Genomic DNA, 43,779 nt, shown 5'->3' with positions numbered 1-43,779 from the left:
TCGATGAGCGAGGAGACGATCGTCGACGAGGTCCGAGCACTGATGATCGAGCGGCACCCGGACTGGTCCGGGCAGGAATGGATCGAGCAGGGGGTGGGCTGCTTGTGCGCCGAGCATGTGGCGTGACGGACCTAGCGGCCTCTGTGCGTGACGACCAGGAAGGAAAACCTCGATGAGCGACACCCCGGACGCGCGGGAATCCCGGAGCAGACGAGAGCGTGGCATCTCGGCCTACGCCAAGATCTTTGCCGTGCCTGAGCAGGAGGTGCCTGCGGCCTTCGCCGCGCGTGTCGGGGCGGTGTTCGCCGAGGAGGCGCTTCAGGCCGCCGGGGGACCGGCATGGTCGCACCCCGCTCTCACCGGACGCGAACGCAGCATCGCCGTCATCACCGCCCTGGCCGCGCAGGGCGTGTCCGGAGACCGCTTGAGCACTCATCTGCGGTTGGGCCGGCAGCACGGGCTGGACGAGGCCGCGCTGAGCGCCCTGATGATGGTCCTGGCCGGCTACATCGGGTACCCACGAGCGTCCCTCGCCATGGAAACCATTCACGGATCGTTCGCCTCGGGCGGCCAACGCGACACCGCCCACCAGTAGGTCGACCACTGTTCGCCGGCAGCGCGACCCCATCGTGGCGTGGTCAAACCCGGATGACGGTGGGACCGCCCACGCTTTCGAGCGCGTCAAAGTCACCGTCCTGGCTGACGACGTCCATTCCGTGTCCATTCCGTTCGCCGAGGCAACTGCCCTGTCGCAGGACAACGGCAGCGTGGTTGCGAACATCCCGGGACGCGTTTGTGCTCAGGTGCGTCACTGTAGCTCTCTGTGCACTGTCAATCGTCGGTCGACAACCTCATCCGATCCGGCTTCCTGCCTCCGGCGACACACGGCGGTGCGCTCGCGCGCCGTAGTGCAGGTGGGTCGGGGTCGCGCCGACATCGTCAGGGTTGAAGAACACGGCGAGCAGGTCCGCATCGGCGATGGGCAACTTGAGCAGGAACGAGTCCGCTCGGGCGACAGGCTGCAGCGGGAGGTCGATCATCGGCGGCCAGCCCTGTTCCGCGGCGACCGCGTGGGTCGGAGTGACCGACGCGAGCAGGCAGTTGTGCGCGTCAGCGGTGACCTCGATGAGCAGTCCTTCCCGCTCGTACCTGCCCGCGTACCGGTCCGGGTCGGCCACGGCCGAATCGGGCACGATCTGAGGGTCGGGACGGGGCCCGACGCCCAGGCGTTGGCCGAACAGCCACGCGGCAAGTTCGCGGTAGAGCGTGATAGCGCTCTCGGTGTTGGTCTGCAGGCAGAATCCGAAACGCTGCTGTGGGGCGAGGCGCATAAAAGCGTTCTGCCCGATGGAGTTGCCGTCGTGGCCGATGATCTCGACCTCACCCCAGTGATCGAGAATCCAGCCCAGTCCCCAGGCCTCGCCCAACACGGAGTCGTCCACCAAGCTCACCTGCGGCTCTCGCATCGCCTCCACGAGCGTGGCTGACAGCAACCGCGTGCCATCGGAGGCCAGGCCGCCATCGAGATGTAGTCGGGCGAAGGCGAGAACATCTCCGGCGCTCGCTACGACAGCGGTGCCCATCGGCCCGAATGACCGGTACAGCCCCCAGGTCGGGCTGACGATCAGGTGCGCGGGGTCCTCGGGATCGGGTATGTGCCCGACCGCGGTGGGGTGCACGATCGCATCCTCGGCGTAGGACACGGTGCTCTTGAGCGCCAGGGGAGCGAAGAGTCGCTCGCGCAGGACGTCTTCAAAGGTCTGTCCGGTCGCCGCCTCGACGATCTGGCCGAGGATGGCGAAGCCGCTGTTGCTGTAGCTCCAGATGGCGCCGGGGTCCGCGATCTGGGGCAGGTCGGCGCAGCCTTGGACATAACGCGCGAGCGCGTCGTCGCCTCTGCCTGTGTTCGTGAAGTGATCTCCGTCGAAGCCGCTGGTGTGGCTGAGCAGGTGCCGCGGCGTCACGACCTCGCTGGCGCGCCGATCGCGGACCTCGAAATCCGGAAGGTAGGTCCGGATGGGCACGTCGAGGTCGAGCGTGCCTTCCTCGACCAACATCATGACCAGCGTCGCCGTGTACACCTTGCCGATCGAGCCGGGCAGGAACAACGCGTCGGTCGTAGTGGGCCACCGGGTGCGCAGGCTCAGGACGCCCGCGGCTACCTCGGTGACTGTGTCGCCGTCGAGCACGGCCAGTTGAGCGCCCGGCACATTGTGTTTCGCGATCAGCTCTGCGAGCCGGTCCTCGATCTGTCGTTCGGTGAACATCATCTAATCCCTTTCGGTTACCTACACTGTAGGTATCGTACTGTACCGACACTGTAGGTTGTCCTGTCAAGAGCGCGTAGTCTGTCTGCGTGGTGGCATTGACGCGAGACGGCATCCTCCGCACCGCCGTGACGCTGGCCGACCGGGAGGGCTTCGAGGCGGTCACGCTGCGACGCATCGCGGCCGAACTCGGGGTGCACGTGACCTCGCTTTACAACCATGTGGCGACCCGCGAGGCGGTGACCGACGGAATCATCGAACTGCTCCTCGACGAGGCGAAGCTGCCTCTGGTCGCGGTCGGTTGGGAAACGTGGGTGCGCCGGTTCGTGGCCGGGATGGCAGAGCTTTCTGCCACGCATCCGGGAGCGGTTACTGCGCTGCAGCGACGCCCCGTGCAAGGCGCGCGCGCCGCGGCGACCTTCGAAGTTGCCCTCGCCGCCTTCCGGCACGCGGGTTTCGACCCACACGACGCCTACAACGCGGTAAAGGCGACCGCGCTCACCGCGCTCAGCACGGGGCTTGAGCAGGCGTTGAGCGTCACGGGACAGGCCCCCGAAACCTCGGTGGACGAACTCCCGGCCGACCAGTTCCCGCAAGTCCGCCTGGTCAGTGCCCTGGCCGATCCCGAGTCGGCCTGGTCTTTCAGCCTCGAGACGCTCATCTTCGGCCTCCGCACGCAGCTACGCCGCCGACGCAAGTAGCCTGCGCACGGCCTGGCCTCGCCGGATGCTCCTTCGTCCTTAGATTGACTCAGCCACCGCAAGAGTTTGTCGGCTCATCGCAGAAGAGGGTGTAGTCGGGGTCTGAAGCCGCCGGTTTCGAGTAGTGATCTGGTGATGTAGTTGACCGAGCCGATGTGGTGCAGTCGGCTGGTTCGAGCGTGACCCAGCCGTGGCCGCGGAGGCAGCCGGCGGACACGGCGCCCTTGTCGATGAGCATGCGTTCCGGGTGGCCGTGAGGGGCGATGGCTTGGTGGAGTTCGGCGACCACGTCGCCGGCTTCGAACACGGTCCGGGCGGTGAGCAGGCAAGCGGCCGGCAGCCGTCGTTGCGATTGGATCGCGCAGATGCCATGCGATGGTTTCAGCGCCGCCGCCGACGTCGCGATCGGAGTCCGTGAGCTGCTTACGCGCCCCGTACCATCGGCTTCTGGCGGTGGTCGCGGCTGGCGTACTTCGACACCGGCGGTGAATCCAACTGAGACCCACCGAAGCAACCAACCTACTCATCATTCCTCGATCGGTGAGCCGCTGTTCAGGTGATGCGCGGAGCCCGGCGTAATCGGCGGTAGCGAACCAGTCAGCGGCCGGTGTCGGTGCCAGTGGTAAGACATTCGCCAGGACGAGATTCTGGAGGGTGATGTCATGCGTACCCAGGTGACCTTCGACGTTGCTGATCCGCATGCGCAAGCTGCTTTTTGGGCGGCTGTGCTCGGCGTCGAGGTTGAAGACCACTCAGAGTTCGTCGACGGCCTGGTCGCCGCCGGCCGGCTGCCGCCCGAGGAGCGCATCACCGTTGCCAGCCGGTCGGCGTTCCGTGACGTCGCCGCTTGCCGTGATCCGAGCGGCGTCGAGCCGAGGCTCTACTTTCAAAAGGTGCCCGAGAGCAAGGTCGCAAAGAACCGCGTGCACCTTGACATCCGTGTGGAGCCGGCGGACAAGGATGCCGAACTCGCTCGGCTCACCGCGCTCGGTGCGCAGCTGATCGGCACCCACAGCGATCGTGGCCCGCTGACGTATGTGATGCGTGACCCCGAAGGCAACGAGTTCTGCCTGCACTGACGAGTGTCCGATCGACCCTGCACTGACGATGTCCGATCTCACAGTGCGATCAGCGGCGACGGCGGATCAGATAACCGCCGCCTGCGGCGATAAGCACAACACCAGCCAGCAGCATCGCCACTTGCTCGTCCCGGGTGCCGGTCGTCGTGGCAGCGGCCTGGCCACCGCTGCCGGCGGGCACAGCTGTCGGAATCGCGCGTGCGGGGGCGGTGGACGTAGCCGACGCGGCGGGTCGAGATGCCGGCGCAGCGGGGGCAGTCGTCGTCGGCGCAGCGATGGACGAGCTCGCGGCAATTCCGACGGGGACGGTGCCACTGGTTTTCGAACCATGGTGGCGGCTCACGAGCACGATAACGGCGATGATGGCGGCAACGACCAATACTGCGATCAGCGGCGGCAGCCATCGTTGAAGCGGAAGGCGGCCGGTAGCTGGTGCGGCGGACGGCGACGGGGCAGGTGTCGTCGGCAGCTTCGCGACGTCGGCCATCACCGCGGCGGTGAGGGTGCCCGCCAGCCCGACCGGAACGACGAACGGGGCTGCCGCGGCCAGAGCCACCGGGGACCACAGCGCGGTGAATTCCGTCAGGGCGGCCTGGCAGTACTCGCACCCGGACTGGTGGTCGGTGAGCTCGTCGGCGTGACCGTCGGCGACCTGTTCGAGCAACTGGTCCACATCGGCGCCGCAGGTGAGGTGCTGGACATCAGCGTCCAGGCCGCTGCCGGGCGACGGTTCGGGCGCGCCTGATCCTGGAGTCGTCACTGAGCTGCCACCTCCCACTGCCCGAGCGTCGCGGCGAGAGTTCGGCGGGCGCGAAAGAGCAGGCGCCGGGTGTCGGGGACGGTGCTGCCGGTGATGGTGGCGACGTCGGTATAGGGCAGGCCTTCGAAGTGATGGAGCACGAGGACGATCCGCTGGGCCGGCGGTAGTGCCGTTATGGCGGAGGCAATGTCGCTGGGGCCGCCGGCGACCTCGTCAGCCGTCGGCATCGGGTGGCTTTGGGCGGTGCGCTCAGAACGTCCGCGAGCGAGCCGGTCGAGCGTTGCACGGGTGACGATCGTGTACAGCCAGATCACGAACGAGGTGTTGCCGGTGAATTGGGAAAGGGTCCGCCACGCCAGGACCAGCGCCTCCCGCGCGACCTCTTGGGCGTCCTCGTCATCACCGAGCATCCGCAACGCCACTCGGTAGGCCGCGAGGTTGTGGCGGTGGAGAAGCTGTTCGAAGGCGTCGAGGTGGCCTTCTTGCGCGCGCGCGACGAGGTAGGCGTCCTCGACTTCGACCGCCACGCAACCCTCCACGACCGGGCCCCCGCGAACCCTGGTGCCTCTACGATGCCACATCCACAGCAAACAGCCGCCGAAGCCCGTCGCCAGGTGGAGCGGAAGGCCGCCGGGGTGGGTGAACCGGCGCTGTGCCGGCTCACCCACTCCGACTGCGGGCAGGAGTTCCAGGTGACCTTGACGATCGCGGGAGCATCGCTGTTGTAGGCGACGGTGTGGACCTCACCACGGCTGCTGTAGAGCTGCAGGCTGTAGGCGTCACCGGTCTGGTCGGTGAAGTGCAGATAGAGGGCGGAATTCGCCTGTTCCATCCAGGTCTACTTCGGATAAATCGCAGCGTGGTTTCAGCGGACGCCGCGGGGTCGGAACTGGATGCTGATGCGTGGCCCCACCGGCTTGGTGGTCTTGGGAATCGCGTGTTCCCAGGTGCGCTGGCAACTGCCGCCCATCACGATCAGGTCGCCGTGGCCGAGGTTGTGCCGCAGCGTCCGGCCGGCACCGCCACTACCGGTACCGCCACCGCCTCGCGGGCGCAGCAGCAGCGGACGGGGCGCTCCCACCGACAGGATGGCGACCATGGTGTCCTCGGTGCGACTGCGCCCGATGGTGTCGCCGTGCCAGGCCACGCTGTCGCGGCCGTCCCGGTACAGGCAGAGCCCCGCCGTCCGGAACGGCTCACCGAGCTCGTCCTCGTAGTGCGCGTTCAGCGCATCGTGCGCCTCGTCCAGTGCTGGATGCGGGAGCGGCTCGCCCTCGCCGTAGAAGCTCAGCAAGCGGGGAACGTCCACCGTCCGTTCGTACATCCGGCGCCGCTCGGCGCGCCAGGGCACCTCACTGCTGAGCCGGTCGAACAGCGCGTCCGCCCCGCTGAGCCACGCCGGGCGGACGTCGATCCACGCCCCGTCGGTGAGCAGCGTCCGCAGGACGGAATCCCCGAGCGGCGCCAGTGCGATCTCTTCGGTGAGGTCCAGCAGCGACCCCTGCAGCGCGCCGTACATCCCTCGACTCTAGCAAATATTCAAACGCCTGTTCGAAAGACCTTCAGCCGAGCTTCCGCATTCCCTCGTCGGTGGGGGCGCCGCGAAATGCGCGCCGGTCGGCTCGGGGCAGCAGCCTCGCCGGCGTGCCGAAGCCCACCTCAGAGCCGAGCATCGCTCGGGCGGCGGCAAGGTCGACCGGGCGCGACCAGAGGTAGCCCTGTCCATAGGTGCAGCGCGCCTTGCGCAACCACGCCGCCTGTTCCGGCTGCTCGACACCCTCCGCGACGGTGGTGAAGTGCATCTTGTGGCTGAGGGCGATGATCGCCTCGGCGAGCGAGGCCGCCTGCTTGTCGGTGGTGACCTTGTCGATGAAGGACTTGTCGACCTTGAGCACGTCCACCGGCAGCGAGCTGAGGTAGGCCAGCGAGCTGTACCCGGTGCCGAAGTCGTCGATCGCCACCTTGACGCCCACTTCCCGCAGGGCGGCCAGCCGGGGTGCCACCGTGTCGAGGTCACGCAGGATGACAGTCTCGGTGATCTCGAGGGTGAGCCGGTCCGAGGGAAGGCCGGTGTCCGTGAGGGCCGCGAGCACGCTGTCCACGAAACCGGGCTGGGACAGCTGCTGGGCGGACACGTTCACCGACATGGTCGGCGCGCATCCCGGCCGCTGCATGTCCGCCGCCGCCTCGCACGCCGCCCGCAGCACCCAGGCGCCCAGCGGCAGGATCAGCCCGGTCTCTTCCGCCATCGGAATGAACAGCGCCGGGCTCATCAACCCCCGGGTCGGATGCTGCCAGCGGACCAGTGCCTCGAAACCCTTCACCGCAACGGTCCGGAGGTCGATGATCGGCTGGTAGTGCAGCACCAGTTCGGACCGGGTGAGCGCCCGCTGCAGGTCAGCCCGTAGTGCCAGCCGCTCCAGTGCCTCGGTGTGCACCCGGGACTCGTACACCACGATGCCGGACTGGCCGCGGTCCTTGGCCAGGTACATCGCCACGTCGGCATTGCGCAGTGCCTCTTCGGCGTCCATCTCACCGGGCACGGCCTGTGCGAGCCCGATGCTCGCCCGGACGGTCACCGACCGGTCGCCCACCACGACCGGTGGCGCCAGCGCGGCCTGCACCCGTTGCGCGACCTCGTGCGCGGACTCGATGGTCGCCGAGTCCATCAGGATGGCGAACTCGTCCCCGCCGAGCCGCGCGGCGGTGTCGCCGGCGCGGACCACGCCCTTGAGCCGCGCGCCCACCTCGGCCAGCACCTGATCCCCGACCCCGTGGCCGGCTCCGTCGTTGACGCTCTTGAAGTCGTCCAGACCGCAGAACAGCACCACCAGCGGGGAGGCCGGTCCCGAGCGCCGGATCAGCGCGTGCTGCAGGCGGTCGGTGAACAGCTGGCGGTTGGCCATACCGGTCAGACCGTCCTGGAAGGCCTGGAAGGTGAGCCGTTCCTCGAGTTCCCGGCGTGCGGTGATGTCGCGCAGCGTGAGCACCAAGCCGCGCACCGCCGGATCGCCGAGCAGGTTGCTCAGGGTTCCTTCCATGGACAGGATGCGGCCGTCGGCGTGGACCATGCGCAGCAGGATGTGCTCGCCGACGCCGAGGCCGGGACTGGCGAGTCGCTGCAGGAAGACGTCGAGGTCGCCCGGGTGCACCAGTTCGGTGAGCCGGGTGCCGACGAGCTGGTCATCGGCGATTCCGAGCAGCACCAGGGACGGCGGGGTGGCGAACGAGATAGTGGCGTCGGCCTCGCACACAGCGACCACGTCGGTGGCGTTGCGGACGAGGGCGGCCAGCCGCTGCTCACCGTCGCTGCGCGCCTGCTGCGCGGTGACCTCCCGTTGCAACGCGCGGTGCCGGCTGACCAGCCGCCTGAACCACGCCATCCAGCCCAGCGATGCCAGCACCAGTAGCCCGGCGTAGCTCAGCCGTGCCTCGGCGGTCACGGTTCGCTGCCGGTGGTCGAGGTCCACTGCCAACCGGCGCACGGCTGACCGGAGCTGCTCGACGCCGGCCGGATCGGCCGCGGTGTCGGCTGCCAGTTGACGAGCCGCGCTCAGGTCCGCGCGCGGCACACCCGAGCTGGAAAGCCCTGTCAGCACGGCATCGGCCCGGCGAGCGGCGGCGGTGAGTTCCCGTCCGGTGGCCGATTCCAGAGTTCCGGAGAGGCTCGCGACCGCGACCTGATCGCGCCGGATGGGTTCGGCCCGGTCATAGACGGCGGTGAGCAGCGCGAATTCAGCGGTCACCACCAGTACAGTGCCCGCCACCGTGGCGAGCGCCCGAGTTCTCGAGGTGCCACCAGGGCCGCTCTTGTCGGCCTTCCCGCTCACATCAACTCCCCGCTCCGCTGACACCTGTCTGGTGACCAATCGGCGGGCGATGCAGCCAGTTGAGCTAGTCGGGCTCGTCGCCGCTACGGCGGCGCCGCTCACGCTCGTCGCGCGCCACGTCCTCGGCGCGCAGGGCCCGGTACTCGTGCCGCTGTTGCTCGGCCCGCTCGCGAAGTTGCCGCAGGAAGTCCTCGTCGTCGTCGGGGTTACTGGCGACGCGGCGGCCGGGGCGCTCGTACTCGGGGTAGCGACCGGTGCTGCCCCGCCGCGGCAGGCCGGTGTTCCCCTTGTACGGCAGGCCCGCGGTCGTAGCGCTGTCCCAGGTGCGACCGGCCACCAGCCACAGGATCGAGCCGACGTCGGACAGCAGCAGCACGATCAGTACCCACACCATCTTCGGCAGGTGCCGACATCTGGAGGCGTCGGTGGTGATGACGTCGAAGAGGCAGAAGAGCCAGAGGGCGAGCAGTACCAGGCCGAAGACTCCGTCGAAATACAACACTGCGCATCCCAGCTCTCAGCCGACGTGGAGGGGGGTTCTCTCATGAGCTCACGTCAACCGCAGGCAGTAGCGTGATGATCCATGCCACTGCTCTCCGATCTGCTGCGTGCCCTGGACGACTGGTACCCGACCGCGACGGCCGAGTCCTGGGACGCCGTCGGGCTCAGCTGTGGAGACCCCGGCACAGCGGTCGACACCGTGCTGGTGGCCGTCGACTGCGTTCCGGACACAGTGGACGAGGCGATCCGGGCCGGCGCGCAGCTGCTCCTCACGCACCACCCGTTGTTCCTGAGCGGCGTGCACGGAGTGCCCGCCACCGACCCCAAGGGTGCGATGGCGCACCGGATGATCCGAGCCGGAGTCGCGCACTTCGCCGCCCACACCAACGCCGACGTCGCCGAGCACGGGGTATCGGCGGCGCTCGCCGACGTCCTCGGCCTGCGTGAGATCCGGCCGCTGGACCCTGACCCCGCACCGGCGCTGGACCACCTCAACGTCTTCATTCCCGGCGAGAACGTCGATCAGGTCGTCGACGCGCTGACGAGGGCAGGCGCCGGATCCGTCGGCGGCTATGACCAGGGCACCTTCACGGTCGAGGGAACGACCACCTACCGGCCGCTGCCGGGCGCGAAGCCGGCGGACGGTGAGATCGGCGTGCTCACCCGCAAGGCCGAGGTCAGGCTGTCGGTGGTGCTGCCACGCCGGCTGCGCGGTGCCGCGCTGATGGCCGTCCGCCAGGCGCACCCGTACGAAGAGGTGGCGTTCGAGCTGACCGAGCGCCCGAGCCTGCCGGGGCCGACCGGTACCGGACGGATCGGTGAACTGCCGGGACCGCTCAGCCTGCGCGACTTCACCGATCACGTCGCGGCCGTCCTGCCCCGGACGGCCTGGGGAGTACGGGCGGCCGGTGCGCCCGACCAGGTCATCCGCACGGTGGCGGTGTGCGGTGGATCGGGGGCCTCGTACGCCGAGCTGGCCCGGGACGCCGGCGCGGACGCCTACCTCACCTCCGACCTCAAGCACCACAGCACGCTGGAGACCGTGAACGAGCCGGCAGGCGTCTCGGCGCGACCGCTGGCCCTGGTCGACGCCGCGCACTGGGCGACCGAGTTCCCGTGGCTGGACGTGGTCGCCCGGCAGCTCCGGGAGGGCTTCGCTACCGGCGGCTCCGATGGTTCCGGTCGGGACGCAGGCGGGGAGGCCGGCCAGACCGCCGTCCGGGTGCTGGTGTCAGAAACCGTGACCGACCCATGGACGCTGCACGCCCGATGACTGTCACACTGTCCGCACGAGCACGAACTGTCTTTCCCGCAGATTCGCACTACCCCGCAGATTCGCACTACCAGGAAGCCAACTACACACGTGATAGCTGATCCCTTCGTCCAACTGCGGCTGCTCGACCTGCAAGCCGTGGACACCGCGCTGGCCCAGCTCGCTCACCGAAGGCGCAACCTTCCGGAGTTGGCCGTCATCGCCGACTGCGATCAGCGCGCCGCCGGGGTGCGCAGCCAGCTGGTCGACGCCGAGACGACGCTCGCCGACCTGGCGGCGGACCAGCGCAGGATGGAGGCGGACGTCGACACCGTCCGATCCCGCGCGCGCAAGGATCAGCAGCGGATGGCCGCGTCCGGCGTCCCCGCCAAAGAGATCAGCAGCCTGGAGCACGAGGTCGCCTCGCTGGCCCGCCGGCAGGGCACGTTGGAAGACGAGCTGCTCGAACTGATGGAGACCCGGGAAACGGCCGAGTCCGAGGTCGCCGACCTCAAGGGCCGGCTGGAGGCCGTCGCGGGCGAGCGGGCGATCGCCGCGACAGCCCGGGACGAGGTCTTCGAGGAGCTGGACGACGCGGAGAAGAAACGGCACGCCGACCGGGACCGGCTGGTGGGGACCCTGCCCTCGGACCTGGTGGCGCTGTACGACCGGGTCCGCGAGAGCAGCGGCGGGGTCGGCGCGGCGATGCTCCGGCAGCGACGCTGTGAGGGCTGCCGGCTGGAGCTGGCGGGTTCAGAGCTATCCGAGGTGCGCGCGGCGAAGCCCGATCAGGTGCTGCGCTGCGAGAACTGCCGCCGGATCCTGGTCCGCAGCCACGAGTCGGGCTTGTGACGTCGGCTGACGCGAGCACGTTCGTGGAACGGGTGATCGTCGAGGCCGACGGCGGCTCCCGCGGCAATCCGGGCCCGGCCGGGTACGGCGCGGTGGTGCTGGACGCCGACACCGGCGCGGTGCTGGCCGAGCGCAAGGAGTCGATCGGGCTCGACACCAACAACGTGGCCGAGTACCGGGGCCTGATCGCCGGTCTGACCGCGGCGCGGGACCTGGGGGCGTCTGCGGTCCGGGTGCGGATGGACTCCAAGCTCGTGGTGGAGCAGATGTCGGGTCGGTGGCAGGTCAAGCACCCGGCGATGCGGCCGCTGTTCCGGCAGGCCAGCCAGCTCGCGACCGAATTCGCCTCGATCACCTTCGAGTGGATCCCGCGAGCGCAGAACAGCCACGCCGACCGGCTGGCCAACCAGGCGATGGACGCCGCGGCGGGGCACCCGCTGAAGCCGGCCACCGGTCCGGTTCAGACGGCTCTCGGGGAGCCGGGGACTGACGGCGGTTCGGTTCCGATCGGCCGAGACGCCATCGACGAGGACGCCCAGCCGGCCAACAACAACAGCGCCTGGGTCACGCCCGACTCGACGCCGACGCGGTTCGTCCTGGTACGGCACGGGGTCACCGAATACTCGGTCGCGAAGAAGTTCGCCGGACGCTCCGACCTGCCGCTCACCAACCAGGGCCTGGACCAGGCCCGGCGGGCGGCACGACGGGTGGCTGAACTCGGCCCGGTCGACGCCGTCGTCTCCTCGCCGCTGCTGCGCACCCGGCAGACCGCGGGCCAGATTGCCGAACGGCTCGGGCTGGACATCGCGATCGAGGACGGCATGGTCGAGACCGACTTCGGGAACTGGGACGGTTGCAGCTTCGCCGAGGTGCGGCAGAAGTGGCCCAGCCAGCTCGACAGCTGGCTGGCCGACCCGGCCGTCGCGCCGCCGGCGGGGGAGTCCTTCGAGGACGTGACGCGCCGGGTGCGCCGGGCCCGGGACCGGATCCTGGGCCAGCACGCGGGCAAGACGGTGGTCGTGGTGTCGCACGTGTCACCGATCAAGATCCTGGTCCGGCTGGCTCTGGACGCGCCGCCGTCCGCGCTGCACCGGATGCTGCTCTCGCCCGCCTCGATCTGCCAGATCGACTACTACCGCGACGGGCCGGTGTCGCTCACCTCGTTCAACGACAGCGCGCACCTCACCGGAGCCTGAGCGGTCCGGCGACCAGCCACAACGCCACGGTCACCGTGCACACCAGCACCGGGGTCGAGATCAGCCCCAGCCGGTGGAACTCCACCGCGCGCGGCCGATCCGGGGGTGGCAGGCTGCGCCGCCAGAGCAGGGTGGCCAGCGATCCGGGATAGGTGGCGTTCGGCCCGAGGTTGACCCCCACCAGGACGGCCAGCACCGCCAGCGGCGAACCGGTGACCAGGGGGAGCAGGGCCAACGTGGTCGGCAGGTTGTTCACCAGGTTCGCCAGTACGGCCGCGAGCAGGGCCAGTCCCAGCAGGGCAGCCAGCCCGGTTCCGGACGGGATCAGGTGGCTCAGCCCGGCCTGGATACCGTTGCTCAGCACCCCGGCGACCAGCACGCCGAGGCACAGCACGAAGGCACAGAAGCCGGGACTGGCCCCGAGCACCATCTCGGGCACGGTCAGCGGCGGATGCGTTCGGGGCACTCCCCGCCCCTTACGGGCGGGGAGTTGCGGCACCGCCAGGGCGACGCAGCCCGCCAGCGCCGCCCACGCGGGAGCGAGCCCGACGGCGGTGGTCAGCACGAAACCGGCCACCGTCAGCGCCAGCACAGCCAGGGCGTAGCGGGGGGCCGCCAGCACTGGCGGCACCTCGGCCGCGGTCGAGGTGAGGTCGCGCCGGAAGGCCAGCCGCAGCGCCGCCCAGTCCAGCGCGCAGGCGAGCAGCCAGGGCAGGGTCATGGCCGCGGCGAACCGGCCGAAGGACAGGCCGCTGGCCGTGAACGCCAGCAGGTTGGTCAGGTTCGACACCGGCAGCAGCAGCGATCCCGAGTTGGCGATGTGCGCGCAGGCATAGCTGTGCGGCCGGTTCGGAACGTGCAACCGCCGGGCGGTGGCCAGCACGACCGGCGTCACCAGCACGACCGTCGCGTCCAACGTGAGCGTCGCGGTGACGACGGCCGCGAACCCGACGACCAGCACGAGCAGGCGCTTGGGAACCCCGTGGCTGGCGTGGGCGGTGACGCTGCCGAGGTAGTCGAACACGCCCGCGGCGGCGCACAGCCGTCCGAAGGCGAGAATTGCCGCCAGGAAGGCCACGGTCGGTCCCAGCTCGCGGACGCTGTGCTCGGCCGTGCTCAGATGGCTGGCGCCGGTGATCAGGGCCAGCGCCGCGCACGGCACGGCCACGACCGCCTCGCTGAGCCCGAAGGGACGGACGACCGCGGCGGCAAGGCAGATCGCGATCAGCACGAGGCCGACAACCAGTTGGACCGACATGCTCAGCGCGCGCCCGGGCGCGCGCAGCGTAGACAGGTCACCGAGCCAGGCTAGCGACGTTGCGCAACCGGCGTTGCCCCACAGCGCTAGGATTGGCGCGCGGCGGACGAGTCGGCCGGGCGACCGCGTCAACCTGGCAACAGGCTGCCGAGGAAAGTCCGGGCTCCACAGAGCAGGGTGGTTGTTAACGGCAACCCGGGGTGACCCGCGGGACAGTGCCACAGAAAGCAGACCGCCAGGCGATCCGGGTTCGCCCGGGTCGCGGGTAAGGGTGAAACGGTGGTGTAAGAGACCACCAGCGTTCCGGGTGACCGGAGCGGCTAGGTAAACCCCACCCGGAGCAAGGTCAGGATGACGTCCGGTTCGCCGGACGTCTGCGCAGGCGTTCGAGGGCTGCTCGCCCGAGCCTGCGGGTAGACCGCTGGAACCTGCCGGCGACGGCAGGTCGAGATGGATGGTCGCCACCGGGGCTCGCCCCGGAACAGGACCCGGCTTACAGGCTGACTCGTCCGTTGCCTCTCGTGGATACGATGTGCCGATGAGCACCAAGGACCTCGAAGGTACGTACTGGTACTGCGAGAAGCACCACGTCGCCGAGGTGTTCCCGGGCTGCGGAAGCCACCAGAAGATCGGCCCGTTCGACACCGAGGCCGCGGCGGCGAACGCGCTGCAGACGATCGCCGACCGGGAACGGCGCTATGACGCCGAGGACAGCAAGTGGGAGGGCGGCGCCTGATCGCGCCGCCCTTCGCGAACCCATTCAGTGGTAGCTGTGCTCGGCGCCCGGGTACACGCCGGACTGGACCTCGCTCGCGAACGTCTGCGCCGCACCGGTGAGGACAGCCGCCAGGTCTGCGTACTGCTTGACGAACTTGGCGGGCTTGCCCTCGACGCGCAGTCCGGCCATGTCCTGCCACACGAGCACCTGCGCGTCACACTCGACGCCCGCGCCGATGCCGACCGTGGGAATCCGCAGCTCGTGGGTGACCTTCTTCGCCAGGTCCGCCGGAACCACCTCGAGCACGACGGCGAACGCCCCGGCCTCTTGCAGCGCCAGCGCGTCCTCGATCAGCCGGTGGCCGGCGTCGTCGCCGCGCCCCTGCACGCGGTAACCGGACAGGGTGTTCACCGACTGCGGGGTCAGTCCCAGGTGCGCCATCACCGGAATGCCGGCGGACGTGAGCAGCTCGACCTGGGGCGCGAGTCGAGCGCCGCCCTCCAGCTTGACGGCGTGCGCGCCGCCCTCTTTCAGGAACCTGGCGGCGGTGTCGAGCGCCTGCTGCGGTGACGCCTGGTACGTGCCGAACGGCAGGTCTGCGATGACCAGCGCCCGCTTTGCGCCCCGGACCACGCCGCGCACCAGCGGCAGCAGTTCGTCGACGGTGACCGGCACGGTGGTGTCGTAGCCGTAGACGACGTTCGCGGCCGAGTCGCCGACGAGCAGCACCGGGACACCGGCGTTGTCGAAGACCCCGGCGGTCGAGTAGTCATAGGCCGTCAGCATCGGCCAGCGGTCGCCCGCGGCCTTGGCGGCCTGCAGGTCTCGGATGGTGACACGGCGCGTCGAAGTGCCGCCGTAGAGCGTCTCGCTCATGGTGGGTCCTTTGGTTTCCTCGAGGCCGGCACGCCGGTCCCCGGGCGGTAGTGGACGCCCCCATCGTCCTCTATGGGCGGCTCTCGCGCCAGCGGTTGGTGATCGGCAACCGCCGGTCACGCCCGAACGCCTTGAGGCTGATCTTCGGGCCCGGCGGATACTGCCGGCGCTTCCACTCCGCCGCGTCCGTCATCCGCGATACCCGAGTGGCCAGGTCCCGGTCGAAGCCGGCGGCGACGAGTTCCTCCAGGCCCGCGTCCTCGTCGACGTAGCGGGCCAGCAACCGGTCCAGCTCGTCGTAGTCGGGCAGCGAGTCCGAGTCGAGCTGGCCCGGCCGGAGTTCCGCCGAGGGCGGCTTGGCGATGGAGTTCTCGGGGATCGGGGGCTGCTCGCCGTTGCGCTCGGCCGCGGCATTACGCCAGCGAGCGAGCTCCCAGACCAGCGACTTGGGCACGTCCTTGAGCGGCGCGAAGCCACCGACCGCGTCGCCGTAGATGGTGGAGTAGCCGACCGAGATCTCGCTCTTGTTGCCGGTCGCCAGCACCAGGTGCCCGTGCTGGTTCGACAGGCCCATCAATGTCGTTCCCCGCACCCGGGCCTGCACATTCTCTTCCGCCAGCCCGGTCAGTTCCAGGGCGCTGACGAACGCACGCACCATCGGCTCGATGTTCACGGTCCGCAGCGGGCCCCCGAGCCGGCGGGCGAGCTCCACCGCGTCCGAGATCGAGTGCTCGGAGGAGTACGCGCTCGGCATCGCCACGCCGTGCACGTTCTCGCCGCCGATCGCGTCGGCGGCCACCGCGGCGACGACCGCGGAGTCGATGCCACCGCTCATGGCGATGACCACGGAGGCGAAACCGTTCTTGCGGACGTAGTCACGGGTGCCGAGAACCAGGGCCTGCCAGACCTCGGCCTCGTCGGCGAGTCCCGGCGCGATGGCCAGGGCCGGGGCTTCGGAGCTGCCGAGCGGGGGAGTGCTGCTGGACTCGGTCAATGCCCTGGGCGGCAACGGAGCGGTGAAGCGCCGGATCGTGATCGGGCTGTCGCCGCCCGCGCTCGTCCCGGTTGCTTCGGGAAGATCGAGCTCGACGTAGAAGAGCTTCTCGACGAACTGCGGCGCCCTCGCCAGCAAGGTCCCGTTGGGGCTGACGACGAAGGAGTCACCGTCGAAGACCAGCTCGTCCTGGCCCCCGACCTGGTTCACGTACACCACCGTGGCGTCGGCTTCCTTCGCGCGGCGCTGCACCAGCGAGAGCCGGACGTGGTTCTTGTCGCGCTCGTACGGAGAGCCGTTGATGTTGAGCAGCAGGCCCACCCGGGCGGCGGCGGCGGCGCTGAACGGGCCGCCGTCCTGCCAGACGTCCTCGCAGATCGTGAGCCCGATGTCGACACCGCCGAAGCGGATCACCGGCAGGTCCGAGCCGGCCTTGAAGTAGCGGTCCTCGTCGAAGACGCCGTAGTTGGGCAGGTGGTGCTTGAAGTAGCGCGCCACCACCGCGCCGCCGAGCAGGAACGCCGCCGCGTTGCGGGACCCGGCGTCCTCGTCGAGGTAACCGACCACCACGCCGACGTCGGCCAGTCCCCGCTCCGCCAGCGATGTGGCAACGGCGTGCAGGGTGGCGATCGAGGCGGCCCGGAACGACGGCCGCAGCGCCAGGTCCTCGGGCGGGTACCCGGTGAGCGTCATCTCGGGAAAGACGACGAGTTGCGCTCCGGCGGCGGCAGCCTCGGCGGTGCGTGCGAGCACCATCTCGGAGTTGGCTGCCAGATCGCCCACGGTGAGGTCGACCTGGGCCAGGGCAACGCGCAATATCGTCACGCCACCAGTTTGCAGCCGAGACCTGGGCGAGGTGTGGGCGGGTCAGCGGTCTTCGACACTCTTTCGTCACCGTAACCACGCGGACGTAGCACAGAAAGTAAGCAACAATAGGCCGGTGCTCCCACGTCATCAGTGCGTGGAGGTAGCGGCGTGTGTGAGGAGACAGGTCTTGGCGGGGAACCGGCATAGAGGTGCGACGAGCGCGGTGAGCGGGCTGGTGGCCGTGCTGAGCCTGGTGCTGCTGACGGGCGGGTGCTCACAGAAGAAGGGCGCCGCGGCAGCCGGCACCGCGGGTTCGGCGGCCTCGGCCGGTAATTCGGCTCCGGTTCCGGTTCCCAGCACGCCGTCGACGCCACCGGCTGTGGTGAGGTTCAACCCGGCCACCGGAACCGCCGGCGTCGACCCGCTCGAGCCCATCAGGGTGGCGGTCGCGGGCGGATCCCTGTCCGACGTCACGGTCACCAACGGCGCGGGCACCGCTGTCAAGGGCGCGCTCTCGGCCGACAAGCTGTCGTGGGCCTCCGCCGAGGAACTCGGTTACAACAAGTCCTACACGATCAAGGCGGTCGCAACGAACGCCGACGGGGACGAGACCACCCAGGCGAGCTCGTTCACCACCGTCAAGCCCCACAACCTCACGATGCCCTACATCCAGACCGCGGCCGGCGGTGCGATCGACCCCGGCGTCACCTTCGGCGTCGGGCAGGTCGTCCGGGTCCACTTCGACGAGGCGATCCCCGACCGCAAGGCTGCCCAGGCGACGTTGCAGGTCACCACCGCGCCCGATCAGACCGGGGCCTTCAGCTGGCTGAGCGACCGGGACGTGTACTGGCGCACCAGGACCTACCTGACGCCGGGCACGAAGGTCACCATCACCGCGAAGGCGTATGGCAAGAACTTCGGCAACTCCCTGTACGGGCAGGCCGACTCCACCACCTGGTTCAAGGTGGGGAACAAGCACATCTCCATCGCCGACGACAGGAACAAGATCGTCCGGGTCTACAGCAACGGCACGCTGGTCAAGACCATGCCCACCTCGATGGGACGCCACACCAGCATCAAGGGCGACACCGGGATGATCGACCTGCGGACGAACTCGGGCCCGCACGTCGTCGTGGGCGGCGAGAAGAACATCGACATGAACTCGGCGTCATTCGGGCTCAGCAAGGGCGCCAATGCCTACCGGACCACCGTTCCGGTCGGCGTGCGGATCAGCTACGACGGCGAGTACGTGCACTGGGCGGACTGGTCGGTGCGCCAGCAGGGCAAGACCGACACCTCGCACGGCTGCCTCAACGTCTCGCCGGCGAACGCGTACTGGTTCTACGGCTTCTCCGTGCCGGGCGACATCGTCGACGTCCGCAACACCGGCCGGACGCTGGCCGAGTGGAACTCCGGCTACTGGAACGTCAGCTGGGCCACCTGGATCAGCGACAGCGCGACGTAGCCGGGGACCTTGCTGCACCCGGCGCCTGGGCTTGCCGCACCGGGTCGGCAGGGCCCGTTACCCGCTCGAAACCCCGTACAGGCAGGATGAGCGCTCGTGGATCGTCAGCAGGAATTCGTCCTACGCACCCTCGAAGAGCGCCAGGTCCGGTTCGTCCGGCTCTGGTTCACCGACGTGCTCGGCTACCTCAAGTCCGTGGCCGTCGCGCCCGCTGAACTCGAGGGCGCCTTCGCGGAGGGCATCGGCTTCGACGGCTCGGCGATCGAGGGGTTCGCGCGCGCCAGCGAGTCCGACATGCTGGCCCGGCCCGACCCGGCCACCTTCCAGATCCTGCCCGGTGATGACGGCAAGCCCAGCGACACCGCGCGGATGTTCTGCGACATCACCATGCCGGACGGGTCGCCGTCCTGGGCCGATCCGCGGTACGTGCTGCGCCGCACGCTGTCCAAGGCGGCCGACCGCGGCCTGACGTTCTACACCCACCCCGAGATCGAGTTCTTCCTGCTGAAGAACCGGCCCTCCGACGGCAGCGAGCCGGTGCCGATGGACGACGGCGGTTACTTCGACATGACGAGCCACGATACCGCGCACGACTTCCGGCGCAGCGCGATCACCGCGCTCGAGGCGGTCGGCATCTCGGTGGAGTTCAGCCACCACGAGGTCGCCCCGGGCCAGCAGGAGATCGACCTGCGCTACGCCGACGCGCTGTCCACCGCCGACAACATCATGAGCTTCCGGCACATCATCAAAGAGGTCGCCCGGACCAGGGGCGTGCACGCCACCTTCATGCCCAAGCCGTTCCGGGTCCAGCCGGGCAGCGGCATGCATACCCACCTGTCGCTGTTCGAGGGCGACCGGAACGCCTTTCACGACCCGTCCGACGACCTGTATCTGTCCGCGACGGCCCGCTCGTTCATCGCCGGACTGCTGATGCACGCCCGTGAGATCACCGCCGTGACCAACCAGTGGGTGAACTCGTACAAGCGACTGTTCGGCTACTCCGCACCCGGCCAGATCGTGGAAGCCCCGACCTACGTCTGCTGGGGTCACGCGAACCGCTCCGCCCTGGTGCGGGTGCCGATGTACAAGCCCGGCAAGGCCAATTCGACCCGCGTCGAGATGCGCTCGCTGGACTCGGCCTGCAATCCGTACCTGGCGTTCGCGGTGCTGCTCGCCGCCGGCATGAAGGGGATCGAAGAGGGCTACGAGCTGCCGCCCGGGGCCGAGGACGACGTCTGGTCGATGTCGGACATCGAGCGGCGGGCGCTGGGCTACGACGAGCTGCCGCACAACCTCGCCGACGCGCTGCGGGTGATGGAGAACTCCGAGCTGGTCGCCGAAACGCTCGGTGAGCACGTGTTCGACTTCTTCCTGCGCAACAAGCGCGCCGAGTGGGTGGACTACCGCGCCGAGGTCACGCCGTTCGAGCTGCGGCGTTACCTGCCCGCACTCTGATCCGGCTGCCGGCACTGTGATCCCGCTCCGCTCGATGCTCCTCTCGATAGCTCGTCCGTCAGTAGCCTGCTAGGCATGGCAACCGATCGTCTGACCGCCCCTCTCCTGGTTCTCGAGAACGACGTCAGCGGTCCCGTCGCCGAACTCGGCAGGTGGCTACGCGAGGCCGGCGCCGAGCTGGACATCCGGTCAGGCGCGCTCGGCGAGGCCATCCCCGCCGACCTGGACGGCTACTCCGGCCTGATCGTGATGGGCGGGGCGATGGGCGCCCAGGATGACGACCGCGCGCCGTGGCTGCCCGACGTCCGGGCGCTGCTGAGCCAGGCCGTCCGCGCCGAGCTGCCCACGCTCGGAGTGTGCCTGGGCGCGCAGCTGCTGGCGGTGGCAACGGAGGGCCGGGTGGACCGCGCGGAACTGCCCGAGTACGGGGCGCAACTGGTTGCCAAGCGCCAGGCGGCGGCGACCGACCCGCTGCTGCGGGAACTGCCGATCACCCCGGACGTGCTGCAGTGGCATGTCGACGAGGTCAGCCAGCTGCCGGGAAACGCGGTGCTGCTCGCCTCGTCGCCGGGCACCGAGGTGCAGGCATTCCGGGTCGGCCGGCTCGCGTGGGGCTTCCAGTTCCACATCGAGACGACGCCCGAGATCGTGGCCGCGTGGGCGAGTGAGGATGCCGAAGCCCTGGCCGACTACGACGTGGACCGGATCCTGGCCCGGTCCGCCGCTGCGCACGCCGATATCGCGGAGGTGTGGCGGCCGGTCGCGGAGACCCTCGTCGGGATCGCGGCGAATCCGGCGACTGCCGCCGGGCCGCGGACGCTGCCGATGGCCGGGTCCCGTACAGCGCCCACCAGCACCGCCGGGCCGATCACCGACCCGGCTGCCATCCGCGCGGCGCTGGCCGCCGAGCTGCAGGCCGCTCGTGAGCCGCACCGGCACTGAATCGGACGGCACCGAGTCGGCCGGTTCTGTGCTGTCGGACGGTTCCGCGGTCGCATCACCGGGGCGCACCCGGCTGCGGAGTCGGCTGACCCGGGCCGGGTTCAGCTCTGCTGACCGGGCCGCCGAGCTGCTGACGGGTGCGCCGCTGGCACTGTTGGACGCCGCCACCGGCGAGGCGGTCGACGCCGCGGCGGCCGCGGTGGTGTCCGCGTTGGGACGCGCCGCCGACCCCGACCAGGCGCTGGCCCTGCTGGCGGACCTCGCCGGCACCGAGCGCGGCCCCGAGGTGCTGGCGGAGCTGCGCGGCTCGGCGGAGTTCCGCGGCCGGCTGCTGGGCGTCCTGGGAGCGTCCGCTGCCCTGGCCGAGCACCTGCTCACCCATCCCGCCGACGCGCTGGTGCTGCGGGGCGCGGTCGAAGACCTGCCGACCGTCGAGTCGGCCGCGCACCGGATCGCGGCGGCCGTCGGTGCCGACGCGGGAGACCCGGTGACCGGAACAGCGGGCCGACCCGCCGAGCTGATCGGGCCCAAGGCTGTGATCGCGTTGCGGGCGGCGTACCGCCGGGAGCTGCTCCTGGTCGCGGGGCAGGACCTGGCCAGCGAGCTGAACCTGCGGCAGGTCACCGAGGCGCTGGCCGACCTCGCGGGCTTCGTGCTGCGGGCGGGGCTGGCCGTCGCCCGGGCCGGTCTGCGCCCCGGCGCCGCCCCCTGCCGGCTGGCCGTCATCGCGATGGGAAAGGCCGGTGGCCGCGAGCTGAACTATGTCTCGGACGTCGACGTGGTGTTCGCCTTCGATGCCGGTGATGGCCTCGGGGCAGCTCCGGACGAGAACGGGGCCCTGCAGACGGCAACCAGGCTGGCGGCCGAGACGATCCGGATCTGTGGCCAGGCGGCCTGGGAGGTCGACGCGGCACTGCGGCCGGAGGGACGCTCCGGTGCGCTGGTCCGGACCCTGGCCAGCCACGAGGCGTACTACCGGCGCTGGGCCTCGACCTGGGAGTTCCAGGCGCTGCTGAAGGCCCGTCCCATCGCGGGTGACCTCGCGCTCGGGCAGCGCTACGTCGACCTGCTCTCGCCGCTGGTGTGGACGGCATCCCAGCGGCCCGACTTCGTTCCCGATGTCCAGGCCATGCGCCGCCGGGTGGTCGACCACGTTCCGGCTGACATCATCGACCGTGAGATCAAGCTCGGCCCCGGTGGCCTGCGCGACGTGGAGTTCGCGGTCCAGCTGCTGCAACTGGTGCATGGCCGCGCCGACGAGTCGCTGCGGGTCCGGGCGACCCTGCCGGCCCTGGCGGCGCTGCGCGACGGGGGTTTCGTCGGCCGCGACGACGCGGTGAGCCTGGCCGATGCCTACGAGTTCCTGCGGGCCACCGAGCACCGGGTGCAGCTGATGAGACTGCGCCGGACGCACCTGGTCCCCGACGATCCGCGCGCGGTGCTGCGGCTGTCGCGCTCGCTCGGATTCCGCCCGGACAGCCGGGGCGATGCCGTCGCGGTGTTCAACGCCGAGTGGGCGCTGCACGCGCGCGAGGTCCGCCGCCTGCACGAGAAGCTGTTCTATCGGCCGCTGCTCGAAGCGGTCGCCCGCGTTCCGGCCGCGGCACTGCGGCTGACCGAGGGCGAGGCGCGCCGGCGGCTGGAGGCCCTGGGCTATACCGACCCGACCGGTGCGCTGCGCCACATCCAGGCGCTGACCTCGGGGCTGTCCCGGCGGGCGGCGTTGCAGCGCGCGTTGCTGCCGGTGATCCTGTCCGAGCTGGCCGACGCGCCGGACCCCAACGCTGGCCTGCTGGCGTACCGCCAGGTGTCCGACGCGCTCGGCGAGAGCCCGTGGTTCCTGCGGCTGCTGCGTGACGAGGGTGCCGTGGCGACCAGGTTGGCCTACGTCCTGGGCACGTCCCGGTATGTGGCCAACCTGCTGGTGCGCTCACCCGAGGCGCTGCAGCTGCTGTCCGGCGATGAGCAGCTACGGCCGCGCCGCCGGGCGGAGCTCGAGGTCGTGATGAGTACGGCCGCTCGTCGCCAGACCGATCCCGCTCAGGCCGCGCACGCGATCAGGAGCCTGCGCCGGGCGGAACTGCTGCGCATCGCCTTTGCGGATCTGCTCGGAGCGCTCACCGACAGCGAGGTCCGCACCGCGCTGACCGAATTGGCCGACGCGACGCTGGCCGCTGCGCTGGGGACGGCGCGCCGGATCGCGGCCGCCGAGCTGGGGGCTACCGAGGTCGAACTGCGGTTCGCGGTGATCGCCATGGGCCGGCTGGGCGGCCAGGAGATCGGCTACGGCTCCGACGCCGACGTGCTGTACGTCTTCGACAGCGGCGTCACCGGCAGCGCCGGCTCTGAGCTTGCCACGCACGGCGGCGAGCGGACCGCGCGGCACGCGCGCCTGGTCGCCGAGCGGCTGCGGGGCATTCTGGCCGCTCCCTCGACCGATCCGCCGCTGCTGCTGGACGCCGACCTGCGTCCGGAGGGCCGTGACGGGCCGCTGGTGCGATCGCTGAAGTCCTATGCCGAGTACTACACGCGGTGGTCGTCGGTCTGGGAGGCGCAGGCGTTGCTGCGGGCCCGGTTCTGCGTCGGCGATCCCGAGCTCGGGGAGCGGTTCATCCGGTTGATCGACGGCCTGCGTTACCCCCGGGGCGGGTTGGACGATGCCGGGGTGCTCGAGATCCGGCGCATCAAGGGCCGGGTGGACGCCGAGCGGCTGCCCCGCGGCGCGGACCCACACACCCACACCAAGCTGGGACGAGGCGGCCTGGCCGATGTCGAGTGGACGGTGCAGCTGCTGCAACTGCGCTTCGCCGACGAGGTGCCCGGGCTACGGTCGACGTCCACCCTGCCGGCGCTGCTGGCGGCCGTGGACGCGGGCAAGCTTGCCGAGGATGACGCCGCGGCACTGGAGGCTGCCTGGCGTTTCGCCAGCCGCGCCCGCAACGCCATCATGCTGGTGCGGGACAAGGCCGATGACCAGCTGCCCAAGCCCGGACGGCTTCTGGAGGGGGTCGGGCGGGTGCTCGGGTACCGTCCCGGCTTCCAGGCGGGTCAGCTGATCGATGACTACCGGCGAGCCACCAGGCGTGCCCGCAAGGTAGTCGAGTCGATCTTCTACGACGCGACGCCCTGATCAGCCTGACCGGAGTCAGCGGTTGCCGGCTGGTTCCGGCCGCGGGGCGTTCGTCGTATCGGTGCCTCGGCGGTCGGCGGCTGTGTTGTCGGTATTGCTCGCGTCGTTGTCGGTCCTGCTGGGGTCGCCGCGCCCCAGCCTGTGCGGGGCCAGGGTGAAGGCGCTGCGCCCGGACAACACGAACTGGATCAACGCGCCGGCCAGGAACACGACCAGCCCCGCAACCGCGTCGATCAGGAAGTGGTTCGCCGTGCCGATGATCACCAACAGCGTGCACAGCGGGTAGAGCACGCCGAGAGTGCGTACCCAGGTCCGGCGGGCGCACAGGAAGATCGACACTCCGCACCAGAGCGCCCATCCGATGTGCAGGCTGGGCATCGCGGCGAACTGGTTCGAATGCTCGGCGACCTTGGGATCGGCCAGCGAGCCCCAGGTGTGGAACTTCAGCACTGTGTCGATATAGCCGTACTGGGGTAGCAGGCGAGGTGGCGCCAGCGGATAGAGGTAGAAGCCGGCCAGCGCGAGCAGCGACGTCACCGACAGCACGGTCCGGGCGCCCCGGTAAACCCGCGGATGCGCACGGAACAGCCAGATCAGGCAGCCGATCGTGACGACGAAGTGCAACGTCGCGTAATAATAGTTCAGAACCTGGGCGATCGGCTCATGGCCGGCCACGAACCTGTTGATGGACCGCTCGAAGTTCAGGTGTAGCGCGTCCTGCAGATGTTGCACCCCGCGGCCGTGCCGCATCGCGATGCTTGCCTGCTCCGGCACCAGGTTGCGTACCCGGCCGTACAGCCAGTAGCAGACACCGATGATGACGGCCTCTTGCCACCAGCGCGGCGGCCGGTGCTGCAGCATGCCGTCGGGAAAGAGCCCGCTGAACCTGCGCTCGCGCTGCGCCGGCCCGGCCACGGTGGAGCCGGGATCAGTGGCTCTCGTTGCCCTCACCGGCCCAGTCTCTCACCTCGATCCGCCTCGACGGCACCCTTACCGGGTGGTACCTCTCAGGCGGTGTTCAGGCGGAGGCGGTGTCAAGTTCGTCCGGCTGTGCGGAGTAGTGCGCATCACGTTTGCCGACTGTCTGGAACCATCAGGACCAGCACGGCGACTCAGTGGACAGCGGGTTTCGATCGGCCCGCGATGACCCCGCACCCAGTGAAGGACCCTGCCGATGAGCCGCAGAACCGTTGCCAGCAGCGCCACCCTCTCCGTCGTGACGCTCGGGATGCTGGTGGCAGGGACAGGGGTGGCGTCCGCGCACGTGACCGTGTCCGCCCCTGGGGCGATCTCGGGTGGCGGCGACACCCTGATCACCTTCCGGGTGCCGGACGAGAGCGACGCGGCCAGCACGGTCGGACTGAAGCTCCGGTTGCCGATCGACACGCCTATCGCCTCCGTGCTGGTGCAGCCGCATCCAGGCTGGACGTCCACGACGAAGCAGAGCAAGCTCAGCACCCCGATCAAGACCGATGACGGCGAGATCACCCAGGCCGTGTCCGAGATCGACTGGAAGGCCGACTCGGCCGGGACGGGCATCAAGCCCGGCCAGTTCGATCAGTTCGTCGTGATCGCCGGGCAACTACCGGACGCCGGAACGCTGATCTTCAAGGTTGTGCAGACCTACAGCGACGGCAAGACCACCTCGTGGATCGACGTGGCCGCGCCGGGCAGCACAGCGGAGCCGGAGCACCCGGCGCCGGTCCTGACCTTGGGTGCGGCGCAAGCTGCTGGGTCTGCGTCTGCCGCCCCTGGCCCGGCTGGAATCGGTGCGGCCGTGGCTGATACGAGCTCCGGTACGGCTTCCCGTCCGGCGAGCAAGGGTGCCGCGACGGCGGGCATCGTGCTCGGCATCATCGGTGTACTGCTGGGTGGTGCCGCCCTCGCCACGTCGCTGCGCCGCCGCACGTCCTAGACCTGCCCACCGGGACCGGGAGGCCCACCCTGAGAGAAGGCCGTCGATCGGCTGTGAAACTGGCCCCGTAGCGGCTCGGAAAGCTCCGCGTGGCCGGAACTGTCAGCCAGGCTGCCTACTCTCGAAGGATGGGTGAGCACCGATCAACGTCCTCAGACGGCGACGCCCGGCTGCCGTTGCCCGCAGCGCTGCCACACGGGCGTGGCCGGCTGCGGCGCGGGTTCGGAATCGGCGTGCGGCTGATCGCAGCCCTGCTGTCCCTTGCGGTGCTGCTCGGCAGTGGCTATGCGTGGGTGACGTACCAGAACTTCCTGTCCGACGTGCACACCGTCGACCCGTTCTCGAAGGCGGTTGCGGGCGCTCCGCGCCAGGCCGACATGGACGGCGAGGACCAGAACATCCTGCTCGTCGGCAATGACGACCGCACCGGCGCGACCCCGTCGGAGTTGGCGGCGCTGAGCACCACCACGGACGGCGGCGGCATCAACACCGACACCATGATGGTGCTGCACGTCCCCGCAGACGGGTCCCGGGCGACCGGCATCTCGTTTCCCCGGGATTCCTGGGTCAACGTTCCGGGGTACGGCATGAACAAGCTCAACGCCGCCTACAGCCTCGGCTCCGAGAAGGGCGGCGCGTCCGGCGGGGCCCGGCTGCTGATCACCGTCATCCAGAACCTGACGGGCCTGACGATCGACCACTACGTCGCGGTGTCAATGCTCGGCTTCTACCGGATCGCCTCCGTCCTGGGTCCCATCCAGGTCTGCCTGAACCAGCCGGCGAAGGACCCGTACTCCGGAACGGATCTGCCGGCCGGCCGGTCCACCCTCAACGCCAGCCAGGCACTGTCCTTCGTCCGGCAGCGGCACAACCTGCCGCGGGGCGACCTGGATCGCGAGGTGCGCCAGCAGTACTTCCTGTCGACCGAGTTCCGCAAGCTGACGTCCGGTGGGTCGCTGTTCAAGATCCAGAAGCTGCTGCGGGCGGTCAGCTCCTCGATCACCAAGGACCCGGGCCTGGACCTGGGCAAGTTCGCGAGCCAGGTGCAGGGCCTGAGCGCCGGCAACGTCACGTTCGCCACCATTCCCACGCTCGGCACTCCTACCATCTATGTGCACGGCGCCGAGGTCTCGATCGTCGCCGTGAACATGGCGGCGATCCCTGGTTTCGTCGCGAAGGTGATCGGCCGACCGACCAACTACGAGAAGGCGGCGACGGTCGAGCCCGCCATGGTCTCGGTGCGTGTCGTCAACGGCAGCGGGGTCGCATCGGCCGGCCCCACCACCGTCGCGGCGCTCCAGCGGCTGGGCTTCAGAGCTGGCCACGCGGGCAATGGCGCCAAGACGACGACCACCACGATCCAGTACCCGGCGGGAATGGAGAGCCAGGCCAAGACGGTGGCGGCCAGCCTGCCGGGCGCCGGGGTGGCGGTGTCCTCGCGGGTCCGCGCGGTCACCATCCTGCTCGGCGTGGATCGGCTGCCGGTCAGGGCGCCAGGGACGGCCGCCTCGTCCGGAGCCTCGACGCCCGCGCCCACGACGAGTGCCCCGTCACCGGCCAAGGCGTACAGCGCGTCTTCGTGCATCAATTGACCGTGCAATCAACTGACCGTGCAATCAACTGACCGTGCGGCCTCAGCGCGCCCGGGACGACGCTGGCGGAAGTGCGGGCTCAGCGCGCCCCGGGACGGACGAAGGGGAATGCCAGGGTCTGCCGGATGGACGCGCCCGCCAGCATCATGACCAACCGGTCGACGCCGATGCCGAGACCTCCGGTCGGCGGCATCGCGTACTCCAGCGCCGACAGGAATGCCTCGTCCACCTGCATGGCCTCGGGATCGCCGTCGGCGGCTCGCAGTGACTGGTCGGTGAGCCGCTGGCGCTGGTCCACCGGATCGATCAGCTCTGAGTACGCGGTGCCGATCTCCGCACCGAACGCGACCAGGTCCCACCGCTCGGACAGCCGGGGGTCGCTGCGGTGCGCGCGGGTCAGGGGCGACGTCTCGATCGGAAAGTCCAGGTAGAACGTCGGTTCGGTGGTCTGCTTCTCCACCAGCGCCTCGTACAGCGCGGTGACCAGCAGCCCCTGCGTCGCCTCGGCCGGACGGCTGACGCCATGGGTTCGGCACAGCGCGCTGAGCTCCTCGAAGCCGGTGTCGATGCTCACCGGTGTCCCGCACGCCTGGGACACCGCCTCGTGCACCGTCACCGAACGCCACGGTCCGGACAGGTCGATCTCGTCGTAACCGCTGCCGGGACGAGGTCGGCGCGCCATCGGACGCCCGTGCACCGCGGTGGCCACCTCCAGGATCAGCTCCCGGGTCAGCTCACGCATGTCCAGGTAATCGGCGTAGGCCTGGTACGCCTCGATCGACGTGAATTCCGGATTGTGGGTGGCGTCGGCGCCCTCGTTGCGGAAGTTCCGGTTCAGCTCGAACACCCGCCGCATACCACCGACGCAGAGCCGCTTGAGGTACAGCTCCGGTGCGATCCGCAGGTACAGCGTCGCGTCGTAGGCGTTGATGTGGGTGACGAACGGCCGGGCATTCGCGCCGCCGTGGATGGACTGCAGCATCGGCGTCTCGACCTCGAGGTAACCGCGCCGATCGAAGGCCCGGCGAACCTCTCGGACGGCGGCGCTGCGCTTGACCAGCATGTCCATCGCCTCGGGGTTGACGATGAGGTCGACGTGGCGTCGCCGCACCCGGGCATCCGGGTCGGCGAAGCCGGCGCGGGCATCCGGCAGCGGGCGCAGGCACTTCGCCGCGAGCTGCCAGCTGTCGACCAGCACCGAGAGCTCGCCGCGGCGTGAGGTCACCACCTCGCCCGTCACGCTGAGGTAGTCGCCCAGGTCCAGCGCGGTCCGCAGCAGCCGGTGCTCCTTTTCGCCGAGCGCGCTGGTGCTGACCATCGCCTGGATGCCGGCGTCGCCGTCCTGCAGCGTCGCGAATGTCAGGCCGCCGAAGTCGCGCAGCGCCCGTACCCGCCCCACCACCGAGGCCCGGTGGCCGGTCGCGGTGTCCGGGGCCAGGTCCGCGAAGCACCGGACCAGCTCCGCCACCTCGCAGCTGCGCGGGACCGAGACCGGATAGGGGTCACGGCCGGCGTCCCGCAGCCGCTGCAGCTTGGCGTGGCGGACTCGCTGTTGCTGGCTCAGCCGCCGGAGCGGCCGGGCGCCGTTGCGGGTGGACAGCCGCTGGCGTGCCACTGCCTCGGCGAACGGCAGGGTGGCGCCGTCGTACAGCACGTCGCCGTCGCGGTCGCGTTCGCGGCTGCCGCCGAGCGCGGGCAAGAAGCCCTCGGCGATGCCTGCGGCCAGGGCGACCCGGGTGAGGGTCAGGGACGAGTCGTAACACAGATAGCGCGGCGTCCAGCGGGGCAGGTAGCGGGCGTTGGAGCGGTACAGGCTCTCGATCTGCCAGAACCGGGACGCGAACGTCAGCACCCGGCTGGTCAGCCGGACGACGGGACCGGCGCCGACCCGCTCGGCGGCGCTGAAGACGCCCCGGAACATTGCGAAGTTGAGCGAGATGAACCGCACACCGAGGTCGTCGCGAGCCGCGCTCACCAGGCTGGCGACCATGGCCTCGACCAGGCCGTTCTCCGACGTCCGGTCCCGGCGCATCAGGTCCAGCGACAGCCCCCGGCGACCCCAGGGAACCATCGACAGCATGCCGCGCAGCTGTCCCTCGCAGTCGTGGGCGAGCACCGCCACGCAGTCGCTGTCGGCGGCGGCACCCAGCCGGCCGAGCGCCATCGAGAAGCCGCGCTCGGTGTCGTCACCACGCCAGTCCTCGGCCCGGCGCTCGATCTCGGCCAGCTGGTCCGGACTCAGGTCGGCATGCCGGTGCACCGTGATCGTGTAGCCGGCGCGCTGCACCCGGTGGACGGCCCGCCGGACCGGTTGCATGGTGGGGCCCTCGAGGGTGAAGGTGTCCACCTCGATGATCGCCTCGTCCCCGATCGGCAACGCCTTCAGGCCCGCGGCGACGTAGGCCTTGGCGCCGTCCTCGCTGGCGGACAGGACGGCGGGAAACCAGCCGAACGAGCGAGCCTCGGACAGCCAGGCCGAGATGGCCGCCGGCCAGGCCGCCGGCGGCCCGACCGGATCGGCGCTGGCCAGGCTGACGTTGGCCAGCACCCGGTAGGTGACGGCCGCGGTGTGCCCGGGAGCGAAGATCACCGACTTGTCGTGGCGGGTCGCGAAGTAGCCCAGGGAATCCCGGTCACCGGCGTGCAGCAGCAGCCCTCGCAGGTCCAGCTCGTCCTGCGCGGTGAGGTAGGTCTTGGCCCGGGCGGACCGCAGGAAGACCAGTGCGGCGCTCATCAGCGCCGCGGCCGACACCAGGCCGGCCAGCGCCGCGATCCAGTGATGTCCGTGCTCGCCGTGCCAGCCGACCTCGGTGGTGGACGGCTCGACGCCGAACGGAACCCGGACCGCCCACTCGAGCTTGTGCGGCAGCCCGCGAAGGTGGCCGGGCAACGCCAGCGTGAACGCCAGCGAGGCGGTGAGCGAGAGGGCCAGGCCGCCGACGAGGACGGCCAATGCCCGCCAGCGCGCGCCCGGCTCCAGCCTGGACGAGAACGCTTCCCGGCTGCGGTACAGCAGCACCACCAGCGCAATCGTCAGGCCGGCGTTGAGAGCCAGTTCCACGGCGTCGGAGACGCTGATGTCACCGGAGTCGTTGCGATTGAGGACGATCTGGCCGAGCACCGCCAGCAGGTACAGGCCGGCGAGCGCCTGGAACGCGAGCAGCAGCCAGAGCGATACCCGGATCCGTCGCCGGACGGCGCCACCGACCACGAAGAGCAGCACCACGGAGAAGAGGCTGGGGCCGACCGGCAGGTTGACGAGGCCGAACACGTCGTCGAGCCGGCGGACCCAGCGGACCGGCCGCAGGATCAGGCTGACCAGGGACCAGAAGCCGCCGAGCACGATGACGCGTCCACACAGGGACGCGAAACTCTCGCGCCAGCCGGTGACGTGACGTGGCTCAGGCGCCGGTCTCGACGCTTCAGCGGGACGCGCGCCGGCCTCTCTGAGCACCACGCGACAACCTCCGAACGGCAGCGGCCGGCCCGGTGTCGGGACGGCCATCGAACTCCAGACGGTACGGGAGGTTTCTAAGCGCGGAATGCGGCGCGCTCCGTGCTCACCGGTCACGGCGGCAACCCCCGAGGTGACCTCAGTCGGTGCGAGTTCGCTCGGTGTCAGTATCTCGCCTTCTGTATCAGTTGGCCGGTCGGGCCCTTGCCGTCCCGCAACTGGAACCCCTAGGGTTTGGGAACCCGCGCCCGAAGGGCGCGCTGTCCGTGCGGCTCGCCGAGTCCTGCCCCGCTCGTGACCATTCTTTCGCCAATCGCTCGGCAGGAGCGGGGGAACCAATGTGACGGTCGCTCGCGCGACCTAGGGGTGAAGCCGCGGAATTGCGGCCAGGCACCTCCCGCCCGAACCCGACAGCTCACCCCGCAGGCGTGAGGAGAGGATTCCCCTTGCTTTGTCATGCCCCAACGGCAGCAGTGCACAGGCCCGCGCACCGGGCTGATCGAGGCACCCACCGGCACGCCGGCCGGCCCGCGTCGCCCGCGGCAGGCTCGCGCCAGGGCCTTAGTCGGGGCCTGGCCGTGCTGACCTCCCTGACCGCCGTAATCGCCAGCAGTGTCGTCGTCCTGGCGCAGACTGCCTCGGCAGTCGAGGATGTCCAGAACGGGACGTTCGAGACAGGCACCAGCGGCTGGCTCGCCACTCCGAAGGACGACGGTTCAGCCCCCGCAGCACTCTCGCGGGTCTCGGGCGGGCACACCGGCAGCTACGCCGCTCGGGTGTCCAACACGTCGGCCACCGCGGCCACTACGGTCCTGAACGACGCGCCGAACAGCGTTCCCAGCACGACCGCGGGTCAGACCTACCGGGCGACGGCCTGGCTGCGCGCGGCCCAGCCCAACACCTCCCTGGTGCTGCGCCTGCTCGAGTTCGGCGACAACAACGCGCTGGCATCGAGCAAGCAGGGCGAATACTGGGCCGCCGACACCGCCTGGCACCAGATCACGGTGGACCTGGTGGCCACCCGCACCGGGGCCAGCATCGACGTGAACGCGCTCGTCTGGGGCCTTGACCCCGGCCAGTCCTTCCTTGTCGACGACGTCAGCGTCGTGCCGCTCACGGTGACAGTTCCGCCTCCCAGCACCACGAGTTCCGGGGTGCTGCCGGCGCAGGGCACCGGCGCGCTGTTCGGCTACTACCAATCAGGCGGCGGGGACCCCCGCCCCATGGAGAGCAAGATCGGACGCAAGTTCGACCTGATCCACCATTACAAGGACTTCAACGCCACCAACAACATGTGGCCGACGTCCGCGATGCTCGCGGAGGCTGCCGAGGGCCGGACCGTGCACGTCGGCTGGGAGCTCGCGTCCTACGGCGGTGGCTACGACTCGGCCTTGCAGCCGGCACCGGCGGGGTCCTCGACCGATCGCCTTGGCAACAGCATGAAGACGTGGACCTACCCACAGGTCATCAACGGCTCGCTCGACCGCTACCTCGACGCGGTGGCGGCCAAGGTCAAGGCCGCCCCGTACAAGTTCATCGTCGACATCGACCCCGAGATGGACGACCGCCCCGACGTCGGCGGCACCGCAAAGCTCCGGGCGGCGGCTGGTACCCGACCCGAGTTCGCAGCGGCCTACCGCCACATCGTGGACCGGTTCCGCGCTCGGGGTGTCACGAACGTGACGTGGGCCTGGACGGTCTCGGGCTGGTACGCGACCGACGCCAGCAAGACCTGGTCCCTGGAGCAGCTCTGGCCCGGCGCCGGCTACGTCGACGTCATCATGTGGGATCCCTACAACCACAGCGCGAGCAGCTGGCGTAGCTTCAGCCAGATCGTCGCGCCGTTCTACAACGCCATCCGGGGCGGGGTCCTCGACCGGGTCGACACGAGCGCCAAGCGACTGCCCCTCGGCCTGGCTGAGTACGGCTGCATCGCCGATCCCCGCCGGGCGGACTGGTTGAAGGCCATCCCGAGCCAAGCCCGGAACTTCCCCGCCTTGGTTTCACTCGGCTACTTCTCCAGCGGTAGCTGGGGAGCTCTGGACAACGACCCCACCGCCATAGCCGCTTTCGGGGTGGCAGGCAAGGACGCGTGGCTCAACCCGCGGTCCTAGCCCGTCAACTCGCCTCATCGCGACGCAGGCACCGCCGCGCCGGGACTTCGAATCCCGGCGCGGCGGCGCGTTCAGAGTCAGACCAGGACCGCGTCTCGGGAGTCCATGTCTTGCCAGCGGCTCCGCCGTCGAGCGATGGGTCGATGAAGCGCGTGACGAGGTCGCGTGCGAGGTCGACCGTGGAGTAGGCGGCGCAGTAGGGAACGGGCTTGGCTAGCTTCGCGTATCGACGTCCCCAGTCGCTCGGAACGGCGAAGTGATCGAAGGGCTCCATCAGGCGGCGACGCGCCTCGGTGGAGATGGCGATCCCGAGAGCAGTGCCGTCGACGTTCTGAGTGACGGCGAGGACGACGAGGTCAACGAGGTCCTTTTCGCGGCTCGACGGGCGCTCGTGGTAGGTCTGCATGGTCGCGCAGACCACCGGGGCAGTGAGTCCTGCACCGACCGCCAGGTCCACGTTGAGCGATCCCTTGTTCCGTGGGCCGATGAAGGCCTCGAAGCTGCCAAGGTCTGTGTCGGCGAGCCGTCGCAAATCGGCGATCGCCTGGTCGAGCGTGAAGCCGTCTCGGTAGAGGTCGATGTCGAGTGTCGTGCGCGTTGACGGCAGCCGCGCCAGCATGCCGGTGCCGCCCTTGAGCAGCCACTTTGAGTCGGCGCCTTCGGAGAACACGCGGCTGAGGAAGCGGTTGAAGTACTCCAGCCGGATCCGCTCGTTGATGCTCAGCGACGGGTCGGCGTCGGCAGCCTTCTTGGCAGCGTCCTTGATCGCGGCTTCAACGCCGGCGGCGGTCGGATAGGCTCCACCTCAGCCAATGTTGGCCACCTGACGTGCGATCTGGGCGAGCGTTCCGTATGACGGCGACCTGGCGAGAAGGCGCGCAAGGGAGTCGACGTCGATGCCAGCGATCTCGATGAGCCGATTCAGGAGTGCCACACCGTCGCCCTTGCGGAAGCCGTTGCGCTCTGCGAGCGGTGCGAGCAGATTCCGGAGCCGATCGAGGTCGAGGATGCGCTTGTGTGAAGCGTCCCGCAGGGCGTCGGCGACGAGGCTCCGATCGTTGAGGTCCTCGACCAGATCGGCGAGTGTGCGCTCGATCGTCATCGTCGGCATCCCCTCGACGAGGGCGACGTCGCGTGGGTCGAGGGCGCGCTGTCGGTAGCGGATCTCCCGGCGCTGACTCTGGCGACGCGTGGGGGAGACGAAGTCGTGGCGGGAGGCGAGGAAGTTACCGATCTTGTGGAGTCGAGTGGCGGACTCGCCAGCGACGACGACGCCGCCAGCCAGGTCGCGGATGCGCTCTTCGGCGAGCCGCTTGGGTTCGGTGCTCAGCCATGCGGCGCGCAGATCATCGAACTCGTCACCAGGGGTGCCAGCGTCCATGTAGACGCCGTGAGCGAGGCGGGTCAGATGCCCGGCTTCGGCGAGTCGGGACAGGTCCAGGCGAGTGATTCCGTGCATGCTGGCTTGAGCCGACGTCGCCATGCCCCACTGGAACGACGTCAGCTCCGCGAGGATGCGCAGCGCTTCAGTGGACTTCATGCTTGGAGCGTATCTCTTCGGGAGATACGCTCCAAGTGTCGTCGCTGATTAGTGGCAGGTTGCGCTCATGCGCGTCCAGCTGGTTGGCGGACGGCCGAGGGCACGAACTGGCTGACCACGCAGGTCGTACAGAAATGGGCCGCCACTCAGGCAATCGAGACGATGGGCCTGGAAACGGTCGAGAGGTTCAAGCGGCTTTGAATGCTGCGAGCGTGCGCCGAGGACGTTGGCGAGTCCGACGTAGCCACGACGATCCGAGGTTTCGTGGGATGGGCGCGCCTCGACCTCATGGGACAGCAGGTTTGGTGAACCCGAACGCCGGGCGCTAGCGCAGGTCGCTGAGTGGACGACGATGGATATCGAGTTGAACGTCATCTGAGAGTTCTGAGCCCTTAGCCCGAATCCCTGCGGAATCCCTGCGGAATTTGGCCGGATCTGCGCCGACGAAAACGGCACCCGACCTTGCAAAACCGCAGGTCAGGGGCTGTTTTGGAGTCACGAGATCTCAGATGTCGTAGTACAACTCGAACTCGTACGGGTGCGGGCGCAGCCGGACCGGGTCGATCTCGTTGTTGCGCTTGTAGTCGATCCAGCTCTCGATGAGGTCGGAGGTGAAGACGCCGCCCTCCTGCAGGTACTCGTTGTCGGCCTCGAGGTGGTTCAGCACCTCACCGAGGGAGCCCGGCACCTGCGGAATCGCCGCGGCCTCGTCCGGCGGCAGCTCGTAGAGGTCCTTGTCGATCGGGTCGGCCGGCTCGATCTTGTTGCGGATGCCGTCCAGACCGGCCATGAGCATGGCCGAGAAGCCGAGGTACGGGTTCGCCGACGGGTCGGGCACCCGGAACTCGATGCGCTTGGCCTTCGGGTTGCTACCGGTGATGGGCACCCGGATGCAGGCCGAACGGTTGCCCGCGCTGTAGACGAGGTTGACCGGAGCCTCGTAGCCCGGCACCAGCCGGTGGTAGGAGTTCACGGTCGGGTTGGTGAAGGCCAGCAGCGACGGGGCGTGGTGCAGCAGGCCGCCGATGTAGTAACGCGCAATGTCGGACAGGCCGGCGTACCCGGTCTCGTCGTAGAACAGCGGCTCGCCGTCCTTCCACAGCGACTGGTGGCAGTGCATGCCCGAGCCGTTGTCGCCGAACAGCGGCTTCGGCATGAACGTCGCGGTCTTGCCGTTGCGCCACGCCACGTTCTTCACGATGTACTTGAACAGCAGTACCTGGTCGGCGGCGTGGGTCAGGGTGTTGAACTTGTAGTTGATCTCGGCCTGGCCCGCGGTGCCGACCTCGTGGTGGGCCCGCTCGAGCTCAAGGCCGACGTTCATGAGCTCGGTGCTCATCTCGTCGCGGATGTCGGCCTGGTGGTCATACGGCGACACCGGGAAGTAGCCGCCCTTGACGCGGGTCTTGTAGCCCAGGTTGCCGCCCTCTTCGGCGCGGCCGGTGTTCCAGGAGCCTTCGACGGAGTCGACGGAGTAGGACGAGCCGTTGATCTTGGACTCGTACCGGACGTCGTCGAAGATGTAGAACTCGGCTTCGGGACCGAAGTAGGCGGTATCGGCGATGCCGGTCGAGGCGAGGTACTCCTCAGCCTTCGAGGCGACCTGGCGGGGATCGCGACCGTACGGCTCACCCGTCCGAGGCTCGACGATGGAGTGGTTGATGTTGAGGGTCTTGGCCTTGCGGAACGGGTCGAGGTAAGCCGTCGCCGGGTCCGGGATCAGCTTCAGGTCCGACTTGTGGATCGCGGCGAAGCCCCGGATCGAGGAGCCGTCGAACATCTGGCCGTCGGTGAAGGAGCTCTCGTTGAAGTTCGAGGCCGGGACGTTGAAGTGCTGCTGGACACCAGGCAGATCGGTGAACCGGATGTCGACGAACTCGACACCCTCGTTCTTGATGTAGTTGAGGACTTCGTCGGAGCTGTTGAACATCGGCGATCCTTCTGTCTGTGCTTCGGCGGGTGGGTGGAAGCCGCGTGAGTCGAGGTGGGTGGGACCACATTAGTCGGCTGGGTGGGAGCCCATGAGATGACGCCAAAGCTAGGACGAGAGGGTTGCTGCCCGGTGTCTCGAACGTTTCATCGACGTTACGCAGACCGCTGAGGAGCCTGCTCAGTGGACGATCACCGACTCAGTGCACGATCACCGCGGTGTCCGTCAGCCGGTCGTGCAGGCCCCGGAAGTCGGCGTCGGCAACCAGCGCAGGAACGAGGAACAGCAGCAACGCCGTCCGAACGGCCGCCCGCAGTGGCCCGACCGCCTCGTGCGCATCGACCCGGATCACCCGCAGCCCGGTCAGCCACATGCCGACCGACCGGCCGAGCAGCAGCAGGCCCAGGACGTACTCGAGAAACAGCGGGATGAGGCTCCACTGGCCGGGAAGGTGCGAGGCCAGACCCGGAAGATCGTTCCGGCTGACGAACAGGCTCGCCACCGCGGCGGAGAGCGCCACGTCGATGACGAAGGCCAGGGCGCGCCGTCCGAACGGGGCCAGCGACCCTGGTCCAGAGCTCGGCAGGCCGATCCGCTCGCCTCGATAACGCTGGCGGACAGGCGCTCCGGGGGTGGCCATTGCCGGCTATCCCCGCCGACGGGCGGCGCGCTGGACGCTGCGCATCTTCACCCCGGCGGGCATCGGGCCCCGGGGGAGCGGTGTGCGCTGGGCGCCCAGGGCGGACAGCCGCCGGTCGAGCGCCACAACCTGCTCCTTGGACAGGTTGCGGGGGAGCTTCATCAGGTGCGTATTCAACTTGCCGAGCGGCACCTCGCCCTCGCCGCGGCCGATGACGATGTCATAGATGGGCGCGTCACCGGCAAGTCGGGCAACCCGCTTCTTCTCCTGGGCGAGCAGTGGCTTCACGCGGTGCGGGGCACCCTCGCCGATGAGCACGACGCCGGGCCGGCCGAGCAGGCGGTGCACCGCGTCGAGTTGGGTGGTGCCGGCGACCGCGTCGGTCTTGTGCCAGTCGCCGCGGAGCTGGCCGAGCACATAGGCGGCAGCACCTGGCTGGCCCTCGGCCTGGCTGTACGCCGAGGACTGGGCGCGGCGGGAGAACAGGAACAGCGCCGCCAGCACCCCGAGCAGGATGGCGGGCAGGATCGGCAGCCAGACGCTGCTGAAAGCGAACAACAGGGCGACGTAGACGACCGCCGCCACGACGACGAAAGCCAGTACCAGGTACGGAACGAGCTTCGCGTCGTTCTTGCGCGTCATGGTGAACGCCTGACGCATCTGGGTGAAAGTGTCGCGCCGGGATTGCCTGCGTGCGACTCTGACGGCCTTCTTGTCGGCCCTGCTCAGCTTCGGCTTGCCGTTCTTTCCAGACTTTCCAGCTGCGGATGCTTGCGCCATGGGACAAGGATAAGCGTTTCTCCTGACGTGTTTCACCGGCGTCAAGGATTAGGCGCTACAGTTATTTCAGTGTTAGTTCAAGTGGGTGACGGGGGTCAGTAAACGGTGAAAAGGCGGCATCCTGAACGGGCTGCGGCAGCAGTGTTGCTGACCGCACTAGGGGCGTCGCTGTCTCTGCTGGCCCACCCCGGCAGCTCCGCCGCGGCCTCGTCCGGGAACGACGGGACCATCACGGCATCGGTGCGGTACGGGTGTCCTGACGAGGGTCTCAAGGACGGCTTCGTCGAAGTGGCCCTGCAGTCCAGCTCGTCATCGTCATCGGGCGAGCTGGTGCTCCAGGTCGGACTGGCGGGTGCCGAGTCCACCGGTGCTACCGGAGTGTTCCTCGAAGGCGGCCCCAGCCTGGTGTCCGTGGGCGATGGAACGACCAAGGTCCGCCTGGCCGGTGATATCGACAAGGCGGACCACGTCTTTATTCATCAGGTCGATCAGCCCGACATTGTCACCCTGCCGTTGCACTCGACCTGCCGGAACATGACGCCGATCAACTTCGGGTTGGACAAGCCGTCGGTCCAGGTCGCCAAGAAACCGTGTACGGACGGCTCGCTCGCCAACGTGAGCGTCTCGCTGCACAACCCGAACGAGGTGGACTCCTCGATCCAGCGGATCGGTTACCAGCAGCTCGACTACACAGTGCTGCTCGTGCGTGAGGACGGTCAGCTCGCCGATCCGGTGGGCACGCTGCTGTCCTTCGACAAGCCCAGCACCCAATCGACCACTGTCAGCCAGGTCGCCGCCACGACGCCCACCCCGTATCAGGTCCGGGTGATCGGCGTGGACGGCGCGGTGACGTCCACCGACATTTCGCTGAGCTGTAGCGCGGCGCAACCCGCTCCGCCGGTGAAGACGCCGACCCCGCCGCCCACCAAGCCAGCACCTCCGACCACGGCACCCCCCACCACCGCACCGCCGGCACCCCCCACCACCGCACCGCCGAGCAAGCCGACCGCGCCGTCGGCGTCGGTGTCTATTTCGGCGCCCGCGCCGTCCGGTACGTCCGGGTCCCTGCCGTCAACGCCGGGCAGCGGTTCCGCCCCGCGGCCATCTGCCCCGCGGCCGTCCGCCTCGGCATCGCAGTCGGTGGGCGCGGTCAGCGGAAACCCGAGCCGTCCGGCCACCAGCGAGTCGAGTGGGACGGAAACCGGCTCCGGTCCGGTCGTCATCGGCGGCGTGCCCTCGCAGCCGCGCGCCGACCCGCCCACCGGCGGTTCCGGGCAGCCGGTGACTTCGCCGAGCCGAGTCATCGCCGGCCGCGCACCGGGCACTCCGGCTCCGACCGCCACACCCAGTCCTACTGCCACCCAGGCCGGCGCTACCCGGCTCGTCGTCGAGCCACCGCCGCGGTACGGGGCGGTCTTCGTATTCCAGAAGGACGTCGCGCTCGTCGTGCTGGCGTTCGCCGCGGCGATGTCCGCGCTCGTCGGAGCGACCGTAGTGAGCGCCCGCCGCCGGTAACGGTTGGTGCGGGCGCTGGCGCTCGTTCCGCTGGCGCTAGTTCAGAGCGGGCTCGTCCAAGCAACGCGTGGTGACCGTGCCCGCTTGCTGACGCGGCCAGGGCGTAGCTCCGGCCCACATCGAGCCGGCCGGCCACTACCGGCAGCTCAACTGGCTGGAGTGAGTTTGCGAGCGTCCACGGCCTGCTGGTAGAGCCGGCCGGCCCGATAGGAAGACCGCACCAGGGGGCCGCTCATGACGCCGGCAAAGCCGATTTCTTCAGCTTCTTCGCGCAGTTCGACGAACTCCTCCGGCTTGACCCACCGATCGATCGGGTGGTGGCGCAGCGAGGGACGCAGGTATTGGGTGATCGTGATCAGCTCACACCCGGCGTCGTACAGGTCGTGCAGCGCTTGAGAGATCTCGGCACGCTCCTCGCCCATGCCCAGGATCAGGTTGGACTTCGTTACGAGACCGACGGCACGCGCCTCAGAGATCACCCGCAGCGACCGTTCATACGTGAACGCCGGCCGGATCCGCTTGAAGACCCGGGGAACCGTCTCGACGTTGTGCGCCAGAACCTCGGGTCGGGACGAGAACACCTCTGCCAGCTGCTCGGGGACCGCGTTGAAGTCGGGGATCAGCAGTTCGACGCCGGTGCCCTCGTTCAGTCCGTGGATCTGGCGGACCGTCTCGGCGTACAGCCAGGCGCCGCCGTCCGGAAGGTCGTCACGGGCGACGCCGGTGATGGTGGCGTACCGAAGACCCATTGTGCGGACGCTCTCGGCGACCCGCCGGGGCTCGTCGGTGTCCAGAGCGGCAGGCTTGCCGGTGTCGATCTGGCAGAAGTCACAACGCCGGGTGCACTGCTCCCCACCGATCAGGAAGGTAGCCTCGCGGTCTTCCCAGCACTCATAGATGTTGGGGCAGCCGGCCTCTTGGCAGACGGTGTGCAGGCCGCCGCTCTTCACCAACTGGCGCAGCTCGGTGTACTGCGGGCCCATCACAGCCCTGGTCTTGATCCACGGCGGCTTGCGCTCGATGGGCGTCTCGGAGTTGCGGGCTTCGATACGCAGTAGCTTGCGTCCGGCGTGGGGGGGCGGACCTGACAGGCTGGATTCGGTCGGCACGGCGCTGCGCTGCTCAGTCACGAATAGCAGCGTACGCGGACACGAGGCCGGGCAACCGGGCCTCTACGACGGGAAGGACATCGGTCACCGAGACCTCCCGGCCAAGCTCTTTACTGAGCGACGTCACGCCCGCGTCGGCGATGCCGCAGGGCACGATGCGGTCGAACCAGCTCAGGTCAGGATTGCAGTTCAGCGCGAAGCCGTGCAGCGTCACGCCCTGCGCGACGCGAATGCCGATCGCCGCGATCTTCCGCTCGCGCCCGGAGGCATCGGCTGGCAGCCATACGCCGCTGCGACCTGGCACCTGGCCGGCGGCAACGCCCAGCTCGGCGCAGATCTCGACCAGGACCTCTTCCATTCGCCGCACGTAGGCGACGACGTCCACCGGGTTCGGCAACGCGACGATCGGATAGCCGACGAGCTGCCCCGGACCGTGCCACGTGATCTTGCCGCCGCGGTCGACATCGACGACCGGAGTTCCGTCGAACGGCCGCTCATGGAGCTCGGTCCGTCGTCCGGCTGTGTAGACCGGGGGGTGTTCCAACAGCAGGGCAGTGTCATCGATCTCGCCCGCCACGCGCTGCGCGTGCAACTGGCGCTGCCACTGCCACGCCTGCTCGTAGTCGAGCAGCCCCGCTCTGATCGTCTTCAGTTCGGCCATGCCGTCACCGTGCCTCTCTCAGTCCGCATCACCCTAACCGGGGACAACGACACTTCCATTCCGCTGCGCGGCCGTGAAAGCTGTCGGTGCCTTGGTGAAGGCTGTGGACACCAGCGGACGAGGGAGAAAAGCGATGGCGCACGTCGAGACGTTCCAGCCAGCCGGTTCCGCCGATCGGCCGGGTCGGCTGCCCCGGGGACTGCCGGTGTTCGCGCTGGTGGCAGTGGCGATCCTCGCCTTTCTGGCCGGCGGCTTCGGCGGCTCGTACCAAGCCAAGCTCAGCCAGGTCCAGAAGAACGACAACGCCTCGTACCTGCCTGGATCGGCGGAATCCACGAAGGTCGCCACGGAATCGGCGAGATTCGTTCCGGTGGAGAACATCCCCGGTTTCATCGTGTTCCACCGTCCGAGCGGGCTGACCAGCGCTGACCGTGCCGCAATTGCCAGCGCAGCAGGCGCCATTGCCACCGTGCCGGGTGTCGACCGGACCGCGACCACGCCCACCGACTTCTCAGTTGACGGCACCGCGGCGTCTGTATACGTGCCCCTGGTGGCGAAGGCCAACGGCACACCGGTGCAGGGTGACGCCCTGTCCGCGGCGGAGAAGGGCGTCGTCGCGAGCGCGAAGCTCAAGCTGCCCGCGGGTCTCGAGGTCTATCCGGCGGGTCCGGGCGGAATCCTGTCCGCGCTGCTGGACGCCTTCGGTGGCATCGAGGGCACGCTGCTGTTCGCCGCGCTGGCGGTCGTGGTGGTGATCCTGCTGTTCGTGTACAGATCACCGGTGCTGTGGATCTTTCCCATCGTGTCCGCCGTGCTGGCCCTTGGGTTGTCCTCGATGGTCATCTACTTCCTGGCCGAACATGAGGTGCTGACGCTCACCGGGCAGAGCCAAGGCATCTTGTCCGTGTTGGTGCTGGGCGCCGGAACGGACTACGCGCTGCTGCTCATCTCGCGTTACCGGGAAGAGCTGCACCAGTACCCGAGCCGGTTCGACGCCATGGTGCGGGCCTGGCGCGAATCCGCTCCGGCGATCCTCGCCTCGGGCGTGACGGTCATTCTGGGGCTGCTGTGTCTCAGCTTCTCCGAGCTCAACTCGAACAAGAGCCTGGGACCGGTCGCCGCGATCGGCATCGCCTGCACGCTGCTGGTCATGATGAGCTTTCTGCCGGTGGCGTTGGCCTGCGCCGGGCGCTGGGTCTTCTGGCCACGCAAGCCGCGGGTCGACCACACCCTCGACCTGGCGAGTCACGGCGTCTGGGGACGGATCGCGGCACTGGTCAGCAATCGGCGGCGCGCGGCGTGGATGGCTGCCTCCTTGGTGCTCCTGATCTGCCTGGTGGGTATCGGTTCGCTCTCCACCAACGGCCTCACCCAGACCCAGTCCTTCACCAACAAGCCCGCCGCCGTGCAGGGACAGGCGCTGTATGACGCGAAATTCGACAGGGGCGCCGGAGCACCGGCCGTGATCACGACGGCGGCGGGATCTGTGGACGCCGTGATCACGGCAGTGTCCAAGGTGCCGGGGGTGTCGACCGCACCCGGGGCGGTGTGCGTGCAGCCCGACTACGCCAAGCTCGCCGCGGCGGCGAAGGCGGGTGGTGGGAACCCGAGCGGCGGTGGATCGGTCGGTGGCCAGGCAGGGCCCGGTAGCGGGTGCGTACCGGCCGCGCTGCAGGTGACGCCGATCGACGGCCGAACGGTGGTCAATGCGGAGCTGACGGCCTCCTACGACTCGCCGCAGGCGTACGCGACCGTCACTCGATTGCGCCAGACCGTGCACGCGCTACCCGGAGCGGACGCTCGGGTCGGCGGCAACTCGGCCGCGACTCTGGACGTGCAGAACGCATCGGTGCACGACCGCAACCTGATCATCCCCATCGTGCTGCTGGTGATCTTTCTCGTCCTCGCGTTGCTGTTGCGGGCCATCGTCGCACCGGTGCTGCTGATCATCACCGTGGTGCTGTCTTTCGGGGCGACCTTGGGCGTCTGCGGGTTCGCCTTCCGCCACCTCTTCCACTTCGCTGGCGCGGACCAGTCCTTCCCGCTCTACGCCTTCGTGTTTCTGGTCGCGCTGGGCATCGACTACAACATCTTCCTGATGACCCGGATCCGCGAGGAGACCCGCGAGTTCGGCACTCGATCCGGCATCAGCCGCGGGCTCGCGGTCACCGGTGGCGTCATCACCTCAGCGGGCATCGTCCTGGCCGCGACGTTCGCCGTGCTGGTGTGCTACCCCTCGTCTTTCTTGCCGAGATCGGATTCGCGGTGGCATTCGGCGTCCTGCTCGACACCATCGTCGTACGCAGCATCCTGGTCCCCGCATTGGCCTCAGAGATCGGCAGCAACATCTGGTGGCCGTCCAAACTGGCTCACGGATCCCCCTAGCAACGGCCGCTGGCCTGTGGATAACTTCCGCTGAGTGTCGCCGCAACGTTTTAGCGTGGGG

33 protein-coding genes, 1 other RNA gene, 1 pseudogene and 1 riboswitch are annotated in these 43,779 nt (G+C 69.1%); of the genes and pseudogenes, 17 read left to right on the top strand and 18 right to left on the bottom strand.

Annotation, left to right across the window (positions count from 1 at the left end):
* The first annotated feature begins 172 nt into the window (after window positions 1-172).
* On the top strand, window positions 173-595 hold the full coding sequence (locus RM423_RS08505; RefSeq protein WP_311422590.1) for a carboxymuconolactone decarboxylase family protein: 423 nt from the start codon (window positions 173-175) through the stop codon (window positions 593-595).
* A gap of 256 nt (window positions 596-851) precedes the next feature.
* Here the strand turns inward: RM423_RS08505 and RM423_RS08500 are convergent, their stop codons facing one another.
* Window positions 852-2,267 carry a serine hydrolase domain-containing protein gene (locus tag RM423_RS08500; RefSeq protein WP_311422589.1) on the bottom strand — a complete coding sequence of 472 codons (1,416 nt, stop codon included), beginning with the start codon at window positions 2,265-2,267 and terminating at the stop codon, window positions 852-854.
* An 89-nt stretch (window positions 2,268-2,356) separates the two neighbouring features.
* Here RM423_RS08500 and RM423_RS08495 point away from each other — a divergent pair, with 89 nt between their 5' ends.
* Together RM423_RS08495 and RM423_RS08490 are read left to right on the top strand one after the other, a co-directional pair.
* Window positions 2,357-2,968, top strand: coding sequence for a TetR family transcriptional regulator (locus RM423_RS08495; RefSeq protein ID WP_311422588.1), 612 nt, complete (start codon window positions 2,357-2,359; stop codon window positions 2,966-2,968).
* 662 nt (window positions 2,969-3,630) lie between these two features.
* Window positions 3,631-4,047, top strand: coding sequence for a VOC family protein (locus tag RM423_RS08490; RefSeq protein ID WP_311422587.1), 417 nt, complete (start codon window positions 3,631-3,633; stop codon window positions 4,045-4,047).
* Between the two features lie 49 nt (window positions 4,048-4,096).
* Here the strand turns inward: RM423_RS08490 and RM423_RS08485 are convergent, their stop codons facing one another.
* The 5 genes from RM423_RS08485 to RM423_RS08465 all read right to left on the bottom strand — a co-directional run bounded on the left by RM423_RS08485 (window position 4,097) and on the right by RM423_RS08465 (window position 9,139).
* Complete coding sequence (locus RM423_RS08485) at window positions 4,097-4,807, bottom strand: LPXTG cell wall anchor domain-containing protein (RefSeq protein WP_311422586.1); 711 nt, start codon at window positions 4,805-4,807, stop codon at window positions 4,097-4,099.
* A complete protein-coding gene (locus RM423_RS08480) occupies window positions 4,804-5,334 on the bottom strand; it encodes an RNA polymerase sigma factor (RefSeq protein ID WP_311422585.1) in 531 nt (176 codons plus the stop codon). Before RM423_RS08480 ends, RM423_RS08485 begins: the two co-directional genes overlap by 4 nt.
* A gap of 338 nt (window positions 5,335-5,672) precedes the next feature.
* On the bottom strand, window positions 5,673-6,326 hold the full coding sequence (locus RM423_RS08475; RefSeq protein ID WP_311422584.1) for an alpha-ketoglutarate-dependent dioxygenase AlkB: 654 nt from the start codon (window positions 6,324-6,326) through the stop codon (window positions 5,673-5,675).
* 43 nt (window positions 6,327-6,369) lie between these two features.
* Complete coding sequence (locus tag RM423_RS08470) at window positions 6,370-8,637, bottom strand: putative bifunctional diguanylate cyclase/phosphodiesterase (RefSeq protein WP_311422583.1); 2,268 nt, start codon at window positions 8,635-8,637, stop codon at window positions 6,370-6,372.
* Between the two features lie 64 nt (window positions 8,638-8,701).
* The gene (locus RM423_RS08465; protein ID WP_311422582.1) at window positions 8,702-9,139 is read right to left on the bottom strand and encodes a PLD nuclease N-terminal domain-containing protein; all 438 of its coding nucleotides are present in this window, start codon (window positions 9,137-9,139) and stop codon (window positions 8,702-8,704) included.
* Window positions 9,140-9,220: 81 nt separating this feature from the next.
* Here RM423_RS08465 and RM423_RS08460 point away from each other — a divergent pair, with 81 nt between their 5' ends.
* The 3 genes from RM423_RS08460 to RM423_RS08450 all read left to right on the top strand — a co-directional run bounded on the left by RM423_RS08460 (window position 9,221) and on the right by RM423_RS08450 (window position 12,438).
* A complete protein-coding gene (locus RM423_RS08460; protein WP_311422581.1) occupies window positions 9,221-10,411 on the top strand; it encodes a Nif3-like dinuclear metal center hexameric protein in 1,191 nt (396 codons plus the stop codon).
* Window positions 10,412-10,501: 90 nt separating this feature from the next.
* Window positions 10,502-11,242 (top strand): zinc ribbon domain-containing protein, encoded by a 741-nt coding sequence (locus RM423_RS08455; RefSeq protein WP_311422580.1) that lies wholly within the window; start codon window positions 10,502-10,504, stop codon window positions 11,240-11,242.
* Complete coding sequence (locus RM423_RS08450) at window positions 11,239-12,438, top strand: bifunctional RNase H/acid phosphatase (protein WP_311422579.1); 1,200 nt, start codon at window positions 11,239-11,241, stop codon at window positions 12,436-12,438. Before RM423_RS08455 ends, RM423_RS08450 begins: the two co-directional genes overlap by 4 nt.
* On the opposite strand, the gene RM423_RS08445 is transcribed toward RM423_RS08450, so the two are convergent.
* Window positions 12,425-13,696 carry an SLC13 family permease gene (locus RM423_RS08445; RefSeq protein WP_311422578.1) on the bottom strand — a complete coding sequence of 424 codons (1,272 nt, stop codon included), beginning with the start codon at window positions 13,694-13,696 and terminating at the stop codon, window positions 12,425-12,427. The two genes, RM423_RS08450 and RM423_RS08445, sit on opposite strands and share 14 nt — an antisense overlap.
* Before the next feature lie 107 nt (window positions 13,697-13,803).
* On the opposite strand from RM423_RS08445, the gene rnpB reads away from it, so the two are divergent.
* Both rnpB and RM423_RS08435 read left to right on the top strand, forming a co-directional pair.
* Window positions 13,804-14,208: RNase P RNA component class A (rnpB, locus tag RM423_RS08440), an RNA gene on the top strand.
* A gap of 26 nt (window positions 14,209-14,234) precedes the next feature.
* Window positions 14,235-14,432, top strand: coding sequence for a hypothetical protein (locus RM423_RS08435; protein ID WP_311422577.1), 198 nt, complete (start codon window positions 14,235-14,237; stop codon window positions 14,430-14,432).
* A gap of 24 nt (window positions 14,433-14,456) precedes the next feature.
* Here RM423_RS08435 and panB read toward each other — a convergent pair whose 3' ends face one another.
* Window positions 14,457-15,290: a 3-methyl-2-oxobutanoate hydroxymethyltransferase gene (gene panB / locus RM423_RS08430; RefSeq protein ID WP_311422576.1), complete on the bottom strand. Its 834-nt coding sequence runs from the start codon at window positions 15,288-15,290 to the stop codon at window positions 14,457-14,459.
* Window positions 15,291-15,360: 70 nt separating this feature from the next.
* A complete protein-coding gene (locus RM423_RS08425; RefSeq protein WP_311422575.1) occupies window positions 15,361-17,109 on the bottom strand; it encodes an NAD+ synthase in 1,749 nt (582 codons plus the stop codon).
* A 205-nt stretch (window positions 17,110-17,314) separates the two neighbouring features.
* On the opposite strand from RM423_RS08425, the gene RM423_RS08420 reads away from it, so the two are divergent.
* The 4 genes from RM423_RS08420 to RM423_RS08405 all read left to right on the top strand — a co-directional run bounded on the left by RM423_RS08420 (window position 17,315) and on the right by RM423_RS08405 (window position 24,083).
* Complete coding sequence (locus RM423_RS08420) at window positions 17,315-18,556, top strand: L,D-transpeptidase (RefSeq protein WP_311422574.1); 1,242 nt, start codon at window positions 17,315-17,317, stop codon at window positions 18,554-18,556.
* Window positions 18,557-18,652: 96 nt separating this feature from the next.
* A complete protein-coding gene (gene glnA / locus RM423_RS08415; RefSeq protein WP_311422573.1) occupies window positions 18,653-20,011 on the top strand; it encodes a type I glutamate--ammonia ligase in 1,359 nt (452 codons plus the stop codon).
* 75 nt (window positions 20,012-20,086) lie between these two features.
* Window positions 20,087-20,953, top strand: coding sequence for a type 1 glutamine amidotransferase (locus RM423_RS08410; RefSeq protein WP_311422572.1), 867 nt, complete (start codon window positions 20,087-20,089; stop codon window positions 20,951-20,953).
* Entirely contained in the window at window positions 20,934-24,083 is a 3,150-nt protein-coding gene (locus tag RM423_RS08405) for a bifunctional [glutamine synthetase] adenylyltransferase/[glutamine synthetase]-adenylyl-L-tyrosine phosphorylase (protein ID WP_311422571.1), read from the top strand. The genes RM423_RS08410 and RM423_RS08405 overlap by 20 nt, the downstream gene beginning before the upstream one ends.
* A 15-nt stretch (window positions 24,084-24,098) precedes the next feature.
* Here the strand turns inward: RM423_RS08405 and RM423_RS08400 are convergent, their stop codons facing one another.
* Window positions 24,099-25,034, bottom strand: a complete 936-nt coding sequence (locus RM423_RS08400; protein WP_311422570.1) for a phosphatase PAP2 family protein — start codon at window positions 25,032-25,034, stop codon at window positions 24,099-24,101.
* 223 nt (window positions 25,035-25,257) lie between these two features.
* Here RM423_RS08400 and RM423_RS08395 point away from each other — a divergent pair, with 223 nt between their 5' ends.
* Together RM423_RS08395 and RM423_RS08390 are read left to right on the top strand one after the other, a co-directional pair.
* The gene (locus RM423_RS08395; protein ID WP_311422569.1) at window positions 25,258-25,998 is read left to right on the top strand and encodes a YcnI family copper-binding membrane protein; all 741 of its coding nucleotides are present in this window, start codon (window positions 25,258-25,260) and stop codon (window positions 25,996-25,998) included.
* 128 nt (window positions 25,999-26,126) lie between these two features.
* Complete coding sequence (locus RM423_RS08390) at window positions 26,127-27,590, top strand: LCP family protein (RefSeq protein WP_311422568.1); 1,464 nt, start codon at window positions 26,127-26,129, stop codon at window positions 27,588-27,590.
* Between the two features lie 79 nt (window positions 27,591-27,669).
* Here the strand turns inward: RM423_RS08390 and lysX are convergent, their stop codons facing one another.
* Window positions 27,670-31,047 carry a bifunctional lysylphosphatidylglycerol synthetase/lysine--tRNA ligase LysX gene (gene lysX, locus RM423_RS08385; protein WP_311422567.1) on the bottom strand — a complete coding sequence of 1,126 codons (3,378 nt, stop codon included), beginning with the start codon at window positions 31,045-31,047 and terminating at the stop codon, window positions 27,670-27,672.
* A 294-nt stretch (window positions 31,048-31,341) separates the two neighbouring features.
* Window positions 31,342-31,487, top strand: a riboswitch (cyclic di-AMP (ydaO/yuaA leader).
* A gap of 135 nt (window positions 31,488-31,622) precedes the next feature.
* Between lysX and RM423_RS08380 the strand changes: the two genes are divergently transcribed.
* Window positions 31,623-33,158, top strand: coding sequence for a glycosyl hydrolase (locus tag RM423_RS08380; protein ID WP_311422566.1), 1,536 nt, complete (start codon window positions 31,623-31,625; stop codon window positions 33,156-33,158).
* A 4-nt stretch (window positions 33,159-33,162) separates the two neighbouring features.
* On the opposite strand, the gene RM423_RS08375 is transcribed toward RM423_RS08380, so the two are convergent.
* The 5 genes from RM423_RS08375 to RM423_RS08355 form a co-directional block, all read right to left on the bottom strand.
* A complete protein-coding gene (locus RM423_RS08375) occupies window positions 33,163-33,828 on the bottom strand; it encodes a hypothetical protein (RefSeq protein WP_311422565.1) in 666 nt (221 codons plus the stop codon).
* Between the two features lie 135 nt (window positions 33,829-33,963).
* Window positions 33,964-34,698 carry a type IV toxin-antitoxin system AbiEi family antitoxin domain-containing protein gene (locus tag RM423_RS08370; protein ID WP_311422564.1) on the bottom strand — a complete coding sequence of 245 codons (735 nt, stop codon included), beginning with the start codon at window positions 34,696-34,698 and terminating at the stop codon, window positions 33,964-33,966.
* Between the two features lie 505 nt (window positions 34,699-35,203).
* Window positions 35,204-36,628, bottom strand: a complete 1,425-nt coding sequence (glnA, locus tag RM423_RS08365; RefSeq protein WP_311422563.1) for a type I glutamate--ammonia ligase — start codon at window positions 36,626-36,628, stop codon at window positions 35,204-35,206.
* A gap of 199 nt (window positions 36,629-36,827) precedes the next feature.
* Window positions 36,828-37,268 (bottom strand): RDD family protein, encoded by a 441-nt coding sequence (locus RM423_RS08360; protein WP_311422562.1) that lies wholly within the window; start codon window positions 37,266-37,268, stop codon window positions 36,828-36,830.
* Window positions 37,269-37,274: 6 nt separating this feature from the next.
* Entirely contained in the window at window positions 37,275-38,048 is a 774-nt protein-coding gene (locus RM423_RS08355; protein ID WP_311422561.1) for a DUF4191 domain-containing protein, read from the bottom strand.
* A gap of 141 nt (window positions 38,049-38,189) precedes the next feature.
* Between RM423_RS08355 and RM423_RS08350 the strand changes: the two genes are divergently transcribed.
* Entirely contained in the window at window positions 38,190-39,563 is a 1,374-nt protein-coding gene (locus RM423_RS08350; RefSeq protein ID WP_311422560.1) for a hypothetical protein, read from the top strand.
* A 146-nt stretch (window positions 39,564-39,709) separates the two neighbouring features.
* On the opposite strand, the gene lipA is transcribed toward RM423_RS08350, so the two are convergent.
* Entirely contained in the window at window positions 39,710-40,672 is a 963-nt protein-coding gene (gene lipA, locus RM423_RS08345; protein WP_396327651.1) for a lipoyl synthase, read from the bottom strand.
* 13 nt (window positions 40,673-40,685) lie between these two features.
* On the bottom strand, window positions 40,686-41,333 hold the full coding sequence (gene lipB, locus RM423_RS08340) for a lipoyl(octanoyl) transferase LipB (protein ID WP_311422558.1): 648 nt from the start codon (window positions 41,331-41,333) through the stop codon (window positions 40,686-40,688).
* Between the two features lie 133 nt (window positions 41,334-41,466).
* Here lipB and RM423_RS08335 point away from each other — a divergent pair.
* Window positions 41,467-43,718: pseudogene (locus RM423_RS08335) on the top strand (MMPL family transporter).
* Window positions 43,719-43,779: the final 61 nt, after the last annotated feature.

The sequence above is a fragment of the Jatrophihabitans lederbergiae genome (genome assembly GCF_031845305.1).
GTDB lineage: Bacteria > Actinomycetota > Actinomycetes > Mycobacteriales > Jatrophihabitantaceae > Jatrophihabitans_A > Jatrophihabitans_A lederbergiae.
Note: the sequence above shows the minus strand (reverse complement) of the source record. Positions and strands in the feature narration are given on the sequence as shown.

Excerpts from the sequence above, each read along its gene's own strand:
- RM423_RS08445 (WP_311422578.1), bottom strand. The coding sequence starts at position 13,696 with ATGTCGGTCCAACTGGTTGTCGGCCTCGTGCTGATCGCGATCTGCCTT.
- RM423_RS08500 (WP_311422589.1), bottom strand. The coding sequence starts at position 2,267 with ATGTTCACCGAACGACAGATCGAGGACCGGCTCGCAGAGCTGATCGCG.
- RM423_RS08390 (WP_311422568.1), top strand. The coding sequence starts at position 26,127 with ATGGGTGAGCACCGATCAACGTCCTCAGACGGCGACGCCCGGCTGCCG.
- RM423_RS08435 (WP_311422577.1), top strand. The coding sequence starts at position 14,235 with ATGAGCACCAAGGACCTCGAAGGTACGTACTGGTACTGCGAGAAGCAC.
- RM423_RS08460 (WP_311422581.1), top strand. The coding sequence starts at position 9,221 with ATGCCACTGCTCTCCGATCTGCTGCGTGCCCTGGACGACTGGTACCCG.
- RM423_RS08505 (WP_311422590.1), top strand. The coding sequence starts at position 173 with ATGAGCGACACCCCGGACGCGCGGGAATCCCGGAGCAGACGAGAGCGT.
- RM423_RS08475 (WP_311422584.1), bottom strand. The coding sequence starts at position 6,326 with ATGTACGGCGCGCTGCAGGGGTCGCTGCTGGACCTCACCGAAGAGATC.
- RM423_RS08370 (WP_311422564.1), bottom strand. The coding sequence starts at position 34,698 with ATGAAGTCCACTGAAGCGCTGCGCATCCTCGCGGAGCTGACGTCGTTC.
- lipB (WP_311422558.1), bottom strand. The coding sequence starts at position 41,333 with ATGGCCGAACTGAAGACGATCAGAGCGGGGCTGCTCGACTACGAGCAG.
- panB (WP_311422576.1), bottom strand. The coding sequence starts at position 15,290 with ATGAGCGAGACGCTCTACGGCGGCACTTCGACGCGCCGTGTCACCATC.
- RM423_RS08360 (WP_311422562.1), bottom strand. The coding sequence starts at position 37,268 with ATGGCCACCCCCGGAGCGCCTGTCCGCCAGCGTTATCGAGGCGAGCGG.
- RM423_RS08355 (WP_311422561.1), bottom strand. The coding sequence starts at position 38,048 with ATGGCGCAAGCATCCGCAGCTGGAAAGTCTGGAAAGAACGGCAAGCCG.
- RM423_RS08490 (WP_311422587.1), top strand. The coding sequence starts at position 3,631 with ATGCGTACCCAGGTGACCTTCGACGTTGCTGATCCGCATGCGCAAGCT.
- RM423_RS08395 (WP_311422569.1), top strand. The coding sequence starts at position 25,258 with ATGAGCCGCAGAACCGTTGCCAGCAGCGCCACCCTCTCCGTCGTGACG.
- RM423_RS08410 (WP_311422572.1), top strand. The coding sequence starts at position 20,087 with ATGGCAACCGATCGTCTGACCGCCCCTCTCCTGGTTCTCGAGAACGAC.
- glnA (WP_311422563.1), bottom strand. The coding sequence starts at position 36,628 with ATGTTCAACAGCTCCGACGAAGTCCTCAACTACATCAAGAACGAGGGT.